The 56,533-nt window shown below is 59.7% G+C and carries 56 protein-coding genes and 1 pseudogene (1 of these 57 cut by a window edge); 19 read left to right on the top strand and 38 right to left on the bottom strand.

Annotation, left to right across the window (positions count from 1 at the left end; genetic code table 11):
* A protein-coding gene (locus KUV52_RS18735) for a fatty acid desaturase (protein ID WP_222527471.1) crosses the window boundary here: on the top strand, window positions 1-263 show its end. 859 nt of this gene lie to the left of the window's left edge; only the last 263 of its 1,122 coding nucleotides appear in the window; the start codon falls outside the window, past its left edge; the stop codon is at window positions 261-263.
* A gap of 6 nt (window positions 264-269) precedes the next feature.
* Window positions 270-1,169 (top strand): alpha/beta fold hydrolase, encoded by a 900-nt coding sequence (locus KUV52_RS18730; RefSeq protein ID WP_222527470.1) that lies wholly within the window; start codon window positions 270-272, stop codon window positions 1,167-1,169.
* A gap of 79 nt (window positions 1,170-1,248) precedes the next feature.
* On the opposite strand, the gene KUV52_RS18725 is transcribed toward KUV52_RS18730, so the two are convergent.
* Window positions 1,249-2,556, bottom strand: coding sequence for an endonuclease/exonuclease/phosphatase family protein (locus KUV52_RS18725; RefSeq protein ID WP_222527469.1), 1,308 nt, complete (start codon window positions 2,554-2,556; stop codon window positions 1,249-1,251).
* 176 nt (window positions 2,557-2,732) lie between these two features.
* On the opposite strand from KUV52_RS18725, the gene selD reads away from it, so the two are divergent.
* Together selD and mnmH are read left to right on the top strand one after the other, a co-directional pair.
* Complete coding sequence (gene selD / locus KUV52_RS18720) at window positions 2,733-3,767, top strand: selenide, water dikinase SelD (protein WP_222527468.1); 1,035 nt, start codon at window positions 2,733-2,735, stop codon at window positions 3,765-3,767.
* Window positions 3,764-4,861 (top strand): tRNA 2-selenouridine(34) synthase MnmH, encoded by a 1,098-nt coding sequence (mnmH, locus tag KUV52_RS18715; protein ID WP_222527467.1) that lies wholly within the window; start codon window positions 3,764-3,766, stop codon window positions 4,859-4,861. Before selD ends, mnmH begins: the two co-directional genes overlap by 4 nt.
* A gap of 33 nt (window positions 4,862-4,894) precedes the next feature.
* Here mnmH and cysQ read toward each other — a convergent pair whose 3' ends face one another.
* From cysQ to gspC, 14 genes are read right to left on the bottom strand one after another with little or no spacing between them, the layout of a single operon-like run.
* On the bottom strand, window positions 4,895-5,725 hold the full coding sequence (cysQ, locus tag KUV52_RS18710; RefSeq protein WP_315900214.1) for a 3'(2'),5'-bisphosphate nucleotidase CysQ: 831 nt from the start codon (window positions 5,723-5,725) through the stop codon (window positions 4,895-4,897).
* 32 nt (window positions 5,726-5,757) lie between these two features.
* The gene (nudE, locus tag KUV52_RS18705; RefSeq protein ID WP_222527466.1) at window positions 5,758-6,312 is read right to left on the bottom strand and encodes an ADP compounds hydrolase NudE; all 555 of its coding nucleotides are present in this window, start codon (window positions 6,310-6,312) and stop codon (window positions 5,758-5,760) included.
* Window positions 6,313-6,319: 7 nt separating this feature from the next.
* On the bottom strand, window positions 6,320-7,075 hold the full coding sequence (locus tag KUV52_RS18700) for a type II secretion system protein N (RefSeq protein ID WP_222527465.1): 756 nt from the start codon (window positions 7,073-7,075) through the stop codon (window positions 6,320-6,322).
* 10 nt (window positions 7,076-7,085) lie between these two features.
* On the bottom strand, window positions 7,086-7,577 hold the full coding sequence (gspM, locus tag KUV52_RS18695; protein ID WP_222527464.1) for a type II secretion system protein GspM: 492 nt from the start codon (window positions 7,575-7,577) through the stop codon (window positions 7,086-7,088).
* The gene (gene gspL, locus KUV52_RS18690; RefSeq protein WP_222527463.1) at window positions 7,574-8,764 is read right to left on the bottom strand and encodes a type II secretion system protein GspL; all 1,191 of its coding nucleotides are present in this window, start codon (window positions 8,762-8,764) and stop codon (window positions 7,574-7,576) included. The genes gspM and gspL overlap by 4 nt, the downstream gene beginning before the upstream one ends.
* Complete coding sequence (gene gspK / locus KUV52_RS18685) at window positions 8,761-9,756, bottom strand: type II secretion system minor pseudopilin GspK (protein ID WP_222527462.1); 996 nt, start codon at window positions 9,754-9,756, stop codon at window positions 8,761-8,763. Before gspK ends, gspL begins: the two co-directional genes overlap by 4 nt.
* The gene (gene gspJ / locus KUV52_RS18680) at window positions 9,756-10,514 is read right to left on the bottom strand and encodes a type II secretion system minor pseudopilin GspJ (RefSeq protein ID WP_222527461.1); all 759 of its coding nucleotides are present in this window, start codon (window positions 10,512-10,514) and stop codon (window positions 9,756-9,758) included. The genes gspK and gspJ overlap by 1 nt, the downstream gene beginning before the upstream one ends.
* Window positions 10,495-10,869, bottom strand: a complete 375-nt coding sequence (gene gspI, locus KUV52_RS18675) for a type II secretion system minor pseudopilin GspI (protein ID WP_315900215.1) — start codon at window positions 10,867-10,869, stop codon at window positions 10,495-10,497. The genes gspJ and gspI overlap by 20 nt, the downstream gene beginning before the upstream one ends.
* A complete protein-coding gene (gene gspH, locus KUV52_RS18670; protein ID WP_222527460.1) occupies window positions 10,860-11,480 on the bottom strand; it encodes a type II secretion system minor pseudopilin GspH in 621 nt (206 codons plus the stop codon). The genes gspI and gspH overlap by 10 nt, the downstream gene beginning before the upstream one ends.
* Entirely contained in the window at window positions 11,480-11,926 is a 447-nt protein-coding gene (gene gspG, locus KUV52_RS18665; RefSeq protein ID WP_222527459.1) for a type II secretion system major pseudopilin GspG, read from the bottom strand. Before gspG ends, gspH begins: the two co-directional genes overlap by 1 nt.
* 21 nt (window positions 11,927-11,947) lie before the next feature.
* The gene (gene gspF / locus KUV52_RS18660; protein ID WP_222527458.1) at window positions 11,948-13,171 is read right to left on the bottom strand and encodes a type II secretion system inner membrane protein GspF; all 1,224 of its coding nucleotides are present in this window, start codon (window positions 13,169-13,171) and stop codon (window positions 11,948-11,950) included.
* 3 nt (window positions 13,172-13,174) lie between these two features.
* Complete coding sequence (gspE, locus tag KUV52_RS18655; protein ID WP_315900216.1) at window positions 13,175-14,665, bottom strand: type II secretion system ATPase GspE; 1,491 nt, start codon at window positions 14,663-14,665, stop codon at window positions 13,175-13,177.
* Between the two features lie 46 nt (window positions 14,666-14,711).
* Complete coding sequence (gene gspD / locus KUV52_RS18650; RefSeq protein WP_222527456.1) at window positions 14,712-16,868, bottom strand: type II secretion system secretin GspD; 2,157 nt, start codon at window positions 16,866-16,868, stop codon at window positions 14,712-14,714.
* A gap of 24 nt (window positions 16,869-16,892) precedes the next feature.
* Window positions 16,893-17,822, bottom strand: coding sequence for a type II secretion system protein GspC (gspC, locus tag KUV52_RS18645; RefSeq protein WP_222527455.1), 930 nt, complete (start codon window positions 17,820-17,822; stop codon window positions 16,893-16,895).
* 211 nt (window positions 17,823-18,033) lie between these two features.
* On the opposite strand from gspC, the gene hslR reads away from it, so the two are divergent.
* From hslR to KUV52_RS18630, 3 genes are all read left to right on the top strand, one after another.
* Window positions 18,034-18,441, top strand: coding sequence for a ribosome-associated heat shock protein Hsp15 (gene hslR, locus KUV52_RS18640; protein ID WP_222527454.1), 408 nt, complete (start codon window positions 18,034-18,036; stop codon window positions 18,439-18,441).
* Between the two features lie 4 nt (window positions 18,442-18,445).
* Window positions 18,446-19,306 carry an Hsp33 family molecular chaperone HslO gene (gene hslO, locus KUV52_RS18635; RefSeq protein WP_409996490.1) on the top strand — a complete coding sequence of 287 codons (861 nt, stop codon included), beginning with the start codon at window positions 18,446-18,448 and terminating at the stop codon, window positions 19,304-19,306.
* 126 nt (window positions 19,307-19,432) lie between these two features.
* The gene (locus KUV52_RS18630) at window positions 19,433-21,019 is read left to right on the top strand and encodes a phosphoenolpyruvate carboxykinase (protein ID WP_315900217.1); all 1,587 of its coding nucleotides are present in this window, start codon (window positions 19,433-19,435) and stop codon (window positions 21,017-21,019) included.
* Between the two features lie 53 nt (window positions 21,020-21,072).
* Here the strand turns inward: KUV52_RS18630 and envZ are convergent, their stop codons facing one another.
* From envZ to greB, 3 genes are read right to left on the bottom strand one after another with little or no spacing between them, the layout of a single operon-like run.
* A complete protein-coding gene (envZ, locus tag KUV52_RS18625) occupies window positions 21,073-22,386 on the bottom strand; it encodes a two-component system sensor histidine kinase EnvZ (protein ID WP_222527451.1) in 1,314 nt (437 codons plus the stop codon).
* On the bottom strand, window positions 22,386-23,108 hold the full coding sequence (ompR, locus tag KUV52_RS18620) for a two-component system response regulator OmpR (RefSeq protein WP_222527450.1): 723 nt from the start codon (window positions 23,106-23,108) through the stop codon (window positions 22,386-22,388). The genes envZ and ompR overlap by 1 nt, the downstream gene beginning before the upstream one ends.
* A gap of 11 nt (window positions 23,109-23,119) precedes the next feature.
* Window positions 23,120-23,605 (bottom strand): transcription elongation factor GreB, encoded by a 486-nt coding sequence (gene greB / locus KUV52_RS18615; protein ID WP_222527449.1) that lies wholly within the window; start codon window positions 23,603-23,605, stop codon window positions 23,120-23,122.
* A gap of 101 nt (window positions 23,606-23,706) precedes the next feature.
* On the opposite strand from greB, the gene KUV52_RS18610 reads away from it, so the two are divergent.
* Entirely contained in the window at window positions 23,707-26,031 is a 2,325-nt protein-coding gene (locus tag KUV52_RS18610) for a Tex family protein (RefSeq protein WP_222527448.1), read from the top strand.
* 46 nt (window positions 26,032-26,077) lie between these two features.
* On the opposite strand, the gene KUV52_RS18605 is transcribed toward KUV52_RS18610, so the two are convergent.
* Window positions 26,078-26,251 (bottom strand): hypothetical protein, encoded by a 174-nt coding sequence (locus tag KUV52_RS18605; protein WP_222527447.1) that lies wholly within the window; start codon window positions 26,249-26,251, stop codon window positions 26,078-26,080.
* 9 nt (window positions 26,252-26,260) lie between these two features.
* Window positions 26,261-27,010, bottom strand: coding sequence for a hypothetical protein (locus KUV52_RS18600; protein ID WP_222527446.1), 750 nt, complete (start codon window positions 27,008-27,010; stop codon window positions 26,261-26,263).
* A 304-nt stretch (window positions 27,011-27,314) separates the two neighbouring features.
* On the opposite strand from KUV52_RS18600, the gene KUV52_RS18595 reads away from it, so the two are divergent.
* Window positions 27,315-28,268, top strand: coding sequence for a LysR family transcriptional regulator (locus KUV52_RS18595; protein ID WP_222527445.1), 954 nt, complete (start codon window positions 27,315-27,317; stop codon window positions 28,266-28,268).
* 82 nt (window positions 28,269-28,350) lie between these two features.
* Window positions 28,351-28,929, top strand: a complete 579-nt coding sequence (locus tag KUV52_RS18590; protein ID WP_222527444.1) for an outer membrane beta-barrel protein — start codon at window positions 28,351-28,353, stop codon at window positions 28,927-28,929.
* Here the strand turns inward: KUV52_RS18590 and KUV52_RS18585 are convergent.
* Together KUV52_RS18585 and bioH are read right to left on the bottom strand one after the other, a co-directional pair.
* Entirely contained in the window at window positions 28,926-29,393 is a 468-nt protein-coding gene (locus KUV52_RS18585; protein WP_222527443.1) for a hypothetical protein, read from the bottom strand. The two genes, KUV52_RS18590 and KUV52_RS18585, sit on opposite strands and share 4 nt — an antisense overlap.
* 35 nt (window positions 29,394-29,428) lie before the next feature.
* Window positions 29,429-30,223, bottom strand: coding sequence for a pimeloyl-ACP methyl ester esterase BioH (gene bioH, locus KUV52_RS18580; RefSeq protein ID WP_222527442.1), 795 nt, complete (start codon window positions 30,221-30,223; stop codon window positions 29,429-29,431).
* On the opposite strand from bioH, the gene KUV52_RS18575 reads away from it, so the two are divergent.
* Window positions 30,222-30,944 (top strand): ComF family protein, encoded by a 723-nt coding sequence (locus tag KUV52_RS18575; protein ID WP_222527441.1) that lies wholly within the window; start codon window positions 30,222-30,224, stop codon window positions 30,942-30,944. The two genes, bioH and KUV52_RS18575, sit on opposite strands and share 2 nt — an antisense overlap.
* 1 nt (window position 30,945) lies before the next feature.
* On the opposite strand, the gene KUV52_RS18570 is transcribed toward KUV52_RS18575, so the two are convergent.
* Window positions 30,946-33,456, bottom strand: coding sequence for a M14 family zinc carboxypeptidase (locus KUV52_RS18570; RefSeq protein ID WP_222527440.1), 2,511 nt, complete (start codon window positions 33,454-33,456; stop codon window positions 30,946-30,948).
* 165 nt (window positions 33,457-33,621) lie between these two features.
* On the opposite strand from KUV52_RS18570, the gene nfuA reads away from it, so the two are divergent.
* On the top strand, window positions 33,622-34,200 hold the full coding sequence (nfuA, locus tag KUV52_RS18565) for a Fe-S biogenesis protein NfuA (RefSeq protein WP_222527439.1): 579 nt from the start codon (window positions 33,622-33,624) through the stop codon (window positions 34,198-34,200).
* A gap of 47 nt (window positions 34,201-34,247) precedes the next feature.
* On the opposite strand, the gene dinF is transcribed toward nfuA, so the two are convergent.
* On the bottom strand, window positions 34,248-35,585 hold the full coding sequence (dinF, locus tag KUV52_RS18560) for an MATE family efflux transporter DinF (protein WP_222527438.1): 1,338 nt from the start codon (window positions 35,583-35,585) through the stop codon (window positions 34,248-34,250).
* Window positions 35,586-35,605: 20 nt separating this feature from the next.
* On the opposite strand from dinF, the gene KUV52_RS18555 reads away from it, so the two are divergent.
* Window positions 35,606-36,655: a polysaccharide deacetylase family protein gene (locus KUV52_RS18555; RefSeq protein ID WP_222527437.1), complete on the top strand. Its 1,050-nt coding sequence runs from the start codon at window positions 35,606-35,608 to the stop codon at window positions 36,653-36,655.
* A 612-nt stretch (window positions 36,656-37,267) separates the two neighbouring features.
* Here the strand turns inward: KUV52_RS18555 and KUV52_RS18550 are convergent.
* From KUV52_RS18550 to KUV52_RS18530, 5 genes are read right to left on the bottom strand one after another with little or no spacing between them, the layout of a single operon-like run.
* The gene (locus KUV52_RS18550) at window positions 37,268-37,912 is read right to left on the bottom strand and encodes an SCO family protein (RefSeq protein WP_222527436.1); all 645 of its coding nucleotides are present in this window, start codon (window positions 37,910-37,912) and stop codon (window positions 37,268-37,270) included.
* Window positions 37,909-38,814, bottom strand: coding sequence for a heme o synthase (cyoE, locus tag KUV52_RS18545; RefSeq protein ID WP_222527435.1), 906 nt, complete (start codon window positions 38,812-38,814; stop codon window positions 37,909-37,911). The genes KUV52_RS18550 and cyoE overlap by 4 nt, the downstream gene beginning before the upstream one ends.
* Window positions 38,815-39,771: a COX15/CtaA family protein gene (locus tag KUV52_RS18540; protein ID WP_222527434.1), complete on the bottom strand. Its 957-nt coding sequence runs from the start codon at window positions 39,769-39,771 to the stop codon at window positions 38,815-38,817.
* A gap of 8 nt (window positions 39,772-39,779) precedes the next feature.
* Window positions 39,780-40,334: a hypothetical protein gene (locus tag KUV52_RS18535; RefSeq protein ID WP_222527433.1), complete on the bottom strand. Its 555-nt coding sequence runs from the start codon at window positions 40,332-40,334 to the stop codon at window positions 39,780-39,782.
* A gap of 57 nt (window positions 40,335-40,391) precedes the next feature.
* A complete protein-coding gene (locus tag KUV52_RS18530; RefSeq protein WP_222527432.1) occupies window positions 40,392-41,135 on the bottom strand; it encodes an SURF1 family protein in 744 nt (247 codons plus the stop codon).
* A 33-nt stretch (window positions 41,136-41,168) separates the two neighbouring features.
* Between KUV52_RS18530 and KUV52_RS19055 the strand changes: the two genes are divergently transcribed.
* On the top strand, window positions 41,169-41,378 hold the full coding sequence (locus KUV52_RS19055; protein WP_222527431.1) for a DUF2909 family protein: 210 nt from the start codon (window positions 41,169-41,171) through the stop codon (window positions 41,376-41,378).
* Between the two features lie 52 nt (window positions 41,379-41,430).
* Here the strand turns inward: KUV52_RS19055 and KUV52_RS18520 are convergent, their stop codons facing one another.
* From KUV52_RS18520 to lexA, 6 genes and pseudogenes are all read right to left on the bottom strand, one after another.
* Window positions 41,431-42,303, bottom strand: coding sequence for a cytochrome c oxidase subunit 3 (locus KUV52_RS18520; RefSeq protein WP_222527430.1), 873 nt, complete (start codon window positions 42,301-42,303; stop codon window positions 41,431-41,433).
* A 10-nt stretch (window positions 42,304-42,313) separates the two neighbouring features.
* Complete coding sequence (locus KUV52_RS18515; protein ID WP_222527429.1) at window positions 42,314-42,853, bottom strand: cytochrome c oxidase assembly protein; 540 nt, start codon at window positions 42,851-42,853, stop codon at window positions 42,314-42,316.
* Between the two features lie 7 nt (window positions 42,854-42,860).
* Window positions 42,861-44,483, bottom strand: coding sequence for a cytochrome c oxidase subunit I (ctaD, locus tag KUV52_RS18510; protein ID WP_222527428.1), 1,623 nt, complete (start codon window positions 44,481-44,483; stop codon window positions 42,861-42,863).
* A 35-nt stretch (window positions 44,484-44,518) separates the two neighbouring features.
* Window positions 44,519-45,586, bottom strand: a pseudogene (gene coxB, locus KUV52_RS18505) (cytochrome c oxidase subunit II); the annotation flags it as partial.
* Window positions 45,587-46,093: 507 nt separating this feature from the next.
* Window positions 46,094-46,549: a cell division protein gene (locus KUV52_RS18500; RefSeq protein ID WP_222527427.1), complete on the bottom strand. Its 456-nt coding sequence runs from the start codon at window positions 46,547-46,549 to the stop codon at window positions 46,094-46,096.
* Complete coding sequence (gene lexA / locus KUV52_RS18495) at window positions 46,549-47,172, bottom strand: transcriptional repressor LexA (protein ID WP_222527426.1); 624 nt, start codon at window positions 47,170-47,172, stop codon at window positions 46,549-46,551. Before lexA ends, KUV52_RS18500 begins: the two co-directional genes overlap by 1 nt.
* Window positions 47,173-47,448: 276 nt before the next feature.
* On the opposite strand from lexA, the gene plsB reads away from it, so the two are divergent.
* Window positions 47,449-49,857, top strand: coding sequence for a glycerol-3-phosphate 1-O-acyltransferase PlsB (gene plsB, locus KUV52_RS18490; protein WP_222527425.1), 2,409 nt, complete (start codon window positions 47,449-47,451; stop codon window positions 49,855-49,857).
* A 56-nt stretch (window positions 49,858-49,913) separates the two neighbouring features.
* Complete coding sequence (locus tag KUV52_RS18485) at window positions 49,914-50,630, top strand: tRNA-uridine aminocarboxypropyltransferase (RefSeq protein ID WP_222527424.1); 717 nt, start codon at window positions 49,914-49,916, stop codon at window positions 50,628-50,630.
* Window positions 50,631-50,709: 79 nt separating this feature from the next.
* Here the strand turns inward: KUV52_RS18485 and KUV52_RS18480 are convergent, their stop codons facing one another.
* The gene (locus tag KUV52_RS18480; protein WP_222527423.1) at window positions 50,710-51,165 is read right to left on the bottom strand and encodes an NfeD family protein; all 456 of its coding nucleotides are present in this window, start codon (window positions 51,163-51,165) and stop codon (window positions 50,710-50,712) included.
* A complete protein-coding gene (locus tag KUV52_RS18475; RefSeq protein ID WP_222527422.1) occupies window positions 51,165-52,085 on the bottom strand; it encodes an SPFH domain-containing protein in 921 nt (306 codons plus the stop codon). Before KUV52_RS18475 ends, KUV52_RS18480 begins: the two co-directional genes overlap by 1 nt.
* Window positions 52,086-52,225: 140 nt before the next feature.
* On the opposite strand from KUV52_RS18475, the gene KUV52_RS18470 reads away from it, so the two are divergent.
* On the top strand, window positions 52,226-52,651 hold the full coding sequence (locus KUV52_RS18470; protein ID WP_222527421.1) for a hypothetical protein: 426 nt from the start codon (window positions 52,226-52,228) through the stop codon (window positions 52,649-52,651).
* 34 nt (window positions 52,652-52,685) lie between these two features.
* Here KUV52_RS18470 and KUV52_RS18465 read toward each other — a convergent pair whose 3' ends face one another.
* Window positions 52,686-53,375, bottom strand: coding sequence for a glutathione S-transferase N-terminal domain-containing protein (locus KUV52_RS18465; protein ID WP_222527420.1), 690 nt, complete (start codon window positions 53,373-53,375; stop codon window positions 52,686-52,688).
* A 108-nt stretch (window positions 53,376-53,483) separates the two neighbouring features.
* Between KUV52_RS18465 and KUV52_RS18460 the strand changes: the two genes are divergently transcribed.
* Complete coding sequence (locus KUV52_RS18460; protein ID WP_222527419.1) at window positions 53,484-53,906, top strand: DUF3859 domain-containing protein; 423 nt, start codon at window positions 53,484-53,486, stop codon at window positions 53,904-53,906.
* A 74-nt stretch (window positions 53,907-53,980) separates the two neighbouring features.
* A complete protein-coding gene (locus tag KUV52_RS18455; RefSeq protein WP_222527418.1) occupies window positions 53,981-56,386 on the top strand; it encodes a heavy metal translocating P-type ATPase in 2,406 nt (801 codons plus the stop codon).
* Window positions 56,387-56,533: the final 147 nt, after the last annotated feature.

Below are 56,533 nucleotides of genomic sequence, written 5' to 3'. Positions count from 1 at the left end.
CGATGCAACTCAAGTCCAGCCAACGGTTGTTAGCTGAACACCACAGCGCAAGCGAGTGGCTGACCAAACTTGAGGAGGAGTACGACCGTCTTTTGGCCGAGCTGCAGCGCTATTACGCCGAAAAGCAGCGTCAATTGGCGCTCCATAAACACGAACTGGACCGCAGCGCTCGCGCTCAACTGGCGGAGTTGCGTCAGACCTTTGAGCACCAGAAGCGTCAGTGGCAGACGTTTCGAGCCCAACTGCACGCTCAGGTAGCGTAACGTCCTATGACGTCCCTCTCGCCTGCGGTACCGCCCTCTATGGAGGAGTGGCGTGCCGCAGGCCTGACCTTCCACTGGCAACATCACGCCCTGTTCTATCGATTCCACCCCAACCCGGGAAAACCTACCCTGCTGCTGATCCACGGCTTTCCCTCCGCCAGCTGGGATTGGTGGGCACTCTGGCCAACGCTGTCGAGCCACTACCAGTTGCTTACCGTTGATATGCTGGGTTTTGGCCTGAGTGATAAACCCCACCCCTATATCTACCGCATTGCCGATCAAGCTCAGATGATTCTGGATCTGCTGTCCCATCTGGCGATCCCGCAAGCGGCGATCCTGGCTCACGATTATGGAGACACCGTCGCTCAGGAACTGATGGCCCGGGAGCAGGAGGGCAGCACAGAGATCACCTGGCTGTCGGTGACCCTGCTGAACGGCGGACTGTTTCCCGAAGCCCATCAACCCCTGCGCATTCAGCGCCTGATGGCGGGGCCGTTAGGACCTCTGCTTGCCCGGTTATTGGGTCGAGGTCGCTTTCAGGCCAGCCTCAAGCGGATATGGGGGAAGACCCCACCAGACCAGATGGAACTCGATACTCTTTGGCAACTGCTGCGCTACCATCAGGGCCAACGGGTTATTCCGTCGCTGATTCAGTACATGGCTGAGCGTGTTACCCACCGCTCCCGCTGGGTTGGGGCCCTGCAACACGCCGCTCAACCACTGACTTTGATCGATGGCTTGGCAGACCCCATATCGGGCCAGCAACTGGTAGACCGTTTCCGTCAGCTCTGCCCCCATGGCCAGGTGGCAGAACTGCCCGGTGTTGGCCACTATCCCCAATTGGAAGCGCCATCGGCGGTTCTGTCCGCAATGCAGATTCCCAGCGCCCAAACGATGGCAGAGTAGTGTGCCTCCGAAAAGGAGAGTCGCTTTTGGATAAGCCACAAAAAAGGCGCCTGATGGCGCCTTTTTTTATGGATTAGCTTCATTTGGAACGGCCAAAGTCCACGTCAACCCAGACCATCCGTTCGTGAGAGCTGAGGCTCGGGTCCTGCTCACCACTGTCCTGATAGAGCCATTCGAAACCGGCCTCACCCAGCGCCGGCCAGAACACGCCACTGGCGGAGATGTGCAGATCCTTATGGGGCAGCACATAGCTGAAACGCATACCACTCAGGCTGGTCCACACCTGCGGGTGAATATGGCTAGAGCCCACGCTCATCTTGTACTCTTCAGCGCCAAAACTGGTAGGGGTCAGGCTGTCGGTATTGAATCGACCGTTGGAACCCAACAGATAGCTGTCGGACAGTACCTTGCGGATGGCACTGCTGTTGATCTCGTAAGTATCCGCCCAAGGCGTGCTGACGGTGAGGCGGAACGGATCCTCATCGTTGTTAAGGTTACCCATCAACACAAAAGGCCGACCCAGGTTTACCCCACCACGGCGTCCCTTGTCGTCAACCAGGTAATCGCCGTCTTTACGATCACTGATGTAATCAGCAATAAAGTCGAGTTGAGCCCCGTTACGCTGCTGCAACCAGTTAGACCGTAACGCATCCGCTCCAGGCTGCTGGTTGGCCAGCTGGGTCAGCAGCAGGCTGATCTGGCGGCCATCAGGCAGACGCATGGCGATGTCGACAAAGTTGGTATCCATCACGCTCAATGCCTGCCAGGCCTGCTCGTCCATCTCGTTGCCATTATCCAGGGGCGGCTTAGCGGTTCCCGTCACGTCGCTCCATTTGAACTGACGGAAGGTGCGGGCCTGCTCGTTATCCAGCGCATACTTGGAAAGCAGCACAAAGCTGTTCTGGCCATGGAAATGACCGTAGCCCTGAGCATCGTCCGGCAATGCCAGTTTGCCATCGCCATTCACATCGAAAGGAACGAATTGGCCAGAGTTGGTCGAAGCTACATAGCGGTAGGGGAAGCTCAGGCCCTTCAGATCAGAGGCCTGGGCTTTGGCCAGATAGTTCTGTTGAAATTGCTCAACGGCGGTCTCATCCGCCACACCACCTTCGGTCACACTGGTGGAGAAGCCGGTCAGGAGCAGCACATCGGGCTGAGATTCCTGATAGGTCTGTTGCAGGATGGCAGCCAGGTTGGCCAGGCGGGGGTCCTGGTCGTCGCCGGTTTGCTCCAGCAGAGTGAAGTACCCCCGGCTGTCGTCATACGCCATATCAACATGAAAAGTGGCAAAACGGACAGTGCCGGTGAAATTCTTGGTAGAGCTGGAGTCGCTGCATGCGCTCAGCATCAGTGCACACAGGGCAAGGCCCAAGGTTTTGAACTGCATGGGTTCTCCGTACTGCAGAGGCGGAAGTCATTGGCATCACAATCTATCTCCACCGGCTGACGGGCTCAAGGCAAGGGACGGATTTGTGATGACTTTCCGCTCAAATTTGTGGTCAGGATCCAGAGCTCGCCGCCATGAGGTATCATGCCTCCTTCTCTGTTGTTAAGAATGTGCCCATGAGTCAGATAAAACTCACCGAATACAGCCACGGTGCCGGATGCGGCTGTAAGATCAGCCCCAAGGTGCTAGATACCATTCTGGCCAGCCAGCTGCCGACCTTCACTGACCCCCGTCTGGTAGTGGGCAACGCCTCCCGGGATGATGCAGCAGTGTACGCGCTGGATGAGCACACCGGCATCATCAGCACCACCGACTTTTTTATGCCGATCGTCGACGATCCCTTCACCTTCGGCCGGATCGCCGCCACCAACGCGATCAGCGACATCTACGCCATGGGCGGTACGCCGATGATGGCGATCGCGATCCTGGGGTGGCCCGTGAATCTGCTGGCCCCGGAGATTGCCCAGCAGGTGGTGGACGGTGGCCGCGCGGCCTGTCGCGATGCCGGCATTCTGCTGGCTGGAGGGCACAGCATCGACGCCCCTGAACCGATTTTCGGCCTGGCGGTAACCGGACAGGTGCCGCTGGAGCGCCTGAAGCGAAACGATACCGCGCGGGCGGGCGATAAGCTTTACCTGACCAAGCCGCTGGGGATCGGCATCCTGACCACAGCCCAGAAGCAGAAGAAGTTGGCGGAGGAGGATGGCAACATCGCCATCGAGGCCATGTGCCAGTTGAACACCATCGCCACTGCGCTGGCCCGCATTCACGGAGTCAATGCGCTGACCGACGTCACCGGCTTTGGCCTGGCAGGACACCTTATCGAGGTGTGCCAGGGTGCCAGCCTGAGCGCACGCATCCAGTTTGATGCCCTACCGCGTCTGGACAAGGTATCCCACTACCTGGCTCAGGGTTGTGTGCCCGGCGGCACCGGCCGCAACTTTGACAGCTACGGTCAACACATCGGTGCGCTGACCGAAGAGCAACGGGCACTGCTGTGCGACCCCCAAACTTCTGGCGGTCTGCTGGTGGCGGTCAATCCTGAGTCCGAAGCGGACGTGGTGGCGTGCCTGAAGGCGGCGGGTCTCCCTCACCAGTGCATTGGTGAACTCTTTGCCCCCGCCAACGGCCCCCTGGTGGAAGTGCTATGAGCGAAGTGATCCCCCAGAGCGAGTACCGTCGGTTGTTGTTGAGCGACCGACCGCTGATCGATCTTCGCGCTCCGGTGGAGTTCGCTAAAGGCGCGTTTCCCGCCGCACGAAACCTGCCGCTGATGACCGACAGCGAGCGGGAAGCGGTTGGTACCCGCTACAAAGAGCAGGGGCAGGAAGCGGCCATTGCTCTGGGTCACCAATTGGTTCACGGGCCAATCAAACAAGCCCGAATCGACGCCTGGCTTGAGCAGGTCACCCAATACCCCGACACGCTGCTTTACTGCTTCCGTGGCGGGTTGCGCTCGCAGCTCAGCCAACGCTGGCTTGCGGAAGCTGGGGTGATGCGGCCCTACATCGAGGGTGGCTACAAGGGGATGCGCGGCTACCTTATCGGGGAGACTGACCGGGTAATGGAACAGGGAGATCTGGTGATTCTGGGCGGCATGACCGGATGCGGCAAAACCGACTTCCTGAATGCGCGGGCCGACAGCGTCGACCTTGAAGGCATTGCCAATCATCGTGGCTCCAGCTTTGGTCGACGCATCGAAGGACAACCCAGCCAGATCGACTTCGAAAACCAGTTGGCGATCGCCCTGATGCGTCACCAGGAAGCGGGGCACCGCCAGCTGCTGCTGGAGGATGAGAGTCGTCTGATCGGACGAGAGTCGATCCCGCTGCCCCTGTTTGAATCGATGACCCAGGCTCCGCGGGTGATGCTGGAGGTGGACAACGATGCCCGCATCGCGCAAATCACCAAAGACTATGTCACCATCATGGCGCAGGATTACCTGGCGTTGGATCCGGAAACCGGGTTCGCCCAGTTTGAAGCCTATCTGCTCGGCAGTCTGGATCGGATCCGTCGACGTTTGGGTGGCGCTCTGCACCAGGATCTCCGTGATCGCATGTGCCAGGCTCTGGCAGAACAACAGCGCAGCGGAGAGGTTGAGTCACACCGGGGCTGGATCAGCATGATGCTGACCCACTACTACGACCCGATGTACCGCTACCAGTTGGAGAAACAGACCGCGCCGGTGCTGTTCCAGGGTCCGCCTCAAGCGGTGCACCAGTTCCTCGATGAGCGGGGAGCCTGAGATCAAAAAAGGCGGGGTTCTCCCCGCCTTTTCTTATTCCGGCAAATAGCACTCCGGCCCGGGAGGCAGGATCTCTGGCCAGGGCAATTTCTGGCTTCCCAGCACCATGTAGTTGGGGTTTTCCAGGCTTTCACGCTGGTTGTAGCTCAGGGGCTGATAGCAGGTATCCACGATCTTACCGCCCGCTTCCTCCACAATGCACTGCGAGGCACCGGTATCCCACTCACCGGTAGGACCCAGGCGGAGGTAACAGTCCGCTTTACCCTCCGCCACCATGCAGGACTTCAGCGAAGCGCTGCCAAAAGGCAGCAGCAGGTATTCACGCTTCTCATCCAGACGGGACATCACCGCTTCCCGTCGCTGACGTCGGCTGACCGCGATCTTAAGCGCGTCCTCCGGGCCCACATCACGGCTGTGGATCGGTATACTCAGACCCTCTTCCCGCTTGAAGGCACCCTGCCCTTTGGCGCCGTAATAGCAGATGTCGCTCATCGGCGCGTAGATCACACCCAGCACCGGTTGGTGATCGCGAACCAGTGCAATGTTGACGGCAAACTCACCGCTGCCGGCAATAAACTCCTGGGTGCCGTCCAGAGGATCGATCAACCAGTACTCGGCCCAGCTTTGCCGGGTCGACAAGGGGATCTCAGCGTCCTCCTCGGAGAGGATCGGGGTGTCTGGTGTCAGGTGTTTAAGCGCAGCGACGATGGACTCATGGGCCGCCAGGTCCGCCGAGGTGACCGGCGTATTATCGGATTTCGTCAGAGCCTGATATTGCCCAGCCTCATAGATGGAACGGATCTGCAGTCCCGCATCACGGGCAATGGTGATGACGGGTTCCAACAGAGTATGGAGGGGAGTCACGACAGTACCACCTTAAAAATGCGCAGACTCAGTCATAGACCAAGTTTCAACTGCTTCAACGCCAAAAACAAGGCACTGATTGAGCGAGATTCGGAAAAATCGTTCTGAGATAGAAGCTTATCCACTTCGTAAATCGACCAGGGCACCAGCTCCAATGGCTCCGGCTCATCCCCAGTCAGGCGGCTGGGATAGAGCTCCCGGGCCAGCAGAATCTCCATCCGGCTGGCAAAATAGCCCGGTGCCAGCGACACCTGCATCAGGTGGGTCAGATCCCGCGCGGCGTAGCCAATCTCCTCCTGCAACTCCCTGTTGGCGGCATCCATCATCGCCTCACCCGGGTCGATCAGCCCTTTGGGGAATCCCAGTTCATAGCTGTGGGTACCGGCAGCATACTCCCGAACCAACAGCATGGTTTCCGGGTCCAGCATCGGCACCACCATCACCGCCCCGCGGTTGGCCCCCTTCATGCGCTCATATTGGCGCTGAGCGCCGTTGGAGAAGCGAAGATCCAGTTGTTCTACCGTGAACAGTCGACTTTGAGCGACGACCCGGGCATCCAGAATTTCCGGTTTGACCGACTTACTCATTCCATCCTCACAGCCCCGGAATGGGGCCGTTGTAGTTGATGGGGTACGCCCCATCCGCGTTGGGCTGACCCAGGAACGACAGGGCCTGACGCAGATCCTGCGGCTGGCTGTCGGTGGGTTTGATCTGGGCGGTAACCTGAACCTGGTTATCCGCCAGCAGCAGTGCTTCGCCCTGCACCCCAACGCTGTTCTCTGCCTCATCCATAGACAGCTTCAGGTTGCCCTGATCACAGCTCAGGGTACCAGCCAGGTTACCCAGCGGGTATTGACCAAACTGATTACGAACATCCAGTGCATCCACCAGTACCCGACCACTGAGACGGTCACACCAAGGCGTTCCCTGGGCACTGTCGTTCAGGCTCAAAGTGGCATTTCCGGCCAGCTGGGTGCGGAAGGGCAAACGGGTGTTGCCCAGCAACCAGGGCAATGGCGCGGAGAAGCGCAGGTTGTCCACCTCCAGGCCACTGAGGCCATAACTGAGGGTTCCCTGCCCCTTGGCCACACCACCATTCAGGCGGAAGCTGAGTCCTGCCTGTCCGGTCAGCAACTGACTCGGGTGCAGTTCCCAGCTGAGTTGTTCCAATTGACGGCCGGCGACGCTGACCTGGTCCGCCTGTCCTTTCCAAATGGTGCCACTCAGACCAGCCGCACTCACGCCCTGAGGCAAAGGGGCCAACTGCCACACCAAAGCTGCCGGTACGTTGACCAACAAAAACAACAGATACAAGCTCACCCCAATCAGGGTGTATTTCAGAACGCGCACGGCCCCTCCGTTATGGTTGCGACAACTGCAGGCGTCGCACCTGAATCAATCCCGGGTCATTGGCGGCGGTGATATCCAGCGCCTCAACATTGACCCCATTCTGCTGCTGCAGCTCCGCCAGCCACGCCATCAGCTTCTCAAACTGGGTGTCCTCCAGCCACAACTGCAGGTTATCGCCCTGCGGTTGCATACGGGCAATGGTCAGCCCTGCACTGGCCGCAGTACGACTGACGATTTGACTCAGGTTACCACCTCCGGGGCGGTTGCTGCTGCCACGCTGCAGGCTGACATAGCGGCTGGCGTTCTCCTTAATCTGGCTCAGATTCATCCGCTCCGCCTGTACCGCTCGCTCCGCTTGATCCAGACCGTTACTGATGGGCGCCCAGATCAGCCAGTAAAACAGGCCGATCACCAAAACCGGGGCCAGAAGGGTCAGCAAACGCTGCTCCTGATCGGTTCGGTCACTCCACCACTGTTGGGCTTGCTGCCAATATTTGTTCATCCCTTGGCCCTCAGAGTCATGACGCCACTGACACCATCCGCGTCATTATTGATTGCGCCGGACTCCACATTGAAACGGCCACTGGCGAGCTCCTTAAATCGCTCGAACTGGGCAAAGTCCTTACCCACCAGCTGCAGGCGGATCTCAGAGCGATTGCCATCGAAGCGAATACCGGTAGGACGCACGTCGGGCAATTGAGCAAAGGCCGTTTCCAACCCGGCCATCATCGGCATCAGCTGACCACTGCCACCGCCGCCACCCAGTGCACGAACTTTGGCTTCCAGCTGACCGCGGGGGTTGGGCACACGCCGCTCCTGCGGGAACAGCTGACGGTAGATCCGCTCACCCTCGGCGCGCAGCGCGGTGCGCTCCTGCTCCAGCTGATACCAGGACACCCCACGGTGAGCCAGCACCAACACCAGCAGAACGGCGGCCGCGATGGCGACCTTGGACCAGACGGTGACCAGCTTCGACAGCTCCTTGGCTGGCGCATAGGGGCCGGTCAGCAGGTTAACCGGGGTGCGGACATAACCCTGGGCGAGCGCCTGCATCGGCAGCTCCAACGTCTGCTCCGCTGCCTCAATCCCTTCCGGAAGCGCCAACGGCGTGAACAGCGCCCAGGGGCGCCCCTCTCCCTTCAGGGACTCGGCCATCATCTCCAGCCAGTCGGACTCCAGCACCATGCCGCTGCCCTCACCGGTACGCAGCAGCAACTGCTGCTCCAGCTGCAGTAGCGACAGTTCAGTTTCGGGCACCAGGGCCAGAGCCAACACATCCGGAACGATCTTCTTCACCGGCAGCCCGGCTTCACTGAGCCAGCCAAGCCAGGTCTGAAGCTGAGAATGTGCCACCACCACCACGGTCAGTTGCTCGTCATGCCGGGGGCCGGTAACAAAGTGGAGTTTCTCCACATCTTCCGACAGCTCGTCCTCAAGCATAAAGGGCAGTGCCTTAACCGCCTGGCGCTGAGCCTTTGCAGGCAGGGTCACTTCCGTCAGGGTCAGGGCACTGCTGTCTACCAGCACCTCGACCGGGCGTCCTCCCGCCCGCTCCGACAAGCTAGCCAGGCCCTCTGCACCGGACAGCACACCGGAACTGATCACCGTTTGCTGCTCTTCGGACCAGGTGATCCAGGGGATCGGTTGTTGTGCCTGGGCACCCAGGCGGATCACCAATCTTTCGCTCACTGTTGGCCTCCATACTGGCGGGTCAGAACGGTCAGTCCATCGCCCCCGCCCCGTCGCATAATGCTTTCCAATCGAAACACCGCGTTTTCCACTTTAGCGGCTCCGCGGAGCCGGAAATACTTGCTGTCCACCACCAGGGTGGATTTGGTCTGAGCCTCTACCTGCACTCTCTGCATGGTCGGCTCATCCCAAAACTTCTGAATATCTTCCCATCCGTCTGCAGGACGGGCCTGAAGCACACTCTCCGCCTCACTGAGGCTCAGTTTGCCCTCCAGCATGCCAACCAGAATTGCGGCGCGCTCCACCGGTAGGGTGTTCACGTTCAACTGTTGGCTGTCTTCTCCGGGTATGGCACAGATGTAACCCCGCAACGCCCGGTACAGATTCTGGTTTACCCCCAGGACGGCTCGCAGTTCACTGTGGTGAGCCATCAACTGGTTGGGGGTCAGGTAGGGCACCGGCCGCGATTGATACTCGGCATCTTCGGCGCCAAATGTGCCGTCCTGACGATCGTCGGCATCGGTAAAGTCCCGTACCCGATCCGCCACCATTTCAGCGTAATAGTTATCTATCTCCAATGCCTCCAGCATGGCCATAAACTGTCGGCCCGCCAAGGGTTTTTGATAAGGATCCTTGTTCTGCTCCTCCTGCGTCAGCTCCCGGCTCAACGCATTGAGATTGAAGCAGGTGCGCATGTCATCAATGGTGCCGGAAATCTGACCGTGCTCCACCGGATACACCACGTTTGCAGTCGCCCAGTACTGCTGGAGGTGGATGGTGCCGTCGCTGTCTTCAAAATCCTGCTTCAGCACCCGCTTGGCCAGCGCTTCACTGGAGCGCGCATACCAATAAGCCTGATCAAAATTCGCCAGATTGGTGGTCCGGCGCACCGACATCTGGCTGCGTTGGGTCATTCCCGCTGCCAAAGTGGTGATCACCGCCAGCACCAGCAGAACGGTCAGCAGGGCCATGCCCGATTGGGAGCGTCGCATCACTCGGGCTCCTCCTCACCAGCGGCACCGCTTCCACTTCCCTGAGTGCCTGTGCCATTACCAGAGCCATTGCCTGTGCCATCATCGGAGCCATTGCCCGAGCCGTTACCGGAGCCATTGTCAGGCTCCTCTTCACTTGGACCGCCATAGCCATCTGGCAGCAGGAAGCGCCGCTCGATGATCCCCATATCCAGGGTTTCCATCTCGACCGCCACCGCCTTAGGGAACGTGCTGCCATCCACTTTGGTCTGCCACTTATCTTCGATGTAGAAGGAGAATTTGAGGCTGATGACCCCTTCAAGCAGATTCAGCACCTGAGCCTCTTCGCCCTGCACCGGGTCGGGGTAGAGGGTATAGAGCCTTTGCAGCGTTTCATCCTGGATCCGGTAAACCACCTGCTGAACCGAACCCCGCGGCAAACGCCCCTCAGGATTCAGCCAACCCAACCGGTAAAATCGCATCCCTTCGCTGGCCGACTCGTACAGGCTTTCCGCCGCTTCAAACAACGCCTGGCTGTTCTCCGTCGCCGTACTGCGAGAGGTGCGGGGGATCATCTGGCCAAAGTCCCGCTCCATCAGATTCATCGCTAGTTGCAGCGCTTTCAGGTCATCCTGAGCACCCTGGCTGACGCCATCCACCTTAGTGACCTGCTGCAAAATGGTGGCGGACGCCACTCCGATCACCGCGAAGATGGCGATCGCCAGCAGCATCTCAAGCAGGGTAAAGCCCTGCGCCCGCTCAGTCCGGCTTCGCCACATAGGTTTCCACCTGGGCAAGCGTGCCCTCAAAGCGATCATCCAGACTGACCGACACCCGGATCAGCCGCAGGTTTTCATCTGACGCCTTGATCACCTGCTGGCGCCAGTACCACTGTCTGTCCGCCATTTCAGTGCGACCATTTCGGGTTCCCAGGTCGGGAAAGGCACTCTCCAGTTGGGCATCCACCAGGCGGTTATTCGCCACGTAGCCTGCCAAAGTCCGCTCCCGCAAAATGGGGATGGAGGAAAGTTGAATATTGGCGGTGTTGATCACCGCAATGGCGGCGGTGGCAAAAACGGTCATCGCCACCAGCACTTCAAGCAGAGTAAAACCGCGCGACCGTCTTATTGCCACGGGTCCTCCTCCAGCTCGGCCAGCCAGCTGATTCGTCCCAACGGATCGCCCACCATCTCCATCTCGATGTCAGGCTGTCCGGGCACATCGGAAAACAGCAGCAGAGTAAATCCGGTCATCTCGCCGGACGGCAACAGCAGCAACTGAGGTTCGGGGTTTGCCCGTTTCTCCTCTTCGCTGAGCTCAAACAGGGATTGATCGAGGCCAAACTCCGACTCGGTGTCTTCGTCCTCCTGGATCAGAGGCATCCCCTCCAGTTCCAGTGACGCCTCTACCGATTCAGGCCACTTCCGATCCCGGTACAGTCGGTCTCCCCCTGCCAGGGACTCCCATTTTTCGGTATCCAGGTTCCAGCGGACGAAGTAGTAGTGGGTGTCCTCCATCACGATCCCCAGCTGTTCGCCAGAGAGTGTGGATTCCTCCAGAGCCATGCCAACCACGACCCGAAACTCATTACCCGCTTTCTCCATCGCCTCCTGACGGGGATCGCCGCCCAGCACCAGGGTGACGGACATCGCAGCGAGCCCCATCACCACCAGCACCAGAAGGATCTCCAACAAGGTAAAGCCCCGCTGACGCGAGGCTTGATAGCAGGAGGCGGCCATGGCCATTACTGGAAGTCGCCCAGGTTGTAGTTACAGATGTCGTCTTCAGTGCCCAGTTGCATGTCCGGACCGGCAGAGCAGAGATCGTAGCGGCCACGTTCGCCCGGGCTCACCAGGGAGTACGCGTTACCCCAAGGATCGGTAGGAAGACGCTGGATGTAACCGCCTTCCTGGTAGTTGCGCGGCTCCGGCCCGGAGTTGGGGCGGGTTACCAGCGCTTCCAGACCCTGGTCAGTCGTGGGGAAGCGGTTATTGTGGATGTAGTACATGCCCAGAGCGCTCTCCAGACCGGAGATGTCGGTCACGGCTTTCTGGACGTTGGCAGTATCGCGGGAACCAATCAGGTTGGGTGCCACGATGGAGGCTAGGATCCCGATGATCACCAGCACCACCATAACTTCCAGCAGGGTAAAGCCACGCTGAGCGGTCCGGCTAGGGGTACGACGTTTCATTCTTAGTTTGCCTCTTATGAGTTAAATCATCTGGTTCATCGCCAGCATCGGCTGGAGAATGGAAATTACGATAAAGAGCACAATGCCGGCCATCACCACCACGATAAGCGGTTGCAGTACAGCCAATGCCACGCTCACCTGGGCTTCAAACTCCCGATCCTGGTTGTCCGCCGCACGAGCCAGCATGTCATCCAGCTCGCCGGACTTCTCACCCGAGGCGATCATGTGCAGCATCATGGGGGGGAACAGCTTGGTTTGCTGCAGAGAGGCCCGCAGCGAAGCCCCCTCACGCACCTTACCGGTCGCTTCGGACACGGCGTTTTTGACCTTCAGGTTCAGCAGCACATCGGAGGCGATCTTCATCGCTTCCAACATCGGCACACCGGAGGAGGACAAGGTGCTCAGAGTTCGGGCAAAACGCGCGGTGTTGAGTCCTCGGGAAACTTTCCCCACAACCGGCAGCTTCAGCAGGGTTTCATGCCAGCGCAATTTCAGCTTCGGACTGCGCAATGCCTGCTTGAATCCAATAAAGAACAGGGCAATCGCCAACAGGATATAGACCCCGTATTGCTGCAGAAAATCCGAAATGTCGATCAGAAACTGGGTGGTGGCAGGCAGGCTCTGTCCGAGGTGCTCGAACTGTGACACCACATCGGGCACAACGGAGGTCAGCAGGAACACCACCACGGAGATCGCCACGATGGTCAGAATAATGGGGTAAACCAGAGCCTGGGTCAGCTTGGTGTTCAGCTCCTGACGTCGCTCGGTGTAATCCGCCAGACGCTCCAGCACCACCTCCAGATGACCCGACTTCTCGCCGGACGCCACCATCGCCACGTACAGCTCGTCGAACACCTGGGGGTACTCCGCCATCGACTCCGCCAGGCCATAGCCCTCGACCACCTTGGCGCGCACCGCCATCAGCATGCTTTTCAGACGGGGTTGTTCACTCTGTTCCGCGACCGCCTTGATGCACTCCTCAAGGGGAAGACCACCGGCCACCAGCGTGGCCAGCTGCCGGGTGATCAGCGCCAGCGCTGTGGCACCGATCTTGGGTTTAAACAGGGTAAAGCTGCTGCGGCTTTCTCTGCTGCGCTGCTCCTTCTGAGCGGCCGGAGTCACCTCCAACGGCATCATCTGTTTTTCACGCAGCTGAGCCCGGGCCTGACGGGCGGTGTCCGCCTCGATGATCCCTTTGACCTGACGGCCCCGGCTGTCCAGGGCCTGATATTCGAACGCCGCCATGGCTTACTCCTCCCGAGTCACCCGCAGCACTTCCTCCAAGGTGGTCATCCCGGCGAGGACTTTTCCACATCCATCCTGACGGATGGAAGGCGTGGTCTGGCGTACGTGTTTTTCGATGGCCAGTTCGCCCCGGCCACCATGGATCAGTTCGCGAATGGTGTCGTCCACCACCAGCAGCTCATGGATGCCTGTCCGGCCCTTATAGCCACTGAAGTTACAGTGTTCACACCCCTTCGCCTTGAAGATGGTCGGCTGCTCGCCATGGCCCAGTTCCAGCAGCGTCCGCTCTCGGGCATTCGGCTGGTAAGGGGTCTTACACTCAGGGCAGAGGGTCCGCACCAGTCGCTGAGCAAGAACACCAAGCAGCGAGGAGGAGATGAGGAAAGGTTCGATCCCCATATCCTGCAAACGGGTGATGGCACCGGAAGCGGTGTTGGTGTGCAATGTGGAGAGTACCAGGTGACCGGTCAAAGAGGCCTGAACGGCAATCTGGCCGGTTTCCAGGTCCCGGATCTCACCCACCATCACCACATCAGGATCCTGACGCAGAATGGCGCGCAACCCCCGGGCGAAGGTCATGTCCACCTTGGTGTTCACCTGAGTCTGACCAATCCCCTCCAGCTCGTATTCGATCGGGTCTTCCACCGTCAGGATATTGCGATCCCGGCTGTTGATCTCGGTCAGACCGGCATACAGCGTGGTGGATTTACCGGAACCGGTGGGACCGGTCACTAGCAGGATGCCGTGAGGACGGCGGATCAGGCTGTTGAACTGGCCCCGGATCCCCTCTGCCATCCCCAGCTGTTCGAGGTTCAGCACCGACTGGTTCTTATCCAGCAGACGCATCACCACCCGCTCACCGCGGGAACTGGGCATGGTGGACACCCGCACATCCACGGCTCGGCCGCCGATGCGCAGAGAGATACGGCCATCCTGGGGCACCCGCTTCTCGGCGATGTCCAGTTTGGCCATCACCTTGATACGGGAAACCAGCAGCGGCGCGATCTTGCGCTGCTGCTTGAGCACTTCCTGAAGAACGCCGTCGATGCGGAAGCGCACCACCAGCTCCTTCTCATAGGTCTCGACATGGATATCGGACGCGCCCAGCTTGATGGATTCAGACAGCAGGGCGTTGATCAGCCGAATGATGGGCGCATCGTCGTCCGCATCCAGCAGGTCTTCGGTTTCCGGCAGTTCATCCGCCAGAGACGCGAGATCGTCGTCCTTCCCAATGTCCTCCATCAGCTGCTGCGCCTCTGAGGAGTCCTGCTGGTAGAGTTCGGTCAGCTTGAGGTCAAAGGCGTTGCTCTCGACCCCGTTAAGGGTCACCGGCTTGCCCGCCAGACGGCGCGCTTCCAGCAGTGCTTTGGGGCGGGCGCTGGGGCTGTACCACAGCACCAGAGCCTCATCCTCAGGCACCAGCATCACGCCATGACGACGGGCAAAGGCAAAGGGCAGCCTGGGCAGACGTCCCGGGGGAGCCGCCTCGGCCATATCAGCCACTTCAGGCAGTTCAGCCAGGGTTTCCTGGCGCTCCGCCTCAGTCATCCTGCTTCTCCTCGACCGGCGTTTCGGTCGCCGTTTCGCCCTTGGCCGAGCCATCGAGCGCCTTCTGCATCCACTCGTTCTGATCGCGGATCGGCGTAGCCATCGATTCACCGCTCTGGTGGCGCATCAGGATGTCGTGGATCTCGGGGCTCATGCCATCCGGCACCACCCACTCTTCCAGAATCGGCACGTCGGTATTGGGCATCAGATTGATGCCACGTTCCGCCTGCTCCAGCTGTCGGGCACGGAAATAGTTGTACTTACGACCCGCAATGCCCGACATGCTCGGGCCATCCCGAATGATGGTGGGCTTGATGAAGATCATCAGGTTACGTTTGGTTTTCTTGGAGCTGGTGGAGCTGAACAGGTGACCAATCACCGGGATATCACCCAGAATCGGCACCTTGGACACGCTCTCCTGCACATCTTCGTTGAGCAGGCCGCCCAGCACCACGGTCTCACCGGAATCCGCCAGAACGGTGGTGGTCAGGGTACGCTTACCGAAGGTCACGTCCACGGCAGTACGGCCATTGACGTTGGAGACCTCCTGTTCAATCTCCAGCTGTACCGCGTTGCCTTCATTGATCTGCGGAGTCACCTTCAGCTTGATCCCCACCTCTTTCCGCTCAACGGTGGTAAAGGGGTTATCGTTGTTGGAGCCGGAGGTGGAACCGGTGATCACCGGCACTTCATCACCCACGATAAAGCTGGCTTCCTGGTTATCCAGGGTGGTGATGGAGGGGGTGGCCAGGACGTTGGAGTTGGAATCCGCTGCCACCGCCTGAATCAGGGCACCGAAGTCACCCATCGCCACACCCCAGGCCATGCCGTTAACCTTGGACAGGGCTGCCGCCAGGGTGGTGATGTCACCATCCTGATCAGGGTTCTGGGTACAGGTGCCATTGTCGGAACACACAATGGTACCGGGCACATCCCGGGCATCCCAGATCCCTGCACCCACTTCACCAATGGTGGTGCCGAAGGTGTTGTACTGGATCAGGCCGCCATCGGCTGAGGCCCACTGGACACCAAAGCCCACTTCATCCCCCTCGGCGATCTCAACAATGATCGCTTCCACCAGCACCTGGGCACGGCGGATATCGAGTTGACGGATCACGCTTTCCAGAGTTTGGATCTGGTCTGGCTGAGCGTTGATCACCAGAGCATTGGAATCCGCATGCGCCATGATGGTGATTTCGTTGCTGCGACGGCGCTGAGTCTGGGCACCCGCCTCTTCCGTTTGCAGGCTTTCCGCAAAACCAGAGAGCACCTCCTGCAGGTCTTCCGCCTTGGCGTACTTGAGGTAGACCACCTTGGTGTTGCCGGAGTTCTTCATCTCCTGGTCCAGCTCACGAACCAAGGCTGCCGCCCGCTCACGGGCGCGCTCGTCGCCGGAGATCACCACGGAGTTGGTGCGCTCATCCGCCACTACCTTGGGGATGGAGCCGGTGCCGGTACTGGCCTGCTGACCGGTACCCCGATAGAGCGCGTCGATGATGCGTACCATCTCACCCGCAGAGGCGTAGGCCAGACGAACCACTTCCACCTTGGTGTCGCCCTGCAGATCAACCCGCTTCACGATCTCAACCAGCTTGTTCACCACCGCTGCGCGGCCGGTGATCATCAGCACGTTGGAGGGGTCGTAGTTCACCACGTTACCGCCACCAGCGTTGTTGTTGAGCTGGCGCAGCAGCGGGGCCAACTGCTTGGCCTCGACGTTGTAGAGCGGCACGATGCGGGTGACCATCTCATCCCCATCACCGGGATACTGGTCATCCGCGACGCGAATATTGGAATCCTTGGCGTCCTTGTCCTTCACCACCTTGATGATGTTGGTGCCAGGCATCTCCACCACGGCGTAACCGTAGACCTGGAGCACACTCAGAAAGAACTGGTAATACTGTTCTTCGCTGAGAAGATCGTAACTGCGGACGTTGATTTTGCCCCGCACTGTGGGGTCAACGATGATGGTGCGATTCAGGTTTTTCCCAACGATGTTGATGAATTCCTGAATGTCCGTGCCTTTGAAGTTGGCCGCGTACTGCGCATCCGCAGCCAGGGCTCCGCCCCCAATGGCGGCCATGCCAGCCAGCAGGCCAGCGGCAATGCTATTGCGCACCCAGGGCAGTCGACGCTGCATGTTGGTCATTGTGCTTCCTTCGCCTTGATTCTTTTATTGCGTGGGCAGAGCGAACAGGACTTCGGTCAACTGCCCCTCTCGTTCTACCATCAGGGATACTTCTTCGAGCTCAGCCAATTGGGAAAGAATCTGCATCGATTCTCCCATGTTGGTGAGATCATAGCCGTTCATAGAGACTGCGAGATCATTAGGTTGCAAACCTGACTGCATGAAAACCTCACGGTTCTTGCCCGGGTTCAACCGATAGCCACGGAGACCACCGGTTTCCTGGTCCCGTACCGGAGAGATCGACAGGTAGTCCTGAAGCTTTCCGGGATCATTCAGCATCGCTTCACGGGCCTCTTCCAGAGCCTGAGCAGTCTCAGCGTCGTCCCGCATGTCCACCTCAGCCTGAGGTTGCTCACGGAGGCGCTGGGTTTCTGAGGACATCTCTCGGGTGTACTCGACCCCATCCAACATCAGGGTTTCATACCGGCCCTGATTCAGAATGATGGCGCGATCCGCATACACTTCGTGAAGGCTGGCACTGGTGCCCTTGATCTTATCGCCAATGCCGTACGTTTCTTGACTGCCGCCGCTTTCAATAATCGCAATACCGCGCTCCTCAACACTGCTGGCGACCAGGCCGGTCAGCAGAATGCGCAGAGTGGTTTTGGGAGCATCGGTGATCAGGTCACGCTGAACCGGCTCTGCCGGTTTGGCGGATTCAGCGCTCTTATCCGGTGTACCGAACAGAGAGAGGGAGATGAGGCCGTCCAGAGAGGCGGACGACGAGGCGCCACTCTGGGCAGCGGGAGTAGGACGCCAGGCCGGGGCGGTTTGCTCAGGCAGAGGCACCAGTTGCCAGGTGATCAGCGCCGCCAGATACAAAGCGTAGAGCGCCAGACCCAGAGTAAGAGCCTTAGCCAGTGCCGCCTGGGGCACCTTTGCCAGCATTCGCTGGATCGCGATTGAGTAGTCCATGCGTTCGGAAACTGTGTCCACACGCCGACGGTCACTCGTCGGTCATGTCCAATAAATGTGCTTGTATCATGCTAACTTACGCCTCACCCCCCAACAAGCCAAGGAGAGGCAATACTGGGGAAATGGCACAAAACCGGCGATTATGCTAGCTTGTCCGCCCCTTTTTTGGGGCACCCAAGAAGACTCGGTTCCTTAAGCGTAGGGGGATTTTGTGTCAAAACCATCATTAAATGAGTCCATTACTGGAGTTCGTCTCGATAAATGGCTCTGGGCTGCACGCTTTTACAAGACGCGAAGCCTGGCGACGGAGATGATCAACGGCGGAAAAGTGCAGGTTAATGGCCAGCGCTGTAAGCCGGGCAGGAAGATTGAGGTCGGCGCCACCCTGACGCTTTGGCAAGGGCACGACGAAAAGGAGTTGGTGGTTAAGGGTTTATCAGAGAAACGACTGAGCGCCCCGTTGGCACAAGCCCTGTACGAAGAGACCGAGGACAGTATTGCCCGCCGCATTGAGCGGGCTGAGCAACGTCGCCTGATGGCTGACGCCGACCCCCGAGCCAGCCGGCCGGACAAGAAGCAGCGCCGAGCCCTGCTTCGCTTTAAAAACCAGGATGAGTAAGACGATGACTGACAAGCTGTATCGCTACCTGTTCGATCAGGCCGATGTCCGCGGCGAACTGGTGCAACTGAATGAAAGCTACCAACAGATGCTGAGCGGCCATGAGTACCCGGCCCCGGTTCAGCGTTTGCTGGGCGAGATGCTGGCAGCAACCTCCCTGCTGACCGCCATCCTGAAATTCGAAGGGGAGATTGCCGTACAGATCCAGGGCGAAGGCCCGCTGCGTCTGGTAGTGATCAATGGGACTCACAACCAGTCCCTGCGTGGTGTCGCCCGTTTTGAGGGCGAGGTCCCTGATGGGGATCTGCAACAGATGGTGGGCAAAGGCCATCTGGTGATCACCATCACCCCGAAAGAGGGTGAGCGCTACCAGGGTGTTGTTGCCCTGACCGAACCGACCCTGGCCGCCTGTCTGGAGCAATACTTTGCCCAGTCCGAGCAGCTGCGCACCCGCCTGTGGCTTCACGCCAATGGTGAGCATGCCGCAGGCATGCTGCTGCAGGAGATGCCAGCGAGCAATGTCCAGGCGGATGTGGAGTTTGAGCATCTGGAAAGCCTGACCGACACCATTAAAGCGGAAGAGCTGTTTGGTCTGGAGGCAGAGGAGGTACTGCATCGCCTCTACCACCAGGAGTCCGTTCAGGTGTTTGAACCCTCCGACGTTGAGTTCCGCTGCGGTTGCTCCCATGAGCGCAGCCTGGCGGCCCTCTCTACCATCGACCACGCCGAACTGAACGCCATCATCGAAGAGCAGGGTGAGATCGCCATGCACTGCGACTACTGTGGCGCCCAGTACCGTTTCGATGCGGTGGACATCGGCGCGCTGACTCAGGGTGGCAGCGACACCTCCCAAACTCAGCACTGATCCCGGGTACTTATCCCGGAGAACACAAAAAGCAGGGTCACGCCCTGCTTTTTTTACACCCGATATAATGTGATAGCCATCACGCTGGTCGCACCAACTGCCACACTGAGATACACTTTCTGGCCAATTAAGAGGCGATCGGAATCGCCCGAATTACTCACTAAATGGACCGAGGAGTTATCTATGTCAGTGATCTGGCAAAACCTCTCCAGCGCTGAGCTGGTTGAGGCCGCCCTGGCGCGCAAGGAAGGCAGCCTTGCGGACAATGGCGCATTAGTCGTGGAAACCGGACATCGTACCGGCCGCTCCCCCAAGGACCGCTTTATTGTTCAGGAGCCCTCCACCGCCGCCGATATCGAATGGGGCAACGTAAACCGTCCCTTTGATGCGGCCCAGTTTGATGCGCTCTGGCAGAGGGTGGAAGCGCACCTGGATGGTCAGGATCACTTCCTCTCCGAACTGGAAGTGGGCGCCGATGACGATCACTACCAACCCCTCTCAGTTCGTACCGAGACCGCCTGGCATCAACTCTTTGCCCGCAACCTGTTTATCGTTCCCGAGCAGTTCAACCGGGCCAACAAACCGGTATGGCAGATCCTGAACGTCCCCAGTTTTCAATGTGACCCTGAGCGGGACGGCACCCACTCCGACGGCACCGTGATCATCAACTTTGCTCAGCGCAAAGTGCTGCTGGCAGGGATGCGTTACGCCGGCGAGATGAAAAAATCGATGTTCTCTGTTCAGAACTTCCTGCTGCCGGCCAAAGGCGTACTGCCGATGCACTGCTCCGCCAACGTGGGTGAAGCTGGCGACACCACACTGTTCTTCGGTCTCTCCGGCACTGGGAAAACCACCCTTTCTGCCGATCCCAAACGCTTCCTGATTGGCGACGATGAGCACGGCTGGGCGCCCGGTGGCGTTTTCAATATTGAGGGCGGTTGCTATGCCAAGTGCATCGACCTGTCTCAGAAAAACGAGCCGGTGATCTGGGATGCCATCCGCTTTGGCAGCGTTCTGGAGAACGTGGTGCTCAATGGCCTGCGTACGCCGGATTACACCGACAGCAGCAAGACCCAGAACAGTCGTGCCGCCTATCCGCTGGAGCACATCGCTCAGCGCGTGGAGATCAATCGTGGCGCCGAGCCCAGTGCTGTGGTGTTCCTGACCTGCGATGTATCCGGTGTGCTGCCTCCGGTCGCCAAGCTGTCCAAAGAGGCTGCCGCATACCACTTCCTGTCCGGCTACACCGCCAAAGTCGGCTCCACTGAGATCGGCTCCAGCGCCGCCATCGAGTCCACCTTCTCCACCTGCTTTGGTGCCCCCTTCTTCCCCCGCCCGGCGGGCGTATACGCCGAGTTGCTGATGGAGCGCATTGAACAGTTCGGCAGCCAGGTTTACCTGGTCAACACCGGCTGGACTGGCGGCCCCTACGGTGAAGGGCAGCGCTTCGACATCCCCACCACCCGGGCCATCGTTGACGCCATTGTCTCCGGCGCACTGGCGGAAGTGGAAACAGAAGCCCTGCCGATTCTGAACCTCTCTGTACCCAAGGCGATCCCCGGTGTCGACCCGGCACTGCTGAATCCGAAGCAGACCTGGACAGACGCGGACAAATACGATCAGTTCGCACGTCAACTTGCCGCTGAGTTCCAACAGAACTTCGCCAAGTACGACGTTTCCGATGCGATCGTTGCCGCAGGTCCCAAGCTGTAATCCCACCGGATAAGCAGCAAAAAGCCGCTCAAATGAGCGGCTTTCTTATTGGGTTACTCGCCACCATCCGATGGCAATCGCACCTTAGCTTCCAGCCCTCCCCGGGGCCGGTTGGCCACATGGATCTCGCCACCGTGGCCATCCACGATGCGCTTAACGATGGCCAGCCCCAATCCGGACCCGGCGCCACCTCGTGCGATGTCACCCTGTTTAAAGGGCTGAAACAGCTCATCCAGGCGGTCCAGCGGGATTCCCGCGCCATTGTCCTCAATCTTGAACCAGACCCAGCCCCTCTCCACGCCGGAGCTCAAGCGAAGCCAGCCGTTGCCGTAGCGCAAACCGTTCTCCACCAGATTGGTGATCACCCGTTTGATCGCCACCGGTTGCAGCTTGATGCCGGGAGTATTCCCTAGCGCCAGTTCAATCTCCTGCCCCCTGACCTCCTCCTGCTGAGCCACGTCATGCAGCAGTTCATCCACGCTCTGCACCTGCATCGCTTCATCCTGATGACCCCGGATAAAGGCGATGAACTGATCGATGATGGCGTTCATATCATCGATGTCTGCCTCGATACCCTCTTTCAGGAAGGCATCCTCCTTACTCATCATCTCGGTAGAGAGACGGATCCGGGTCAGAGGCGTACGGAGATCATGGGAAACCCCCGCCAGTAGGAGGTTACGGTCCGCTTCCAGTTCCGCCATTGAGCGGGCCATCTGGTTGAAGGCTTTGGTCACCTCTACCACCTCGGCAGAGCCAGACAGCGGCAATGCCTTGGGGAAACGGCCCCGGGACACCTGAAGTGCCGCTCGCTGCAATCGCCTCAGAGGACGACTCTGCAGACGAGCAAACCACCATCCCCCCAATACCGAGAGGGCACCGATCACCATCAGGTAGATGGTCAGTGGATTGATCTTGGATTCATCAAAGCCGGACAGGGGCACCCGAAGCCAGATCTGAGGCGCCTGAGGGGGGCGGATCCAGATCTGGTACTGCTCACCACCAGCGATTCGTACCTCAGCGTCACCGCCGAGATACTCACTCATCTGGTCAGAGAGGATGCGGTAGTAGGTGGCTTCATCCAGCCCCTCGGCTCGCGCCTGGGGAATGGAGAAAGCCTCCATATACTGCCCTTCCGCCAGCTTCTCGCGCAGCGCGTCGAGCGGAGTCAGGGTATCCAGGTCCAACTGCAGGTCGCGGAACACCAATTCCACCTGACGGGCCAGCAACTGGTTGATCTGCTGGGTGGACGGCTTTATCACGTAAACCGCCACCGACACATAGGAAACCAGCTGATTGATCAGCAGCAGACAGCCGATCAGCAGTACCGTCTGACCAAAGTTACTGCGGGGAAGCAGCCGCCAGCGCACTAGCGAGCGCTGCCGTCGGGCACAAACACGTAGCCGAGCCCCCAGACGGTCTGGATGTAACGCGGGTTGGAGGGATCCTCCTCAATCAGACGGCGCAGACGGGATACCTGCACGTCGATGGAGCGCTCCAGAGCGCTGTAATCCCGTCCCCGGGCCTGGTTCATCAGCTTATCGCGGCTCATTGGCTCACGAGGATTGCTGACCAGTACCTTCAGTACTGCAAACTCACCCGAGGTCAGCGCCACCGGCTCGTCCCCACGGAACATCTCGCGGGTCGCCAGGTTCAAGCGGTAGTCGCCAAACAGCACCTCCGTTTCCTCCTGCGAGGGCGCGCCCGGCACTTCAGCGGGACGGCGGCGCAGTACCGCCTTGATGCGGGCCAGCAGTTCACGGGGGTTGAAGGGCTTGGGCAGATAATCATCCGCGCCCAGCTCCAGTCCGATGATGCGGTCCACCTCGTCGCCCTTGGCGGTCAGCATCACAATCGGGATCTCGTTGCCTTTCTGTCTCAACCGCCGGCAGATGGAGAGGCCATCCTCGCCCGGCAGCATCAGATCCAGCACCAGCAGGTGGAAATTTTCCCGCTCCAGATGGCGATCCATCTGCTCAGAGTCTGCGGCAGAACGTACCTGGAATCCCTGCTCCACCAGATACCGCTCCAGCAAATTCCTTAACCGCATGTCGTCGTCAACGACCAAGACCTTCGTGGTCTCCTGATTCATCCCTAACCCCCTCAGTCCTCGAACGCTTTGTAACGTATCGCATTAATATAAAACAGTTGGTCGCCATTGGGTGTGCGGACCCGGATCTCATCGTCGACCTCTTTACCGAGCAACGCACGAGCCAACGGAGAGTCGATGCTGATCTTACCCTCCCTCACATTGAACTCATCCGGCCCCACCAGGCGATAGCGTTTCTGGTCACCGTCGTCATTCTCAAGCTCCACCCAAGCGCCAAAATAGACTTTGCCCTCCTGGCGGCGGTCCGGCTCAACCACGCGAAGCACCTCCATCCGTTTGGACAGAAAGCGCACCCGCCGGTCAATCTCACGCAGGCGCTTTTTACCGTAGATGTACTCGGCGTTTTCACTCCGATCTCCCAACGCCGCAGCGTCAGACACCGCCTGAGTCACGCGGGGACGCTCCTCCTTCCACAGATATTTCAGTTCCGCTTCCAGTGCGTTCCAGCCTTCCTTGGTGATCAGATCTGCCTTTTTCATTCACACAAAATCCGTTAAAAACCGTCGCGGTCCCTGTGCTAAGGTGACCGTCATTTTCCGTTTGTATCCCGCCCACGCGGGTGAACGCAAGTATTGACGCTATGGAACAGATTTCACACCTCATTGCCCAGGAACTGGGTGTCCGCTCTCAGCAGGTTCAAGCCGCCATCACTCTGTTGGATGAAGGTGCCACCGTGCCCTTTATCGCCCGTTACCGTAAAGAGGTGACCGGCACCCTGGATGACACCCAACTGCGTACTCTGGAAACCCGACTCTCCTACCTGCGGGAACTGGGTGATCGCCGCAACGCGATCCTCAAGTCCATTGAGGACCAGGGTAAGATGACGGACACGCTGCGCGACGCCATTCTCGGCGCCGACACCAAAACCGCTCTGGAAGATCTCTACCTGCCCTACAAGCCCAAGCGCCGTACCAAAGGGCAGATCGCCATTGAGGCAGGGCTCTCTCCCCTGGCCGATACCCTGTTTGACAACCCGGGACAGGACCCGGAAGCCGTGGCAGAGAGTTACCTCAATGCCGAAGCGGGTTTTGACACCACCAAAGCGGTCCTGGATGGCGCCCGCGCCATTCTGATGGAGCGTTTTGCGGAAGACGCCACCCTACTGGCCGCCATTCGTCAGCACCTCAAGCAAAACGCCCACCTGAAAAGCCAGGTCATCACCGGTCAGGAACAGGCTGGCGCCAAGTTTCAGGATTACTTCGACCATGCGGAGCCCTGGGCCAAAGCGCCCTCTCACCGCGCTCTGGCGATGCTGCGTGGCCGCAACGAAGGCGTTCTGACCCTGGCGCTGGAGGCGGATCCGGGCAAAGAGGAGGGGGATCGCAGCTCCTACTGCGAGCAGATCATCGCCCGTCACTTCGATATCCCGACCGGCAATGCCCCGGGTGAGCGCTGGCTGCAGCAGCTGTGCCAGTGGACCTGGCGGGTCAAAATCAGCCTGGCGATGGAGACTGAACTGCTGGGTGACCTGCGCGAGCGGGCTGAAACCGATGCCATCAAGGTGTTCGCCGAAAACCTCTCCGACCTGTTGATGGCCGCTCCGGCCGGCATGCGCCCGACTCTGGCCCTCGACCCGGGCCTACGTACCGGCTGTAAAGTGGCGGTGGTGGACGGCACCGGTAAGCTGGTCGCCACTGACACCATCTACCCCCACGCTCCGCAGAAACGCTGGAACGATGCCCTGGCCACCCTGGCCAAACTGGTGACCCAGTACAACGTGGAGTTGATTGCCGTTGGCAACGGCACCGCTTCCCGGGAAACCGACAAACTGGCCGGGGAGTTGATCAAAGCCCTGAAAAAGCCGGGCCTGACCAAGGTCATGGTGAGCGAAGCAGGGGCCTCCGTATATTCGGCTTCCGAAACCGCCGCCCTGGAGTTCCCGCAGTTGGATGTGGCACTGCGCGGTGCCGTCTCCATCGGTCGGCGCCTGCAGGATCCGCTCGCGGAGTTGGTCAAGATCGAACCCAAATCGATCGGTGTGGGCCAGTACCAGCATGATGTCAGCCAAACCCAACTGGCCCGCTCCCTCGACGCGGTGGTGGAGGATTGCGTAAACGGCGTTGGGGTGGATCTGAACACCGCCTCTGTCCCGCTGCTGACCCGCGTTGCTGGCCTGAGCCGGACCCTGGCTCAGAACATCATCCAGTTCCGGGATGAACATGGCCGTTTCACCAATCGCAAACAGTTGCTGAAAGTGGCCCGACTGGGGCCCAAAGCCTATGAGCAGTGTGCCGGCTTCCTCCGCATCGCCGGTGGCGACAATCCGCTGGACGGCTCCGGTGTGCACCCGGAAGCCTACCCGGTGGTGGAGAAGATCAGTGCGCACACCGGTGTAGCCGTGAGCGAACTGATCGGCAACTCAGGCGCGCTGCAACAGGTGCGTGCTGCCGACTTTACTGATGAGCGCTTTGGTCTGCCCACCGTCACCGACATCCTGAAGGAACTGGATAAGCCGGGTCGCGATCCGCGGGGCCAGTTCGAAACCGCCGCCTTTGCGGAGGGAGTGGAGAAGGTGTCGGATCTGGAACCTGGCATGGTGCTGGAGGGCGTGGTCACCAACGTGGCCAACTTTGGCGCCTTTGTGGACATCGGCGTGCATCAGGATGGCCTGGTGCACATCAGTGCCCTGTCCAATAAGTTTGTGGACGACCCGCGAACCGTGGTGAAAGCCGGCGATGTGGTCAAAGTGAAAGTGATGGAGGTGGACGTGCCGCGTCAGCGCATCGGCCTCTCCATGCGTCTGGACGATCAACCCGGCGAGCAGCGCAGTCAGCGCAGTGGTGGCCGGGAGCGTCAGGAGCGTGCCCCTCGCAAAGAGCAGCGTGGCCAGCGTCCGGCGCAGAACGGCGGTGGGCTCTCCGGGGCCTTTGCCGACGCCTTTGCCAACGCCAAAAAGCGTCGGTAACGCCAACAAGAAAGCCGCCTGTTCAGGCGGCTTTTCTTTTTAACGGTTACTGCCAGTCGGCCTGATCCCAGTTCTGTTCATCCCAGATCAGCACCACTTCGGTGCCTGGCGGCGGTGGTTCAATCGGCTGCACCGGTGACGGGCCACTTTCACGGTCCCCCGCATCGGAACCGCAAGCGGCCAGCATCATTGCCGCAGCCAGCAGAAAAAACGGTCTCATGGCGCCCCCTTACTGGTTTACCGGCTTCAGGGTGGAGTGGAAGTAAACCTGGTAACCCGCCTTCAGCGCTTCGGCAACGGCCTCGACACTTGGCAGGTCTGCCGGGGTCAGTTCATATCGACCTGAACCCGCTTTCGGCATCATCGCCCGGCCCAGCTCAAACCGCACTGAATTGGTGAAGAGCGGGGTTGCACTGTCCGGATTGTTCACCTGGAGTTGGGTTTCGGTGTAGAAGGTCACCACCACACCATCGGGCTGGCTCAGGTCGTAATCGGTACGAAACACGTTATCCAGGCGGGCCGGATAACCACAGAAGTCCAGATTGGCGCTGTAGCCGGCAAAGTCCGTCACCATCAGGTCTGCCCGCTGACCTCGGGGCGCCATGGGCTGCTCAGGCACCATCAGGTAAAGCGGCAATACGGTCCCCTCACTGTCCACCAGAGTGAAGCTGGCGTTGATAAAGGGCACACCGCCAAAGTGGTCACGGATGCCAACTGGCAAGCCGGTGTGGCAGAGGTAGGAGCGCTCAGGAAACAGATGGTCATTCAGGGCACTGATGGCCTCTCCCATCTTGGCAACGTAATCCTCAAGCTGGTCAAGTTGCTCGGCTGTTGCCGCATTGGCGCTGCTGACGTGCTGAAAGTTCGCATTGACCTCCGCGGCTTTAGCGGGCGTACCAGCGGAAAAGGTATGGGGTACCTCCGCCACGGCAAGGGGGCTGATCATCAGAGTCGCGGTCAGAATGGCCGTTTTGTTCATGGATAGGCTCCTAACTGATGGGCAGACCGGCTCTCCTCCTGTGCCGGTGGGCCCCAATTGTCCCCTGTTTCCTTGGGTTGCGCAGAGTTGTCGGAGCACACTCTACAGACCGGAAATATTGCCGCAAATCAGGGAGTCGGGAGTTTGAAGTCCAAATGGGGCCAGCGCTCTGCCAACGCCAATCGCAAGTAACTATGGCAATGTTTTTTAAGGATTAATCTTTATTTGAACGGGATGATAACTGTCACCGAACCGGCGTGATAAGCTAGCCTTATCACGCAACCTCGTCCGTGCGATTTCCGATATGTCAAAAGACCGCTTTAGCAATCTGGACCTCAACCTGCTGCGCACCTTTCAGGTGCTCGCTCAGGAGGGCAATATGCGGCGGGCCGCCACGCGACTGCATGTGACCCAGCCCGCCGTCAGCCATGCGCTGCAGCGCCTACGCCACCATTTCGAAGATGAACTGTTTATCAAGGTGCCCGATGGCATGAAGCCGACCCAGTTTGCCCGCAGCCTGCTGGAGAGACTGAAGCCGGTGCTGGCCGGACTCGCTGAAGCCGTGAATGACAGCAATGAGTTTGATCCTCTGCAGTTGGACACCACGTTGCGCGTCGCGCTGGCCCCCCACCTGGCACACTATTTTGGGGCCGGGCTTTTCAACCGGTTGTGCCATGCTGCCCCCAACGCCACCGTTGAGCTGTTGGAGTGGACCGCCGAGACCCCGGTAAAGCTGCTGAATGGCGAGATTGATGTGGGGGTAAACATCGACTTTCCCCACCGCTCCAAAGAGCTGATCGCTGCGCCGCTGGGCTGGGACCTCGGCGTACTGATGGTGCACGATAGCCATCCCTATAAAGGTGACAGCATCACCCCTGAACAACTCTCGCCCTGGGGCCTGGCCTGCCTGTTCAACCCCGGTATAACTGATCGCGAACCCATCATCAAAACGGTTCTGAATGCACATGGGCAAAGTGCCAATGTGCGCTTTCGCAGTTCCTCCGTCTCTGCCGTTCTGGATGTGTTAAGGCAGCACGACTACTTCTTTCCACACAGTGTGATGATGCTGCCCTTTCACCGGCCTGAGTTCCGGGCAATAGAATTGGATGTGGACCCTAAATTCCTCGCCGTCGACATGTTCGCGTACTACCACCGGGGCCATCAGCACCCCACCATCACCCTTTGGCTGATTGAACAGCTGGCAGAGACCATTCGTGCCCGTCGAACGCCATTGGAGATGGCTGATAAATTGCCTTAATCAGGCCCTTCAAAAAGGATCATTAGCTCCGCCTCTGCCGATTCCGTACCCTGCGATTCCTTTTCGGTAACGAGGCTTATCAATGCGTACTCTGCTCGCGATGACCATCCTGATGCTCACCTGCTCCGCCCAGGCTTCCTGGCTGGAAGACAAAAAGCTGGGCATTCACTTCGGCCAGGTGACCTATGACACGGATGGGCTCTACGACGATTACCGATTCGACCAGCAGGCGTTCTCCTGGGGGCTCTATAGCGCCGCTCCAGTAAACGATTGGATCGATATTGAGGTTCACTACAACTACCTCGGCAACTATGAGATCCAGGATTCGGTGTTTCACTACTGGCGGGACACCTTCCACAGTCTGACCACCACCGCCCGTTTTCACACCATGCTGGGGCAACAATGGGAGGTCTATGGCCGGGCCGGTCTTGGCGTTGTGCTGCTGGAGCAGAAAGCGATCCTCTGGGAAGGGGGGGCTCGCCTGGATACGGCCAGCGGGGGCGGAAATTTTCACTTTGGTGCGGGCCTGGCGTGGCGCTTTCACCCCAAACTGGCTCTCACCCTGGACTACTCGCTGCACACATTTCTGATGGAGAGCGGCTACAGCGATTACCTGCAAACGATGTCCGGATTTAGCGCAGGGCTGCGCTACACCTTCTAAGTACGGGCCTCAAACAGGGGCGGTGTGCGAGGCTGGGCCACACGGTCGTAGTAGTGGCGAACAATCTGCTCAAAGTGCGCGTAGGCGGCCTTATCCAGGTTCACCGCGGGATGGCTGATCGGCGCCTCCCTTTCTGACTGTCGGCGGGTACCAGGACGCTCCATCACCGGACGCGCCTGTGCCAGCGCATCGCGCCAGTTCAGCGGTCCCTCTTTGCCCTGCTGGCCAGACTCCGTGTCCTCATCGCCGTCGCGCTGAGCCTGCTCCTTCTCAGGCTCATCAAAGCCCTTTGTCGCAATCCGGGTTCGATCCCGCTCCGGATCCAACGCCCGTTCCGCAGCACTCTTCAGCAGCGGCTCCGGCCGGCTGATCGGCACCCGCGCCGCCGCCTCCCGCTGCGCACTTTCCGTGGCGGGATTGGTGGTGGCGATAGGAACATTGGGAAAATTGGAAACCAGGAACATGTGATTGGACACCTCCCTGGTCAATTATCAACCGATCAAAGGGTTAGGTAAAACCTTTTCAGTTCGGACAGGGTTTGCTCCCGATGAGAAATAAAGGGCGCATGAGACGCTTTAGGCAGTATCACCGACTGAGATTGTGGCGCCATAGCATCCACCTGAGCCACGGTCCGGGCGGGCACCAGGCCATCAAGCCGACCATAAAGACGCAGCCAGGGCGGCCTTATCCCGGCCACTCTGGAGCGAAGATCCGCCTCTCTCAGGATCGCCAACCCATCCGCCAGCGCTTCTGCATCCGGGGCTGGAGATTGCGCGATAGCCGCACGCAACACGCGAACGTCCTCCCGGGCCGTGGCCGACCCCATCGCTTGCAGTGCCAGAAACCGCTCCAGGGTTCGGGGCAGATCCGCCGCCAGTTGCTCACCAAACTGACTGAGCACCTCAGGCTTGATGCCGCCCCACCCTTCCGCCGCCTGAAATGCAGGAGAGCTGGCCACCGTGACCAAACTGGCTACCCGCTCCGGTGCCAACAGCGCCATCTGAGTCGCCACCAACCCGCCCAGAGACCAGCCGAGCAGATGCGTCGGAGCCTGCACCTCGGTCAGCACCGCCTTCGCCAACTCAGCCAGCCGGGCCCCAGGCAGTGGCGCTGAGTGACCGAAACCGGGCAGGTCCACCAGACCAACCCGAAACCCGGCAGCCGCCAAATCCGCCGTGATGCTCTGCCAAACGGCACCGTTCATCCCCCAGCCATGAAGCAGCAACAGAGGCGCACCCGCTCCATGCCACTGAACATGCAGTGAGGGGTTCGATAGTCTGGAGTGGATGGACATGGACGTTTCCTTTTGGCTGAAGCGCCTGCTTGGCGTGATGGAGCGCAGTTTACCCAACCGCTGCTTGCTGTGTCAGCAACCCTGCAGCGAGGGCCAGGGTCTGTGCGAGGTCTGTTTGGCAGATGGGGAGCCCGGTCCGCTCTGTCTGGGGTGCAGCCGCCCCATGCCGGCACCCGTCCCCTGGCGCTGTGGCCGCTGTCTCAGCAAAAAGCGGTGGCGGCCACTGGTGTGCGCCTACCCCTATCATCACCCGCTGGGTTACCTGGCCGGGGCGATCAAGATCCAGCGGCGCCTGAGTCTGCTGCCTCCCCTCACCGAGGCGCTGGCACAGCGATTGGAAACGCTTTGGTCACTGGGCGCCATTCCCCGACCGGACGCTTTGTTGCCGGTGCCCATGCACCCCTCCAAACTGCCGACAAGGGGGTTTAACCACAGTGTGCTGATTGCCCGGGCTCTGGGAAAAAGGCTGAATCTTCCGGTAATCGAGGGGCGGGTGATTAAGCAACGCCAAACGCAGGATCAGCATGGCCTCAGCGGCGCTGACCGACGTCGTAACCTCAAGGGCAGCTTTGCGGTACTGGCGGGGCCCAGACTGACCAATCTAGCCCTGGTGGACGATGTCGTCACCACCGGCACCACCTTTGCGACCCTGGCCGCCACACTCAGACGCCAGGGCCACTCCGTTAGCCAGTATTGGGCGTTGGCAAGCGCCCTGCATTGAATCAGTTCAGCGCAGGCACCAGGAACAAGCTATTGGCCACCAGCTTCTCACCGCCAAGCCAGAAGTTACGGAACAGCGGGTTGTCCGCCAGCAGCACATATTGACCCGAACCCGCAGACTGAACATGCGCCGCCACCTCTTCGGAAAGCGCCTTCTGATATTCAGGGGCCATATAGCCGGACAGCAGCAGGGATTCGTCATAACGGGCAACGGTGCGACCCACATCGGCTTTTGGCACCAGTGACAACTCCCGATTTTTCATCATCGGCAGCGCCTCGCTCAGACCGAACGCCAGCGGATGCGTGGTGTCCAGCTTCCAACTCACAATGGCGCCACCAATGGTGCGGCGGGCATCGTCCTGGTCCCGTTGGGCAAAGGCGATCTGGTCGCCAGCATGGGCGAACTCCGGCGCAAAGAAGCTGCGCTGATTGACGCCGACACTCACCATCTCCCATTGGGCCAGTTTGGCAACTCCGCGCTTCCAGGCCACCACGGTGCCGCCATCACGAACAAAGGGGTCGATTACCGCTTTGGCGCCCCTCATCTTGCTGTAGGCCCCATCCACAAGGAACAGGTGGGTAAATTCAGAGAGCGGCGCCCGGTTGAAGTACTCGCCATCCAGCAACACGGTTTCGATGCCCAGGATCTGGTCCAGGTAGTACCAGAGCATGCCCGCCTCGTACTGGCTGACATCCCGGCCCACCAGGATCGCCGGCTTCACCGCTTTCACCGCATGGAAGCGACGACTGCCCAGATCCGCTCCCTCAATCGCCTGACCGGCGACCACCGGATAGGCCTGCACGCCGAACTCCTGCTCAATCCCCTTTAGGGCAGACGCCAGGTCAGGCTGGTTGCCCAGAATGGTCAACGCGCCCGCGTCGTAGTCGATCGCGCCCTGGCGTCCGTGAACACGCCCACCACTTTCCGCAAAGCGCACCCGATATCCGGCTTCCAGCAGCCGGTTCAGCGCGGCAGGTGCCAGTCGGTCTCCCCAGGGGATCAGCCACTGCAGCGCGGGTTGCTCATACTGGATTGCCGCCAACTGCGGGGCCTGCTCCTGAGTCGGAGGGGCGCGTCGCACCTCGGCCCGATTCAGGTCAAACGCCAGTTCCGCGGAGAAGGCCGACACATCATAGAAGGTGTTGTCAGCAAACTCGGTACGCTCATCAAATAGCGCCTCCAGCAAACGGTACTGAGGCTGAGCAAAGGGGATAAAGAGATCACCGGGGGCAAACATCTGGTCATTCGATTCAACGGCGTCTTGCAGATAGGCGTAACGCACCCGGTGACTGGCCAGGATGGTCGCAAAGGCGTTCAATCGGTTGCGGTCTCCCCGTGCCGAGACCAGATAACCGGCACCACGACGGTCCCGTCCCGCTTCCAGTGCGTCCTGAAAGAACTGCTGCTGATAGCGGGCGAGTGTCCCGGCTTCCGCCAATGCGCCTCGTACGGTGGAGAAGGAGGTAGCCAGATGGTTTCGGACCCCCAGCGCCAGTGTGACCTCGCCCCGCTCACTGTCACGATGAAGGCCACGGGCGGTGGCCTGTTCAAACAGGATGCCAACGGACCCATTGATGTCCGGATAGGTAGAGCCCTTGCCGTAGTAGAAGTCGTCGAAAGACTCCCGGGAAAAATAGGGCTGATACAAAGCATCCAATGCCCGCGCATGGTGATCCGCGATGCGTGCCGTCAGTGTCTGATTCTCCTTCGGAGTCAGCGGGTGGGTGCGATCCGGCACGCCCGGCTGGAAGAAGTAACTGCTCTGATGCCCCATCTCGTGATAGTCACTGACTACATGGGGCTGCCAGCGCTGGAAGAAGGCCACCCTTCCCCGGCTTTCCGGGTGCGCCTGGTAGAGCCAATCGCGGTTCAGATCTGCCCAGTAGTGGTTGACCCGACCCGAAGGCCAGCCCTGGAAATGCTCACGATGGTAGTTATGGCCACTGGGCACCGCGCCACGGTAGCCGTTCACCCAGTTGCTGAAGCGGTCATTACCATCCGGATTTTGACTCGGCGTGATGATGATGATCGCCTCCTCCAGCCAACGCTTGACCTCCGCCGACTGACCAGCTGCCAAGTGGTAAGCGAACAGCGGACTGGCGTGGAGACCACTGGCCTCATCGCCGTGAATGGAGTACGCCAGCCAGATCACAACCGGCCCGTTCACCCTCTCTCCCTGCGCGACGCGGGCCCGCTGCGCCAGAATCTCATCAAGTCGCTGGTGGTTGGCTTCGCTGGTAATGATCGCCGCCCACTGGGGGCGTCCCTGATGGCTGAAACCGATGTTCTCCAGCGTCATTCGCGCACTGTTATCCGCCAACTTATGAAAGTAGGCACTCACTTCATCATATCGAAGGTGACGCTCACCAATGTCACCACGAAAGTGTTGTGACGGCGTCGGAAGCGTATCCAGATAGGGGGTATCGGGGGCCAGAGTGGCCAGGGGATCAGCTGCCTGAGAGGGTAAGGCAAGGGCAAAAAACAGTGCCCCAATCGCTATCAGTTTCTTCATCGTCCATGAACCGGTTGTTATCGTTATGACCACGAAGTGTAACAATCGCCCTACGCCCTAGCCAATAAACCGTGACCGGCTTCAATCTCTGACTCTATAATCGGCGGCTCAATCCGGTTATCATGAGATATCCGAGTCAAAAGCTCAGGTTTTAAGAGAGCCAGTATGATCACCATTACCGAAGCCGCTCAGGCCCATTTTGCCAAACTGCTGTCTTCCCAGCCGGAAGGCACCAACATCCGTGTTTTCGTGATTAATCCGGGCACCCCGCAAGCGGAGTGCGGTGTTTCCTACTGCCCGCCGGATGCCGTGGAAGCGGATGACATCGAGCTGCCGTTCGAAAGCTTTAATGCCATGGTGGACGAGAAGAGCGCTCCCTTCCTGGAAGAAGCCCTGATCGACTACGTGACCGACCAACTGGGCAGCCAACTGACCCTGAAGGCCCCGAACGCCAAGATGCGCAAAGTGGCCGACGACGCGCCGCTGCGTGACCGTGTTGAGTACGTGATCCAATCTCAGGTAAACCCGCAACTGGCCGGCCACGGCGGTTACATCACCCTGATGGAACTGACCGAGGAAGGCATCGCGGTTATCCAGTTTGGCGGCGGCTGTAACGGCTGCTCCATGGTGGACGTCACCCTGAAGGATGGCATCGAGAAGCAGCTGCTGGAAGAGTTCGCTGGTGAGCTGACCGCCGTTAAGGATGTCACCGAGCACGAGCACGGCGAGCACTCCTACTTCTGAGGCATCCGCTCAGAAACCTCAACGCCGGCCTGATGGCCGGCGTTTTGTTATCCCCACTGCCCCTGTCGCCAGCTCCACCAGAAGTGGCCAGACAGGGTCACGCTGCGCAGGGCGATAAAGCCGCAAAACGCCATCCACAAGGCATGGTTGCCCGGCAGCGCGGATTGGGTCGCAGCCCACAGGGCAAAGAACCCCAGCGCAGACCACACCATGCTGTTGCGCATCTCACGCCCGCGAGCGGCGCCGATATAGACCCCATCAAACAGAAAACAGGTGAAGGCCAGTAATGGGTATATCACCACCCAGGGCAGGTATTCCGTCGCCGTGGTACGAACCGCCTCGATGCTGGTCAGCAGCGCAATGATCCCCTCACCGCCAGTCCAAAACAGCAGGGTAAAGGCACCGGCGGTCAGCGCTGACCAAAACCCGCCAAGCACCACCGCATGGCGGATCCCATCCCGGTCCCGCGCACCACTGGCTCGCCCCACCTCGGCCTCAGCGGCATAGGCAAACCCATCCAGAGCGTAGGCCATCAGCAGCGTGAAGTTCATCAGTACCGAGTTGGCGGCCACCACCGCATCGCCAAGACGTGCTCCCTGTGCGGTAACAAAGGCCATGCAGAGCTGCAGACACAGGGTGCGAATAAAGATGTCCCGATTCAGTGCCAGCAATCGGCCACACCCCTTGAGATTGAGCAAACTCAAGGTGGTTTTGCTGCGAAGCTCCGGGGGCAGCTGATGCCAGACCAGGGTCAGCGCCAGCGCTAATGCGCCATAGTCGGCGATCACACTGGCCCCGGCTGCGCCTGCCACACCCCAGCCAAAACCCACCACAAATAGCAGATCCAGCGCGATATTCAGACCATTGGTGCAGAGCAGCAGCCACATCGCCGAGCGTGGGCTCTGCCGGCCCAGCAGATAACCGAGCAGTGCCAGGTTGAGCAGTGCCGCAGGGGCGGACCAGATCCGAACGGAGAAGTAGACGCTGGCATAGTGCTGCACCTCGGCACTGCCCCCAACCAGCATTAAAGCCATCGAGAGGATGGGTGCCTGGAACAGCAGCAACAGCATTGCCAGCATCAGCGCCATTGCGCCCGCCTGGAACACCACCCTCAGCTGAGACAGGGGATCGCCCGCACCAAAGGCCTGGGCCACCAAGCCTGTGGTGGCCATCCGCAAAAATCCCAGAATCCAAAACAAAAAGGTTATAATCATCGCGCCAACGGCGACGCCACCCAAATAGTAGGCGTCGCTGAGATGGCCGATCACGGCCGTATCTACCAGCCCCAACAAGGGGATAGTGACGTTGGACAGGATCATCGGCAGCGCCAGCATAAAGGTGCGTCGATGCCCCTCCCACTGCCGCAAAATGGCGGTGATCGTCATAACAGGAATTGGGAACCTCAATGAAGAATTCGATACTCCGGCTGCTCACGTGGCTGCCGCTGTGGTGCGCTGCATTGCCGGTACAGGCTGCGGTGATCCTACAGTACCACCACGTCAGCGAAAACACGCCGGCCATCACCTCGGTGACTCCCGCCCAGTTTGAAGAGCAGATGGCCTACCTGGCCGAGAACCAGTTCAATGTCGTCTCTCTGCAAACCGTCATCGACGCCATCCGCAGCAAGACCCCGCTCCCTCCGAAGACCGTTGCCATCACCTTTGATGACGGCTTTCAGAACATCTATGAAAACGGTCATCCGGTGCTGAAGCGTTATGGCTTCCCCTACACCCTCTTTATCAATCCCGCCCCGGTCGGCCGTGCCAATATGATGGATTGGGACACCTTGCGAGTTCTGAGCAAAGAGGGCGCCACCATCGCCAACCACAGCGAGGCGCATGACCACTTGATCCGCCGCTTTGAGGGCGAGACTCAAGCGCAGTGGGAAGCCCGGATCCGCGCAGACATCGAGAAGACAGAGACGATCATCACTGAAGAGATCGGCCACAACGTAAAGATGCTGGCGTACCCCTATGGTGAATACAACCAGGCCCTGCGCAAGTTGCTGGACAACATGGGCTTTGTTGGCATTGGCCAGCACTCCGGTGCCGCTGGTCCCTACTCCAGTCTGACCGCCGTTCCCCGCTACCCGGTGGCCGGTCCCTACGCCGATATGGCCACCCTGAAGGTCAAACTGCACAGTCTGAACATGCCGGTTGTCGCCGTGGACGGCGAGGAGTCCGAGCTGATTGGCCGCAACCGCCCTACTCTGACCGTCACCCTTGATGGCAAGGACGTCCGCACCAAAGAGCTGATGTGCTACATCCAAGGCCAGGGCGCCAAAGCGCCAACCTGGCTGGATGACAACACCTTCACCATTCAGGCGGACCTGCCGATGCCTGCCGGTCGCAGTCGCTACAACTGCACCGCGCCCAGCCGCACTCAGAACGGCTACTACTGGTACTCCCAGCCCTGGATTCAAGCCAATCCGGACGGCAGCTGGCCGGCGGAGTAAGACCAAGTGTAAATATCCACCTGCATAGCAGGTGGCTTTGATTAGCCCCCTTTAAGGGGGCTTTTTGTTTTCGGGGATGCCACAGGTATGTAACTGTAGCGAAGCCATTACCCCCTTTTGCCGGGAGCGGCCCGGCGGCCGCCAGAAGGGCTAACGCCCCTCTGGACTCCCCTATGCCTCCGGCGCGACGAAAGCCCCTCGCTCCCTCTCCTTTCCATTTCAGCTCTGGCCAGACTCGTTTTTGGAAAGGGCTATCCATACCCTTTCCAAAAAGCCGGCTCCGCCCTCCATGGCTCCGCGTTCACGCCTATCGGCGTTCACCCATGCTCGGCTGGCCACTCGGGCCTTCCATGGCCCTCGGCTTCATTCCCAGTCGCTCACGCTCGGCGCCGCGAGTCGGCGAAGGTGGACGGCTTTCGCCGTGAAACACCATCAAACGGATTCGATTTTGAGGCTCGTCTACTTATCCGTTTACGCGAATATATTTAGAAGTCTCAACTCTACGGGCAAAGCCCCAAAATTCTGTTCACCACCGCCATAGGCGGTGGTTTTGGGATGACAACAAAAAAGGACACCAAAGTGTCCTTTTTTATTGCTCATTTCCAGCGCGTTTCACCCCGAATAGGCCTCCACAATCACCGGCAGATCATGCTCCAGCTGTGCCATGGAAACCTTCCGCAGAGTGCCCAATTCACCAGTGGGCCGGAAAAACGCTTCGATCTCTCCCCTTGGGTTAATCAGCACCAGATCGGCGGAGTGATCCACCAGGTACTCACCACCGTTGGGGTTATCCACCAGGGCGTAAACCAGGCCAAGAGACTGGGTAAAAGGGTAAAGCTGGGCATGGTCACCGGTGACCGCCTGAAAGCCGGGACGGAAGAACTCAACGTACTGACCCAGCTTCTCCGGCGCATCCCGGGCCGGGTCGACCGACAACAGAATCACCTGAACCGGATCGTCACCCAGCGAGCGCTCCAGCTTCGGGTAGACTCGGGCCAGATCCGACATGGTGGTCGGGCACACGTCGGGGCAGGAGGTGTAGCCCACAAAAATCAGGCTCCACCGTCCCTCCAGTCGGGCACGATCAAAGGGCTGACCCTGATGGTCGGTGAGGGCAAACTCCGGCAAAGCCCGGGGTTGCTCAAGCCACAGGGCTGACACGGTGGGACGGGGTGCCGCATCCTGCAGGCTGAAGGAGAGGCCGGCCATCAGGGCAACCAACCCCAGCAGAATGATCCATTGGCTTGATGCCTTCATAGCCACAACCCCAGATAGTGGTCCACCAGCATCAACACAAACAGCGCCAGCAGTTGCCAGATGGAGAACAGGAACAGCTTGATCGGCTCATAGCGTTCCGGTTGGAACTTCAGTTGCCAGGCACGCCAGAGAAACCAGCCACTGAGCACCGTAGACCCCATCAGGTAAAGGGCGCCGCTCATCCCCACCAGAACCGGCAGCAAACAGGCCAGCGCCAGCAGGAAGCTGTAAAGCAGGATGTGAGTTTTGGTGTACTCCACCCCGTGGGTTACCGGCAGCATCGGTAATCCCGCCTTGGCGTAATCCGCTTTGCGGTGGATGGCGAGGGCCCAGAAATGGGGCGGCGTCCAGGCAAAGATGATGATCACCAGCAACATGCCGTGGCCATGGAAATCCCCAGTGACCGCGGTCCAACCCAACAGGGGTGGCATGGCGCCAGCCAGACCGCCGATCACAATGTTCTGCGGGGTAGCGCGTTTAAGGAAGCCGGTGTAGATCCCGGCGTAGCCGATCAGGCTGGCAAAAGTGAGCCAGGCGGTAAGCGGATTGACCAGCGCATAGAGCATGACAAAGCCCACCACCGCCAGCACTGAAGCAAACACCAGCGCCTGCATTGGCGCCACCCGCCCCTTCGGCAGTGGACGGTTGTGTGTGCGCGCCATAATGGTGTCGATACGGCGATCCACCAGATGGTTGATGGCCGCTGCGGCACCCGCCATCAGGCCGATGCCCGTCAGGCCAAAGAACAGGGCATTGAGAGGGATCCAGCCGGGACTGGCCAGCGCCATCCCCACCAAAGCGGTGACCAGCATCAGTGCCACCACCTTAGGCTTGGTCATCTCCAGGTAGTCCCGCCATGGCCAGGCGGGCGTGTCCATCAGAGCCAGTTGCAGCTTAGCCATTTACGCCTCCTTGGCCGGACTGCGCCAGGCCAGATGGTTGATCCAAACCAGAGTGAGCAGCAGCAGTGCTGCCACGCCGTTGTGCGCGACGGCCACCGGAAGCGGCAGCGAGCCAACGACATTGGTCACGCCCAGCGCAACCTGCACCAGCAACACGGTCCCCAATACTGCAGCAATGCGGTTGGCTCCGTTTTCACGCAGACGCCACCAGAGCCACAGCAACACCAGTGCGGTGATCACGGCGCCGATCCGGTGGCTTACATGGATGGTCATGCGGGCCGGGTAATCCAGTACCCCAAACTCGTAGCTCTCTGCCGGGGGCGGCAGTGGGTGGAACGCTTCAAGCGGGGAGAGGTTTCCCATCCAGTCCCCTTCACAGATGGGCAGTTGCGTGCAGACCAGTGCCGCGTAGTTGGCTGAGGTCCAGCCGCCAAGCATGATCTGTCCCACCAATACCGCCAGGGCCACCATCGCCAGACCCCTTAACGGAGAGAGGGTCACCGCCACCGAGTGCTGCCGTAACCACAAAAGAAACAGTAGGCTGAAGATAGCAAAGCCCCCAAGCAGGTGCCCCATCACCACCACGGGCATCAGATCCAGTGTTACGGTCCACATCCCCAGGGCGGCCTGAAAGATCACCAGACCCACCAACGCCCAAGGCAGCTTTTTCGGGCCGCTGTGCTTCAGCGAAACCAACGCCAAAGCCAGGATCATTAATCCCAGCGTGCCCGCCACGTAGCGATGCACCATCTCCGCCCACGCTTTGGCCGCTTCCACCGGGCGTTCCGGGAATCGGGCCTCGGCAATCGGGATATGCTGCTCGGAGGGCACGGTCAGAAAACCGTAACAGCCGGGCCAGTCGGGACAACCCAGCCCCGCATCGGTCAGGCGGGTAAACGCCCCGAGGAGGATCACCACAAAGGCCAGGGACAGGGTCGCAAAGGTCAGTTTTTTCATGGTCCCTCCTAGCCAATCCGGCTCAGTTTCAAAAGCTTGCGCAGATCACTGAGCAGATCACGCCCCTGCTGAATATGGGCTTCGGTACCGGCAACCGCCGGGTAGCCCATCACCCACTGCCCCATCGGGTCTACCACCACCAGACCGTTCGGCATCAGCGCCTCCTCCACGGCCGCCTCAGCGTTGGCGATGTGCAGAGAACGACTGGTCAGTTCGCCGCGGATGCCGGGATCGCTGTCTGCCGTCAGATAGACCAGGGGCACGACCCGGTCCTGCTCCCGGCCGAGGGCGATATGGGCCTGATGCAGCATTGCGAGACGATCAAGGCAGTCCGCGTCGCACTCTGCGGGCAGCAGGGTGATCACCTGCCACTGACGTTGCGCCGGGTTAGCGACGGAGAGGGACTCATAGGAGAGGCCGGAGAGCAGTTGGCCCCTGTTGGTCGCCCCACCCTGGTACCAGCCCTGAGTGAGGTAGAGATAGGCCAGTACCACTGGCAGGGTAAACGCCGCCAGCAACAGCCACAGTGTGCGTTTGGCGGTACCGTTGTTGTGGGAGTTCATGAGGGCTCCTCTTATTCCACTTCCACGACGACCACCGGTACCGCAGATGGCCAACACTTAAGATTCCAACCTATCGGCCTGAGCAGACCGTTGCAAGCGTCCCCGATTCAGCATGACCAGCAGAATGACGGTAAGCGCCACAGCCAGCCCGAACCACTGCAGGGCATAGCCTTGATGTTTTTCCGGGCTAAGGTTTATCGGTTCCCAGGAGCGTGGATATCCCAGCTCTGAAGGGGACTCCACCAGCATCACAACCGGCACAATTGACGCCGACCAATGCGCCGACAGCTGTGCCATATTCAGGGCCTGAATGCGGGTTATCGCTCCCGCCTCCGGCAGCAGGTCAGGATTGAGTGGGTTGTGGCCTACCTGGTACAACCGCCCCTCGACCATAAAGCGTTCAGGCAGAGCCAGCAGGGCAGGCAGAGCACGACTGCCTCGGGGAACCGGGATAAAACCCAGGTCCAGCAGCAACCAGGGCGCCTCCTGATCATCGAGCCGGACCGGCTGCAACCAGCGGTAGCCCACCTGCCCCTCGCGGGTCTGGTTATCCAGCAGCAGCGCCTTGCCGGGAACCGGGGTGGCAATGCCCGACACACGATGGCCGGCCAGCTGCTCGGCGGGATCTCCGGGGAGAGGCCAGGAGAGCGATACCGACTCCCTTGAGGCCAGATCCGCCATCAGGGTTCGCTTCTCTTCGGCCCGGTCGAGCTGCCACATCCCCAGCTTGACCAATACGCCGATGGCCAGCACAGTGAGGAGAAGAACACCCCAGACCGCAGGACGTACAGGTCTGTTCATCCCACACTCCCTGAAGCCAGAAAAGGAGTTTCTGTGATCACTGCCTTTAAGACCCTCATCGTACTTCTGCTGCTCTACATCCTGTTCAGCCTGGCTCGCGCCGGACTGGCGATGATTCGGGGCGGCGAGCACTCCATGACCCAGCACCTGGGCCGTCGTGTGGCGCTCTCCGCACTGCTGTTGCTGCTTCTTATTGTGGCGATGGTCGCTGGCTGGCTGCCGGTCAACCCCCGCCCCTACTGAGCAAGACGGGTGCGCCCGACGCACCCGAAATGCCTCCCGCTAAGCCTGAAGGTCAGAGTACGTACACAAAGACAAACAGGCAGATCCACACCACATCCACAAAGTGCCAGTACCAGCTGGTGGCCTGGAAACCAAAGTGGTTTTCCGGTGTGAAGTGCCCCTTCAGTACCCGGAAAAACATCACGATCAACATGATGGTGCCCAGCGTCACATGCATGCCGTGGAAACCGGTGAGCAGGAAGAAGGTATTGCCGTAGATACCCGAATCCAGGGTCAGTCCCATCTCGGTGTAGGCGTGGATGTACTCCTCACCCTGAAGGAACAGGAAGGCGATCCCCAGCAGAATCGTCACACCCAGCCAGGCGGTCAGCACCCCACGTTTATTTTTCTCCAGCGCCACATGGGCCACATGCAGCGTTACGGAGGAGATCACCAGAATGATGGTGTTGTAGAGCGGCAAACCGCCCCACCCCATCGCTTGGGTTTCGGTCCCGCCCGGTGTCTTCACCAGCGGCCAGACCGCTTCAAAAGCGGGCCAGAGCACCTCGCTGGTCATGGCGTTGTTGCCTGCCCCGCCCAACCAGGGCACCGCGATCATCCGGGCATAGAACAGAGCGCCGAAGAAGGCGGCAAAGAACATCACTTCCGAGAAGATGAACCAGCTCATCCCCTGGCGGAACGACCGATCCATCTGGCGGGAATAGAGCCCGGACATCGACTCATCAATCACATTGCGGAACCAGCCCACCACCATAAAGAGAATGACGGCGATCCCGGCCAGCAGGATATAGCCGCCCATGCCACCGCCTTTGGAAAGACTGGCCACGTAGTTGCCCGCACCCAGGGCAATCAGAAACAGGCCCACGGCACCCACAATGGGCCAGGGGCTCTGGGCGGGGACGTAATAGCGTTCATGTTGACTCATATTGGTCTCCTTACCCTCGCTCACTTACCTTGTCGGTGATGTTGTAGAGCGTGTATGAGAGGGTCACGGTGTGGATATCCGGCGGCAGCGCCGGATCCAGATAGAACATCAGGCCCAGTTCGGCTTCTTCGCCCGCTTTCAGCGGCTGCTGGTTAAAGCAGAAGCACTCCACCTTGGAGAAGTAGAGCGCGCCCTGCCCGGGGCTGACGGAGGGGATCGCCTGACCGACGGTGGCATCGCCAGACAGGTTCTTGGCGTAGAACGCCACCTGTCGACTTTCACCCGGATGCACCTTCAGACGGTTGACCATGGGTTTGAACTCCCAGGGCATATCGCCCTGGACACGGGCGATAAACTCCACCGTTACCACCCGCTGCTCATCCACGGTGCGGCTGACTGCCGCCACCTCGCCGGAGGTTTTGCCATTGATGCCGGTGATGTCACAAAACACCTCGTACAGGGGCACCAAGGCAAAGCCGAATCCGAACATCCCCACCACCACCAGAATCAGGGTGGTGATGAGGCGCTTGTTGTCGTTAGCGTTCGCCATTCGAACCTCAGGCGATCTTCGGCGGCGTGTCGAAGGTGTGCAGCGGCGCGGGTGAAGGCACCGTCCACTCCAGACCTTCTGCGCCATCCCAGGGCTTGGCTGGAGCCTTCGCCCCACCGCGGATGCACTTGATCACCACCGCCAGGAAGATCAGCTGTGACAACCCAAAGGCAAAGCCGCCGATGGAGACCACCTGATTGATGTCAGCAAACTGCAACGCGTAATCCGGGATACGCCGGGGCATCCCCGCCAGTCCCAGGAAATGCATCGGGAAGAACAGCACGTTGACCGAGATGATGGAGGTCCAGAAGTGCCACTTCGCCAGGGTTTCCGAGTACATATGGCCGGTCCACTTCGGCAGCCAGTAGTACGCCGCCGCCATAATGGAGAACACTGCACCGGTCACCAGCACATAGTGAAAATGGGCCACCACGAAGTAGGTGTCGTGGTACTGGAAATCCACCGGTGTGATCGCCAGCATCAGTCCGGACAAACCACCGATGGTAAAGAGCACGATAAAGGCCAGTGAGAACAGCATCGGGGCTTCAAAGCTGATGGAACCGCGCCACAGGGTAGCCACCCAGTTAAACACCTTCACCCCGGTGGGTACCGAGATCAGCATGGTGCAGTACATGAAGAACAGCTCGGCCGCCACCGGCATACCGGTGGTGAACATGTGGTGCGCCCAGACGATAAAGGAGAGTCCGGCAATGGAAGCGGTGGCGTACACCATGGAGGCGTAACCAAACAGCTTCTTACGGGAGAAGGCGGGCACAATGGCCGAGATCACCCCGAAGGCCGGCAGGATCATGATGTACACCTCGGGGTGCCCGAAGAACCAGAAGATGTGCTGGAACATCACAGGGTCACCCCCACCGGCGGCATCAAAAAAGGCGGTACCGAAGTACTTATCGGTCAGCACCATGGTGACCACACCCGCCAACACCGGCATCACAGCGATCAGAAGAAACGCGGTGATAAGCCAGGTCCACACGAACAGCGGCAGCTTCATCCAGGTCATGCCCGGGGCGCGCAGGTTCACAATGGTCACGATGACGTTGATCGCTCCCATGATGGAGCTGATCCCCATGATGTGGACGGAGAACACGAACAACGCCGTGGAGTCGCCACTGAAGGCGGTGGACAGCGGCGCATAGAAGGTCCAGCCAAAGGCGGGGCCGCCCCCCTCCATAAAGAGGCTGCCGATCAACAGCGCAAAGGCGAACGGCAGGATCCAGAAACTCCAGTTATTCATCCGTGGCAGCGCCATATCCGGCGCCCCGATCATCATCGGGATCATCCAGTTGGCCAGGCCGGTAAAGGCGGGCATCACCGCACCAAACACCATGATCAGGCCGTGGACCGTGGTCATCTGGTTAAAGAAGTGCGGATCCACCAGCTGCATGCCAGGCTGAAACAGCTCGGCCCGGATCACCATTGCCATGGCGCCGCCGGTCAGGAACATGATGAAACTGAACCAGAGGTAGAGGGTGCCGATCTCTTTGTGGTTTGTGGTCAGCAGCCAGCGCTTGATCCCCGTTGGGTGATGCTCGTGATGGTCATGCTGCTCTTCGATTATGCCGGGGCGTTCCAGCTCCTCAACGGCGCTATCCGTTACAACAGTATTCATTCCCTAATCTCCTGCTACTGGCCGAGGGCCTTGGCCACTTCCGCGGTCTGCACCACATCGCCGGTCTGGTTATCCCAGGCATTGCGCTGGAAGGTGATCACCGAGGCCAGCTCCTTAAGCGTCAACTGGCTGGAGAACGCCTGCATGGCGGTACCGGGTTTGCCGTGCACCACAATATTGAGGTGGGCATCCAGCGGACCGGTCGCGATAGCGCTGCCATTGATGGCCGGGAATACGCCCTGTAAACCCATTCCGTTGGGCTGATGGCAGGCGGCACATCGGCCGTTATAGACCTGTTCACCCAAGGCCATGGACTCTTCCAGTGTCAGGGTTTGTGCCAAAGACGCCTGCTCCGCTTCAGCAGCGGCGGCGCTGGCCTGCTGTTGCTCAGCGAGCCAGAGGTCAAACTCCGCTTCCGGCAACACCTCAACCACCACTGGCATAAAGCCGTGGTCTTTGCCGCACAGCTCTGCGCACTGGCCGCGGTAGGTGCCGGGCTCGTCCACCTTGGTCCACGCCTCGTTGATGAAGCCCGGATTGGCGTCCTTCTTCACGGCAAACGCCGGTACCCACCAGGAGTGGATCACGTCGTCAGAGGTCAGCAGGAAACGCACCTTGCGGTTGGCAGGGATCACCAGTGGCTTATCCACTTCAAGCAGGTAGTTTTCGCCTTTGGCTTCCGCATTGGCGATCTGTTCTGCGGGAGTGGAAAGCAGGCTGTAGAACTCGACTTCAGAATCGAAGTACTTGTAATGCCACTTCCACTGGGAACCGGTGATCTGGATGGTGAGTTCCGCTTCGGAGGGATCCTCCATCGCGATCAGAGTACTGGTTGCGGGCACCGCCATACCGATGAGGATCAGGAACGGAATGACCGTCCAGAGGATCTCCACCTTGGTGCTTTCGTGAAAATGCGCGGGCACCGCGCCTTTGGATTTACGATGACGGATCAGGGCATAGATCATCACCCCGAATACCACCGCCGCAATCGCACAGCAGATATAGAAAATGGTCATATGCAGGCCGTAGACCTGCTGGCTGATCTCTGTCACTCCGGATGTCATGTTCCAGGGTGAAGAGTTCGCCATTGATGGCATGGCCATCAGGGCAGCAAAGCTGCCCAACAGCTTGGACTTCACAAATGTTCTCCTCTGACTATTGCTTTCGCAATGTCCAGAGAAGAGCCATCACAGCACGGCTTTGCTCCATGTCAGCTCCCCTCCCCATAAGGGCACGGGCATACGCTTTCACTGCTTGCGCAACGGCTGCCTTACGGCCAATGGCACCCGATCTGTTGTCGTAATTTGGGCACCTATGCTGCTCAAGTTACAAGCTGGGCACAAGTTGATCAAGATCATAAAAAGTTGAGCGAAAAGAGAAAGGATCTTCTACCGCATCAACTTTAATCCGAGGTTTCGGAGCCGATGAGAGGAGAGATTTCGACGCATTGGGCAAAAAGCCCCGGGGGACCGGCAATGTCGGGGGAGGCTACCGTGAACCTCTCTGCTCTGAGAATGCAGAATGAACTGGCCCGAACGCATAGGTCTGTCGCACTGGATTACAGACTGGCCGAGCGAGGCACTGAGCAAAGCGCACTGTTCGCGCCTTACTCAGTGAAGCGAACTGATGATTTCCAGGGGGTGGGACTGACCCGCTTCAAACAGAAATGCGGGGCAGTGAGCGCGGCGGGAGACCAGTTCAAGGCGTCGGCGATCACGGGCGTCCAGTTGCGGCACCCAGGCCAGCGCAACGGCACAAGTGTGACCGGACACCGCCTGCTCCAGCGCCCATTGGGCCGCCACATCATCATCGCAGCGAACCTGCAAAACGCGGCTGAGATCGACACCGGCGTTGGCCAGAACCGACTTCCAATCGTAAGCGGGCGGATTGATCAACAGCAGCCAGCGGGGCGCACGACTGAAATCCGCCAACTGCGGCGCCAGAGCCGCCAGAGCATCGCGCCCGGCGTCATCACCCTGAGCGGTGGTGTTGATCTGCTGCCAATCAAAGCCGGGCTGCTGCCACAGACCCGGATGTTCCCGTCGCACTCCCTGCCGCGTTTTCATTACTGCCATCCTCCATTGCGCACCACGCCAACCGCCAGACCTTCAATGGTCAGGGCCGTATCAGCGAGATCGACGACAATCGGTTCAAAATCTACGTTTTCAGCGTGCAGATAGACGACGTTGCCTTTACGTTCAAAACGCTTCACCGTCACTTCATCGTCGCCTACACGAGCCACCACCACCTGCCCATTTCGGGCGTCACGGGTTTGGTGAACCGCCAGCAGATCGCCATCCAGAATGCCGATCTCCTTCATGGAATCGCCGCGAACACGCAGCAAGTAATTGGCTGCAGGTCGGAACAGGTTGCCATCCATCTGGTAGTGAGTTTCCACATGTTCCTGCGCCAGGATAGGCTCACCGGCGGCCACGCGACCGATCAGCGGCAGCCCCAGTTGCTCCGGATCAGGCTCGTTGTAGAGCAGGCGGATGCCGCGGGAGGTGCCGGGGACAATCTCAATAAACCCTTTACGAGCCAGTGCTTTCAGATGCTCTTCAGCGGCGTTCGCACTTTTGAAGCCCAGCTGACGGGCAATCTCGGCCCGAGTGGGCGGCATCCCGGTGTCCTGCATATGCTGGCGAACCAGGTCAAACACCTGACTCTGGCGGGGCGTGAGTGGCTTCATCGCGGGCATGCTCCTGGGGACCGGCTAAATCCCTGTTTATTCATACAGTAGATACTGTGAGTATATACAGCATGGTGATGAATTCAACAGTTCACTGCATAAAGTTATCCCGTTGTTCTTGCTGAAAGAGCCCGACTTCGACACTCAATCCCAGTGCCATGCAGCTCCGACCAGACCGGCACAAACACAATCGACTCTGTCAGCCCTGCCAGTTATTGCGCTTTCGGTGTACACTCTGCCCCAATTCCGTACGTCCAGAATTAAGAAGCATACTGCGTGAGTCACAACATCTTTCCGGTGTGGCAGCAGCCACTCCGATGGGCCCAGAAAGCTCTGGTGACCAGTAAAGCGGTCCCACAGGACCCCATCGCCGAACTGGATCTCGATCCCAGTCGTCCCTTGGTATACGTGCTGCCCCACGAGTCCTTCTCCGACCGGCTGGCTCTGCACGAGTGCACCCAGAAGCTGGGACTGCCGAGCCCCTTTGAACCCTTGCAGATCAAAGGCGAAACCGTCAGCCGCATCATTGCGCTGGAGCCTGCACAGCTGCTGTTTGGCCAGGGGCGTACCACCGACTTCAAAGCCCGCTTTGAGCGTCTGCTGGCCCTCCACCGTGAACATGAAGATCTGGATGTTCAGGTGGTTCCGGTCAGCCTGCTCTGGGGCCGCAACCCGGGTAAAGAGGAGAGCGTCAAAGCAACGCTGCTCAACAAGCAGAACCCGACCTGGTTGCGCAAAACATTTATCCTGGCGATGCTGGGGCGCGATAACTTTATCCGCTTCTCCCGCGCCGTTTCCCTGCGCCACATGGCCGACAACCACGGTACTGACTCCACCATCGCTAATAAGCTGGCCCGGGTAGCCCGAGTCCACTTTGGCCGTCAGCGCACTGTCGCCACCGGCCCGCGTCTGCCGGATCGTCAGGCCCTGTTCCATGGCCTCCTCGCCTCTGAAGCAATTAAGGAGGCGATCGCCGACGAAGCCAAGAGCAAGAAAATCTCCGAAGCCAAGGCCCGCGAGCGCGCGCTGGAGTACTTGGAAGAGATCTCCGCAGACTACTCTGACAGCCTGATGCGTATCGGTGACCGGGTACTGACCTGGCTCTGGAACAAGCTCTACAAGGGGATCAATGTTCGCGGTGCCGAGCAGATTCGCCAGCTGTCCCAGGATGGCCACGAGATCGTCTTCGTGCCCTGCCACCGCAGCCATATGGATTACCTGCTGCTCTCCTACGTGATCTACCGTCAAGGCATGGTACCGCCGCACATCGCCGCCGGGGTTAACCTGAACTTCTGGCCAGCCGGCCCCATCTTCCGCCGTGGCGGCGCTTTCTTTATCCGCCGCTCCTTTAAGGGCAACAAGCTCTACTCAGCCGTGTTCCGTGAATATTTGGACCAGCTGTTCAAGCGCGGCTACTCCGTCGAGTACTTCTGTGAAGGGGGCCGTTCCCGTACCGGACGACTTCTGCCGCCGAAGACCGGTATGATCGCCATGACCATCAACAGCGTTCTGCGCGGCATCGAACGCCCCGTAACACTGGTGCCGGTCTACCTCGGTTACGACCACGTTATGGAGGTGTCCACCTACCATAAGGAGCTGGCGGGCAAGAAGAAGGAGAAGGAGAGTGCCTGGCAGGTGTTCTCCGCGATCCGCAATCTGAAGGATTACGGTCAGGGTTACGTTAACTTTGGCGCGCCGATCAACGTCCACCACTTCCTGAACGAACATGCACCCAGCTGGCGTCAGGACACGGCGGATGGCGATATGAAACACGCCTGGATGACGCCGACGGTGAACCGGCTGGCCAACCAGTTGATGACTCACATCAACGACGCGGCTGCCGCATCAGCGATGACGTTGACCGCCTCCATCCTGCTGGCCACTGAGCAGCACGCCATGCCCCGCAAGGCGCTGGAGAAGCAACTGGATTTCTATCTGGACCTGCTGCGTGCCGTGCCCTACACCCCGTTGGCCACAGTGCCGGAAGGGGATGGTAAAGACCTGCTTCAGCAGGTGCTGGACCTGAACAAGTTCCACGTCAGCGAAGACGCCATGGGGGAGATCGTCTCCATCCATGAAGGCAATGCCGTTACCCTGACTTACTACCGCAACAACACTCTGCACCTGCTGGTGTTGCCGGGACTGATGGCCAGTCTGCTGCTGCGCAAAGGCTGCATGAGCCGTGAGGCGATCATCGCCGAGATCCGTTCCCTCTATCCGCTGCTGGAAGCGGAGCTGTTTATGGGTCTGAACGACAGCGAGCTGGAGTGCTATCTCAATGCGATGCTCAATGAGCTGGTGCGCCTTGAGATGGTCGAAGAGGGCAAAGAGGGGCTTATCCCCCGTCAAAGCCGCCGTGCTGAGCTGTACAACCTGGCCAATCAGGTGCAGGAAACCCTGCAGCGCTACGCCATCGTACTCTCCCGCCTCAAGCGTGAGCCGGAGATCGAGCGCAGCACTCTGGAGAAGGAGAGTCAGATTCTGGCAGAGCGTCTGTCCCGACTGCACGGTCTCAGCGCACCGGAGTTTTTCGACAAGAAGGTGTTCACCACCCTGACAACCCGACTGAAAGAGATGGGTTGCCTGGGTGACGATGCGGATAAGGAGAAGGTAACGGCTCTGGCCAAAACCGTGCTGGGTCTCATCCCCGCCTCCATCCACAGCAGCATTATGAACAACGACTGAGTCGTTACACTGTATGGAAGGGCGGGCACTCCCCGCCCTTTTTTAATGGCAAAACCATGACCCAAGAGAACGCTGTCCTCACTCTGCGAGCCGAGCGCCTGGCACTGGCCAGTAAACCCTTTGCTGCACGGGGCGCCACGGTAGAGCGCTGCCCCCGCTGCCAGATCGCCCTGGCTCACTGTTGCTGCGCCTGGGCTCGACCGGGCCAGAGCCCTCTGCGCTTCTGCCTGCTGATGCACCACAAAGAGCCGATGAAACCCACCAATACCGGTCGTCTGATCGCTGAGATCCTGCCGAACACGGCAGCGTTTTGCTGGGATCGTACCGAGCCAGACCCCGCGCTGCTGGCCCTGCTGGCGGATCCCCGTTATCAACCGATGATCGTGTTCCCGGGCCAGTACAGCGAGCCGGAACGGGTGGTGGAACGAATTGAGGTAGCCGAGGGGAAAGTCCCCCTGCTGGTGCTGCTGGATGGCACCTGGAAGCAGGCAAGACGGATGTTCCAGAGCGACTACCTGGCGGGTTTTCCGGTGCTCTCCATCACACCGGAAGCCCTAAGCCGCTATAAGTTGCGCAGTGCCGCACACGAGCACCAATTGGCCACCGCCGAGGTGGCGGCCCAGGTGCTGGCCATCGGTGGTGATGAGCGTAATGCTCAGGTGCTGGATGCCTTTTTCCAGGTGTTTTCCCAGCGCTACTACGCAGGCAAACGGCAACTGCCCGTGACCTCAGAGACCGAGCCGTTCAGCTATCTGGAAGGGATCAGGCGTTAAGGTGCCTGGCTGAGCCAGGCACCCCGTTCGAACATCCGGAGTCATTGCGACTCCCCGACAAGGGCGGAAAAAGACCGGTTTACGCTTCGGACTCGGGCTCAAGAATCAGTATCATGCCCTGACTCTCCCGCACACGAACCCGGCTGCCGGCTGGCAGGGAGACGTCAATGCGTACCCGCCAAAGCGTATCGCCAATTTGGATTCTGTCCTCGCCAGCGACCAGCTCCTTCTCCAGGACCAACACCCGACCAACCAGCTGAGCAGCTCGGTCGTTCAAACCGGTTTGCTCTGTTGCCTGATTAAAACGACGGAAGCCTCGCCAGTAGATCACGGTAAAGGCCACGGCGGCGACCGCGAACAGGATAAACTGGGTGGACCAGGCCATCTCAGGCCACAGCCATAACAGCAGTGCCAACAGGATGCCTGCCACGGCACCACCCAGCAGGAATCCGCCGGCCCCCAGCGCCTCCAGACCCAGCAGCACCAGTCCCAGAACCAGCCAGTGCCACGCAGCCAAAGAGTCCAAAAATGCCATCAGGCGCTCCTCTTTCCGCTCTCTTTCAGCAGTTCGGTGATGCCCCCTACGGCACCGATCAGGCTGCCGGCTTCCAGTGGCATCATCACCAGCTTACTGTTGTCAGCAGCGGCCACTTCTTTAAGCGCTTCGACATACTTCTGCGCGACAAAGTAGTTGATCGCCTGCATATCCCCCTCGGCAATCGCTTTGGACACCATGGAGGTCGCATTGGCTTCCGCTTCAGCCAGACGTTCCCGGGCTTCTGCCTCCCGCTTTGCCGCTTCCAGCTGACCCTCCGCTTTCAAAATGGCGGACTGCTTCTCACCCTCTGCCACCTGAATCGCCGCTTGTCGCTCCCCTTCAGCCTCAAGGATGGAAGCACGCTTTTCCCGCTCCGCTTTCATCTGTCGGGCCATGGCATCCACCAGATCTGCTGGTGGGCTGATGTCCCGGATCTCGATGCGGGTCACCTTGACCCCCCATGGATCGGTCGCTTCATCCACCTTGATCAGCAGTTCCGCGTTGATGCGGTCCCGGTTGGAGAGCATCTCATCCAGCTCCATGGCGCCCAATACCGCACGGATATTGGTCATCACCAGGTTCTGCATCGCCAGCTCAAGATTGTTCACCTCATAGGAGGCGCGTACCGCGTCCTGAACCTGGAAGAAGCAGACTGCGTCAGTGGTCACTTGGGCGTTATCTGCGGAGATCACCTCCTGGGGCATGATGTCCAGCACCTGCTCCATCATGTTCTGTTTACGGCCAATCCCGTCCACCAGGGGCACAATCAAATTCAGGCCCGGCGTCAGAGTGCGGGTGAACTTACCAAAACGCTCCACCGTGTACTGGAAACCCTGAGGCACCATTTTTACACCGGTGGCCACCAGAACCACCGCCAGCCCAACCAGTACCAGGGCGACAATATCGGTACCAAACATCTTTCACTCCATTGAAATGTCGACCAAAAAACCGACTGTACTCCATTCGACTCCGCAGCAACAGGACTTACGAGTAGGCCCCTTCTGCTACACTCGAGCTGCCGGTATCGTGACCGGCTGCCCTTCCCGAGGAGATTGCAATGAACGCAAGGATCCCTGTTGTGGCGGCGCTGATCCTTCTGGGTCTGACCGCCTGCAGCGAGCAGAAAAAAGAGGAGATGCAGGACGCCCTCGACAAAGCGGCTGCCAAAGCCGAACAGATGAAGGAGGAAGCCCAGGCCGCTGCTGAAGAGGCTCGAGCCAAGGTGGATGACGCCTACGAAGAGGCTAAAGGCGCTGCTGGTGATGCCTATGAAGGTGCCAAAGACGCCGCGTCGGATGCCTATAAAGACGCCAAGGACGCCACCTCGGAAGCCTACGATGAAGCCAAAGGGGCAGCGACAGAGGCTTATGATGATGCCAAAGTCGCCACCGAAGAGGCGCTGGATGAGGCCCAGAAGCAAGCCGAAGAGATGAGTGAAGAGGCCAGGAAAGAGGCCGAGAAGCTGCGCGAGAAGCAGCAATAAGAAACGGGAGCGCCAGAGCGCTCCCGTTTTTCGATCAATCCAGGTTGAACAGCCGCTTCTTGTCCTCTTCGGACAGCTCGTTGGCGGGCTTGGCGTCTTTAATGCTTTCCGCCACGGCGTAGGCGCGCTGTACCGCAGGCCGCTGCTCCATTCGCGCCAGCCAGGCAGCCATATTGGGGAACTGGCTCAGATCCTGTCCCTGCCCCTCCCACAGCTTGGCCCACGGGAAGATCGCCATGTCCGCAATGGAGTACTCCCCGGCTACATACTCCTTCCCTTCCAACTGTTTATCCAGCACGCCATACAAGCGCGCGGTCTCCTTGATATAACGCTGTTGAGCGTAGGGAATGACCTCGGGGGCGTAATGGTTGAAGTGGTGGTTCTGGCCAGCCATTGGGCCCAGTCCACCCATCTGCCAATACAGCCACTGCAGCACAACCATACGGGGGCGCGGCTGTTTCGGCAGAAACTGCCCCACTTTGTCCGCCAAGTACTCCAGGATGGCGCCGGACTCAAACACCGACAGCGGACCGCCGCCATCGGCTGGTGCTCTATCCACAATGGCAGGCATCCGGTTGTTGGGGGCGATGGCAAGAAACTCGGGCTTAAATTGGTCACCGGCACCGATGTTCACCGGCACGATGTCATACTCCAGGCCCGCTTCCTCCAAAAACAGGGTGATCTTATGACCATTGGGCGTGGGCCAGTAGTGCAGTTCGATCATTCAGTGCTCCTAGCAGATTTTTACCCTCAGACGAGGAGAGCTTAAACGATGTCGCCATGGTTGACGATCACCTAAGCTCAGGTGAGACGTTGTCACTTTGGAGACTGGATGCACCGTCTTACTATCGCTCTTTTTCTTCTGCTGTCGGCCCTCTCAGCCAATGGGGAGGTGGTGGAAAAAGGGCTGTTTGCCAGCGACAACCACGATGCCGCACTGCTGCTCGCTTCCGAGCGGATCCCCGCCCGGCTCGGAAATCTGTTCGGTTTTCGCTTTCTGCCGGATCCAGACTGGGATTCGGCTCGCCCGCTGCAGGTGGTGGTGCAGCACCCTCCGATGCCGCCACTTGGCCATGAAGCTAGTGGCTGGGTGCAATACCTGCAACCGGGACAGCCCAATACGGTGGTCTGGGAGTTTGAGTTTGAAGAGGAGCTGCAGCCCGGCGAGTGGGTGATCTTTCTGATGCAGGATGATGTGCCCCTGTTTATGGAGCGGTTTGAAGTGATCCTGCTGCCGGAGGCGCAGTTTCTCTGATCCCAAAGCCGCTTGACTCTCCCCTTGTGGGAGACTTTAGCCTGAGGCTACCCCTTCTCCTTGAGCGCGCAGTGATGACCATCCAACTGCATATTGAGGGGGCGCGATGCGCCTCCTGCGTCAGCAAAATCGAAGCGGCTTTGACGCCTATCGACGGTGTAAAGAGCGTCCAGGTCAATCTGGCCGACCAGAGTGTTGAGATCACCGGGGAGGCGACTCCCGATGCGCTGATCCAAGCCCTGGACACCATCGGCTACCCCGCCCGCCCGTTGGCGGAAAATGAAGATTCCCTGTCCGTCCCAGGAATGCGCTGTGCCAGCTGTGTCGGCAAGGTCGAAAACGCCCTCTCCGCCCTCCCGGGTGTCACCCGGGTGCAGGTCAATCTGGCGGACAAAACCGTCCTGATTTCTGGTCGCTACAACTTGCCGCAAGCGCTTTCCGCCCTGGACTCCATCGGATATCCCGGCGACCTTCAGGATGCCCCCCTCAGCGAGGATGACAGCACACACGTCAGTGGATTCCGCACCCAGATGATGCAGAGCGCGCTGGCACTGACCCTGGGGCTGGTCATGATGGTATGGGGTTGGATCGACGGCATGACCGTAGAGTCCTGGACCGATCAATGGCTTTGGGGCGCCGCCGGTGGTCTGACTCTGGTGATGCTGATCTACGCCGGAGGCCACTACTTCCGTGGTGCCTGGCAGGCTCTGAAGCATGGCAGCGCCACCATGGACACCTTGATTGCCCTTGGCACCGGCACCGCCTGGCTGTTCAGTATGGCGGTGGTGCTGATACCGGAAGCGTTTCCAGCTGCCAGCCGTCACCTCTACTTTGAAGCCTCAGCCATGATCATCGGCCTGATTAACCTCGGCCAGGCGTTGGAGCATCGGGCCAAGAGCAAAACCAACACCGCACTGCGCCAACTGATGGCACTGCGTCCCAAAACCGCCCGGGTGATCCGCGATGGGCAGGAGCGGGACATGCCCATTCGGCTGGTTCAGGTCGGTGACCAGTTACGGCTGCGTCCCGGCGAACAGGTGCCCGTCGATGGGGTTGTGCTGGAGGGGCGCTCCCTGGTGGACGAGTCGATGCTCACCGGCGAACCGATGCCGGTAGAGAAAGTTTCCGGCGGCGAACTGAGTGCAGGCACGCTGAATAAGCAGGGCAGCCTGATCATGAGCGCCCAGCGGGTGGGCGCAGACACGGCACTGGCCCAGATCATCGAGCTGGTTCGCCACGCTCAGAGCAGCAAGCTCCCCATCGCCAACCTGGCCAATCGCATCTCCGCGGTATTTGTTCCGGCGGTAGTGCTGATTGCGCTGATCAGCGCCACCATCTGGTTCCTGTGGGGGCCAGACCCACGCCTGACCCACGCGCTGGTGGTACTGACGACGGTACTGATCATCGCTTGCCCCTGCGCACTGGGGCTGGCTACCCCCATGTCGGTGATCAACGGTGTAGGTAAGGCCGCTCAACTGGGACTGCTGGTACGGGAGGGGAGCGCGCTGCAAACCGCGACGGACCTTACCGCTCTGGTGGTGGACAAAACCGGCACCCTGACGGAAGGACGCCCCTCAGTCACTGACCAGCTTCCCGCGCCCGGCGTCGAACCCCATCGCCTGCTGATTCAGGCGGCGGCGCTTGAGCAGGGCTCGGAGCACCCGTTGGCTGAAGCGATTCTCCACGCTGCCCATGGGGAAACACTGCCCCCGCTCAATGAGTTTGAGGCTCATACCGGACTCGGTGTGGAGGGGCAGGTCGAGGGCCGGCACCTGATCCTGGGCAACCATGCCATGATGACCCAGTGGCACGTGGACACCGACTCACTGGACGCTGAAGTCGCGCGACTGGCCAACGAGGGAAAAACCCCGGTTTATCTGGCGGCAGATGGTCAGCTTCAAGGGGTGCTGGCCATTGCCGACCCGATCCGCGATGACGCCAGAAGTGCCATCGACCGGTTACACACTCAGGGCATCAAAGTGGTGATGCTGACCGGCGATCACCCGGATACGGCGGCCGCGGTTGCCCGTCAACTGGGCATCGACCAGTTTGAAGCTCAGATGCGCCCGGAAGATAAAGTACGGGTACTCAAATCACTGCAGCAATCCGGTGACAAGGTTGCCATGGCCGGTGACGGCATCAACGATGCCCCGGCTCTGGCCCAGGCGGATGTCGGTTTTGCCATTGGCTCCGGTACCGACATCGCCAAGGCCTCGGCGGACATCATTCTGATCCGATCCTCACTGCATGGCGTTGCCGATGCCATCGCTCTGTCCCGGGCGACACTGCGCAATATCAAGCAGAACCTGTTTGGGGCCTTTATCTACAACAGCCTGGGGATCCCGATCGCGGCCGGGGTGCTCTACCCGCTGACAGGCACCCTGCTGAACCCGGTTGTTGCGGGTGCGGCCATGGCGCTCTCCTCACTGACGGTGGTCACCAACGCCAACCGGTTGCGCTGGTTCCAGCCTCGTCATTAACATTCGCCCTGGTTGGCGAAACCCTCAGAGTAAAAAACCACCTGCATAGCAGGTGGCTTTGATTAGCCCCCTTCAAGGGGGCTTTTTGGTTTATGGGGATGCCACAGGCATGTGACTTCAGAGGTATCATTACCCCCTTTGCCGGGA

It is taken from the genome of Ferrimonas balearica (assembly GCF_019802055.1).
Classification (GTDB): Bacteria; Pseudomonadota; Gammaproteobacteria; order Enterobacterales; family Shewanellaceae; genus Ferrimonas; species Ferrimonas balearica_A.
Note: the sequence above shows the minus strand (reverse complement) of the source record. Positions and strands in the feature narration are given on the sequence as shown.

What these genes read in the sequence shown, in the direction of transcription:
- KUV52_RS18575 (WP_222527441.1), top strand. Translation starts at nt 30,222, where the DNA reads ATGGACGTTTCCTTTTGGCTGAAGCGCCTGCTTGGCGTGATGGAGCGC.
- gspJ (WP_222527461.1), bottom strand. Translation starts at nt 10,514, where the DNA reads ATGTGGCGAAGCCGGACTGAGCGGGCGCAGGGCTTTACCCTGCTTGAG.
- KUV52_RS18455 (WP_222527418.1), top strand. Translation starts at nt 53,981, where the DNA reads ATGACCATCCAACTGCATATTGAGGGGGCGCGATGCGCCTCCTGCGTC.
- hslO (WP_409996490.1), top strand. Translation starts at nt 18,446, where the DNA reads ATGACTGACAAGCTGTATCGCTACCTGTTCGATCAGGCCGATGTCCGC.
- mnmH (WP_222527467.1), top strand. Translation starts at nt 3,764, where the DNA reads ATGAGCGAAGTGATCCCCCAGAGCGAGTACCGTCGGTTGTTGTTGAGC.
- bioH (WP_222527442.1), bottom strand. Translation starts at nt 30,223, where the DNA reads ATGTCCATCCACTCCAGACTATCGAACCCCTCACTGCATGTTCAGTGG.
- gspC (WP_222527455.1), bottom strand. Translation starts at nt 17,822, where the DNA reads ATGGACTACTCAATCGCGATCCAGCGAATGCTGGCAAAGGTGCCCCAG.
- KUV52_RS18540 (WP_222527434.1), bottom strand. Translation starts at nt 39,771, where the DNA reads ATGAAAAAACTGACCTTTGCGACCCTGTCCCTGGCCTTTGTGGTGATC.
- KUV52_RS18535 (WP_222527433.1), bottom strand. Translation starts at nt 40,334, where the DNA reads ATGAACTCCCACAACAACGGTACCGCCAAACGCACACTGTGGCTGTTG.
- KUV52_RS18500 (WP_222527427.1), bottom strand. Translation starts at nt 46,549, where the DNA reads ATGAAAACGCGGCAGGGAGTGCGACGGGAACATCCGGGTCTGTGGCAG.
- gspD (WP_222527456.1), bottom strand. Translation starts at nt 16,868, where the DNA reads ATGACCAACATGCAGCGTCGACTGCCCTGGGTGCGCAATAGCATTGCC.
- KUV52_RS18555 (WP_222527437.1), top strand. Translation starts at nt 35,606, where the DNA reads ATGAAGAATTCGATACTCCGGCTGCTCACGTGGCTGCCGCTGTGGTGC.
- nudE (WP_222527466.1), bottom strand. Translation starts at nt 6,312, where the DNA reads ATGAGTAAGTCGGTCAAACCGGAAATTCTGGATGCCCGGGTCGTCGCT.
- KUV52_RS18465 (WP_222527420.1), bottom strand. Translation starts at nt 53,375, where the DNA reads ATGATCGAACTGCACTACTGGCCCACGCCCAATGGTCATAAGATCACC.
- KUV52_RS18530 (WP_222527432.1), bottom strand. Translation starts at nt 41,135, where the DNA reads ATGAACAGACCTGTACGTCCTGCGGTCTGGGGTGTTCTTCTCCTCACT.
- gspF (WP_222527458.1), bottom strand. Translation starts at nt 13,171, where the DNA reads ATGGCGGCGTTCGAATATCAGGCCCTGGACAGCCGGGGCCGTCAGGTC.
- KUV52_RS18475 (WP_222527422.1), bottom strand. Translation starts at nt 52,085, where the DNA reads ATGTTTGGTACCGATATTGTCGCCCTGGTACTGGTTGGGCTGGCGGTG.
- KUV52_RS18595 (WP_222527445.1), top strand. Translation starts at nt 27,315, where the DNA reads ATGTCAAAAGACCGCTTTAGCAATCTGGACCTCAACCTGCTGCGCACC.
- gspH (WP_222527460.1), bottom strand. Translation starts at nt 11,480, where the DNA reads ATGGCCATGGCCGCCTCCTGCTATCAAGCCTCGCGTCAGCGGGGCTTT.
- KUV52_RS18460 (WP_222527419.1), top strand. Translation starts at nt 53,484, where the DNA reads ATGCACCGTCTTACTATCGCTCTTTTTCTTCTGCTGTCGGCCCTCTCA.
- KUV52_RS18610 (WP_222527448.1), top strand. Translation starts at nt 23,707, where the DNA reads ATGGAACAGATTTCACACCTCATTGCCCAGGAACTGGGTGTCCGCTCT.
- KUV52_RS18470 (WP_222527421.1), top strand. Translation starts at nt 52,226, where the DNA reads ATGAACGCAAGGATCCCTGTTGTGGCGGCGCTGATCCTTCTGGGTCTG.
- gspK (WP_222527462.1), bottom strand. Translation starts at nt 9,756, where the DNA reads ATGCGACGCTCCCAATCGGGCATGGCCCTGCTGACCGTTCTGCTGGTG.
- gspG (WP_222527459.1), bottom strand. Translation starts at nt 11,926, where the DNA reads ATGAAACGTCGTACCCCTAGCCGGACCGCTCAGCGTGGCTTTACCCTG.
- KUV52_RS18520 (WP_222527430.1), bottom strand. Translation starts at nt 42,303, where the DNA reads ATGAGTCAACATGAACGCTATTACGTCCCCGCCCAGAGCCCCTGGCCC.
- greB (WP_222527449.1), bottom strand. Translation starts at nt 23,605, where the DNA reads ATGAAAAAGGCAGATCTGATCACCAAGGAAGGCTGGAACGCACTGGAA.
- ctaD (WP_222527428.1), bottom strand. Translation starts at nt 44,483, where the DNA reads ATGAATACTGTTGTAACGGATAGCGCCGTTGAGGAGCTGGAACGCCCC.
- KUV52_RS18485 (WP_222527424.1), top strand. Translation starts at nt 49,914, where the DNA reads ATGACCCAAGAGAACGCTGTCCTCACTCTGCGAGCCGAGCGCCTGGCA.
- KUV52_RS18590 (WP_222527444.1), top strand. Translation starts at nt 28,351, where the DNA reads ATGCGTACTCTGCTCGCGATGACCATCCTGATGCTCACCTGCTCCGCC.
- KUV52_RS18585 (WP_222527443.1), bottom strand. Translation starts at nt 29,393, where the DNA reads ATGTTCCTGGTTTCCAATTTTCCCAATGTTCCTATCGCCACCACCAAT.
- KUV52_RS18570 (WP_222527440.1), bottom strand. Translation starts at nt 33,456, where the DNA reads ATGAAGAAACTGATAGCGATTGGGGCACTGTTTTTTGCCCTTGCCTTA.
- KUV52_RS18600 (WP_222527446.1), bottom strand. Translation starts at nt 27,010, where the DNA reads ATGAACAAAACGGCCATTCTGACCGCGACTCTGATGATCAGCCCCCTT.
- ompR (WP_222527450.1), bottom strand. Translation starts at nt 23,108, where the DNA reads ATGAATCAGGAGACCACGAAGGTCTTGGTCGTTGACGACGACATGCGG.
- dinF (WP_222527438.1), bottom strand. Translation starts at nt 35,585, where the DNA reads ATGACGATCACCGCCATTTTGCGGCAGTGGGAGGGGCATCGACGCACC.
- KUV52_RS18605 (WP_222527447.1), bottom strand. Translation starts at nt 26,251, where the DNA reads ATGAGACCGTTTTTTCTGCTGGCTGCGGCAATGATGCTGGCCGCTTGC.
- KUV52_RS18515 (WP_222527429.1), bottom strand. Translation starts at nt 42,853, where the DNA reads ATGGCGAACGCTAACGACAACAAGCGCCTCATCACCACCCTGATTCTG.
- KUV52_RS18725 (WP_222527469.1), bottom strand. Translation starts at nt 2,556, where the DNA reads ATGCAGTTCAAAACCTTGGGCCTTGCCCTGTGTGCACTGATGCTGAGC.
- KUV52_RS18730 (WP_222527470.1), top strand. Translation starts at nt 270, where the DNA reads ATGACGTCCCTCTCGCCTGCGGTACCGCCCTCTATGGAGGAGTGGCGT.
- nfuA (WP_222527439.1), top strand. Translation starts at nt 33,622, where the DNA reads ATGATCACCATTACCGAAGCCGCTCAGGCCCATTTTGCCAAACTGCTG.
- gspE (WP_315900216.1), bottom strand. Translation starts at nt 14,665, where the DNA reads ATGGCCGAGGCGGCTCCCCCGGGACGTCTGCCCAGGCTGCCCTTTGCC.
- KUV52_RS18480 (WP_222527423.1), bottom strand. Translation starts at nt 51,165, where the DNA reads ATGGCATTTTTGGACTCTTTGGCTGCGTGGCACTGGCTGGTTCTGGGA.
- lexA (WP_222527426.1), bottom strand. Translation starts at nt 47,172, where the DNA reads ATGAAGCCACTCACGCCCCGCCAGAGTCAGGTGTTTGACCTGGTTCGC.
- KUV52_RS18550 (WP_222527436.1), bottom strand. Translation starts at nt 37,912, where the DNA reads ATGAAGGCATCAAGCCAATGGATCATTCTGCTGGGGTTGGTTGCCCTG.
- gspM (WP_222527464.1), bottom strand. Translation starts at nt 7,577, where the DNA reads ATGAACAAATATTGGCAGCAAGCCCAACAGTGGTGGAGTGACCGAACC.
- selD (WP_222527468.1), top strand. Translation starts at nt 2,733, where the DNA reads ATGAGTCAGATAAAACTCACCGAATACAGCCACGGTGCCGGATGCGGC.
- cyoE (WP_222527435.1), bottom strand. Translation starts at nt 38,814, where the DNA reads ATGGCTAAGCTGCAACTGGCTCTGATGGACACGCCCGCCTGGCCATGG.